Raw genomic sequence first — 54,551 nt, 5'->3', positions numbered from 1 at the left:
CCGTTGCAGCGCGGCTTCTCCTACCGCTACGCCGTCCGCGGCAGCGACCGGGTGACCCTGCGCACCTCCGACTGCTCCGGCGCCCTCACCGGCCAGGTCCCCCACCTGAAGGAGTACGTCGTCGGCTGGTTCCGCGCCGGAGGCGGACGCCTGAACCTCCCGCCGTTCACCCGGACCGGCGCGCTCTCAGCCCCGTTCCTGTTCCCCGCGGAGCGCCAGTTCGGGCTCGAGTTCGAGCCGCACCGGCAGAACCTCATCCACTTCGCCCCCGGGTTCCTCGAGGACGTCGCGACCGAGACGCACGCCGGCCCCCGCCAGCCCGTCTCCTTCGACTACGGGGCGGACGCCGACCCCGGCGTCCTCGCCCGCTGGCGCGCCGCGGTGACGGAGGCGAGCGCCGCGCTCGCGACGGCCGCGATCACTCCGCTCGTGCGCTTCACCGCCGAGCTCGACCTCGCCCGGGTGCTGCTCCTGCTGTTCCCGTGGCGCGCGTGGGACGTGCCGGCCGTGCTGCGGCGCCCGTCCGCCTCCCGCACCCGGGTGGCGCTCGACTTCCTCCAGCACCACGCCCACGAGCCGATCACCCCGGCCGACGCCGCCCGCGCGGCCGGTCTGCACACCCGCACACTGCAGCAGGCGACGAAGCGGCACCTCGGGGTGTCGCCGTCGGTCTACCTGCGCGACGTGCGCCTGGACCGCGCCCACTCCGACCTGGTCGCCGGCGACCCCTGCTCGACCACTGTCGCCGCGGTCGCCCGCGAGTGGGGCTTCGGCAACCTCGGCCGCTTCGCGAGCGCGTACCAGATGCGCTTCGACGAGAAGCCGAGCCACACGCTGCGCCGCTGACGCGCAGCCCCGGCGAGCCCGAGGGCCCGGACCGTCTCAGGACGGTGCCGGGAACTCGTCGTCTCCGGGTGCGTCCCGAGGGGCCGTCTCGGAGGATGCTTCATCGTGTCCTCCGACCGGTCTTCCGGACACGGACCTCGTGACACTCGGCGCCGGCTCAGCCCGGCTGATGCACGTGGATGTCGCTGCTCGACGTCACGCCGTTGAACTCGAGATACAGCTGCCCCTCGACGACCGACACGGTCAGCGTGTTGCGGCGCTCGAGTACCGCGACCGCGGCATCCAGGAACCCCTGGTCGAAGCTCTGCACGGTGATCTGCTCGAGCCGGTGGACGCGCTTGCCGGACCACGCCGCGATCACCTTCTCCGGGTTGCGATGCGTGTAGACCGTCGTGCGGTCGGCCAGCTTGCTCCCGAAGTGCAGTCGCTCGGCGTCCGGCGCGCCCACCTCGATCCACGTGGTCAGCCTGCCGGTGAGATCGCGGACCAGCACCGCCGGCTCGGTCGCTGTCGACGAGATCCCCTCGCTGAAGGTGATCCCCTCCACGTATTCGAGGCAGTACGCGAGCACGCGCGTCATCATGTACGCGTCGGTCTCGGAGGGGTGCCGAGCGGCCCGCAACGTGATGTCCTCGTAGACGCCGCGGTCCACATCAGCCAGCTGTATCGCGAAGTTGTACATCACTGCGCCGGCTGCCACGTGTGCGAGCTTATGTCCTCTCGCTCATCGAGGAGCGCGAGGCTTCTCCGGCGCCGGTGGGGGCATCAGGTTCGCGCGCCTACTGGGGGGCGCCTCCGCGACCAGGAGCTCGAGGCCTGGCTCGGGGTCAGCCGGACGCCGATCCGGGAGGCGCTGCTCCGGCTGGCCCGCGTCGGCCTCGTCTCGGCCAAGCCCGGCCGGGCGACGATCGTGACCCCCGCCACGGCCGAGAGCATCAGCGACGCCCAGCAGATCGCCGCCGCCATGCACGAGCTCGCCACGCGCCTCGCCGGCCCGGCCGTCACTCCGGAGGCGCTCGCCGCGATGGAGTCGGCGAACGACGACTTCGCGCGGGCGCTGGCGGAGGGCGACGTCGAGCTGGCGCTGCGCTCCGACGACGCGTTCCACGCGGTGCTCACCGGGCTCAGCGGCAACGGGATGATCGAGGACGTGCTCGAGCAGGCCACTCCGCTCATCCGCCGTGCCGAGCGCCAGCGCTTCGCCTCCCTCGCGGCCGGTGGATCCGTGGAGCAGCACCGCGCGATCGTGGAGTCCCTCCGCGCGGGCGACACGGACGGCGCCGCCCGCCTCAGCCGCGAGAACTGGATGACGCTCGACCGCCACCTGCACTCGGCCTGACGCGCTGCTCCTCCGCGGGGAGGAGTCCGCGCTCGGTCATGCGCGAGGCCGACGCGATCGCATCCGCGACGAACCGCTCGGTCAGGTCGGCATGCCCTCGCCCGCGCGCTTCGCATCCGTCCCGAGAGCTGAGCGCCGCCCTCCCCGCGCCTCCGCCGCCGGGATGCGGGTCGAGGCGGGTGCCGGGCGCGGCGCGGAACGACGGACGGCCGACGCGCGGGCGACCGGAGCGCTCTGGAACACTCGAGCGAGGGGCGGGGGCTCCGGAGCGGGGGAGCCGTGGCGTCACGCTTCGTCGAGCTCGACGGTCTGCGCGGCCTCGCCGCCCTCGGCGTGGTCGTCTACCACTTCACCACCGCGTTCTCGCTCGATCATCCGGATGCACCGCCGGGATCCTTCGCGCTCCCGTTCGGCGAGTTCGGCGTCCAGCTCTTCTTCGTCATCAGCGGCTTCGTGATCCTGATGTCCGCGGACCGCGCGCGGCGGCCGTCGGACTTCGCGATCTCCCGCGTCAGCCGCCTCTACCCGGCCTATTGGATCGCGGTGGTCGTCTCGATCGTCGTCGGCGCTCTCGCCCGCGTCCCCGGCACCGACCTCACGCCGCTGGAGCTGCTGCTCAACTTCACGATGGTGCAGCGGCTGCTGCTGGTGCCCAACGTGAACGGCGCGTTCTGGACGCTGGCCGTCGAGATGCAGTTCTACCTGCTGGTGCTGCTCGTGCTCGTCCTCACGAAGTGCCGGTTCACGGATCGGCTGGTCTGCGTGCTGGTGGTCGTCTGGCTCGGCGTCGCCGTGACCGCCTCCGTCGCCGCTCACCTCGCCTCGGGAGGCGTCGACGTCGTCTCGGCGCCGGTCGCCGTCCGGGTCCTGGCGAACCTGACGCTGGCCGAGTACGGACCGCTCTTCTGCGTCGGGATGCTGCTGTTCCTCTCGCGACGGCAGGGGCGCTTCGAGCTCCTCGCCGTGCCGGCGGCTCTGATCGCGGCCCTGAACGCCCAGCTCCTCCACGGCGGGCCGGACGGAGCGGTCGTCCTCGGCGTCTGCGCGGCCGTCACGGTCGTCGCGATGCGGCGCCGGACCGCCGTGCTGAGATGGGCGCCGCTGCTCTGGCTCGGGCGGATCAGCTACTCGCTCTACATCCTCCATCTGGTCGTGGGCAGCGCGATCGTCAGCGCGCTGTGGCCGCTGATCGGCCGCGACGGAGCCGGACTCGTCGCCTTCGTCGTCGTCCTCCTGCTGTCGTGGGGCGTCAACGCGGTCGCCGAGGAGCGGTGGAGCCCCGCCTGGCGCCGCGCCCTCACCCGTCGGCGCGACCGCCGGCTCCCGGCGGGGACGGCGACCGCGGCCTGACGCGGCTGTGCACTCCGCTGGCCGCTCAGCGAGTGCGCCGTCGAGGCCTGTGGACGCCGGTGGCCGCGAAACGCATCTCCGCTCGACGTTCCCTGCACCTTGGCTGAGCCGCCGGGACGTCCGGGCCCCGGGCCACGTCTTCATCATGTGCCACGGATCGTGAGCACCGCGGCCCCGGCCACGACCTCTGACCATCTGGAGAAGATCATGACCAACGTCACCCCCACCAGCCTCGCCAACGCCTCCTCGGCCAAGCACGGCACCGCCACCTCGGCCGGCAAGAACACGATCGCCGACGGCGTCGTCGAGAAGGTCGCCGGCATCGCGGCCCGCGAGGTCCCCGGCGTGCACGACCTGGGCAACGGCGCCGCCCGCGCCATCGGCGCCATCCGCAACGCGATCAACGCGCAGGACCGCGGCCAGGGCATCTCCGTCGAGGTCGGCGAGAAGCAGGTCGCCGCCGACATCACCGTCGTCGCCGAGTACCCCGTCGCGCTGCAGAAGCTCGCCGACAGCATCCGCTCCGCCGTCTCCGAGGCCATCTCCTCGGTCGTCGGCATGGAGGTCGCCGAGGTGAACGTCACCATCTCCGACGTCTTCATCCCCTCGGACGACAAGGACGACGAGACCGAGAGCCGCGTCAAGTGACTCCGTCCCACATCGGCCTGGTCCTCGGCGCGGTCCTCGCGCTGACCGCCCTCGTCTTCGGCTTCTGGGCGCTCCTCTGGGTCGCCCTCGCCATGGCGATCGGCTACGGCGTCGGGCGGGTCGTGGAGGGCAAGCTCGACCTGCGCTCCCTCGGCGACACCCTCCGCGGGCGGCGGTCCTCGTGACCGCGGCGGTGATGGCCGACGAGGCCAGCCACGGCCGCACGACGATCAGCTCGCGCGCCGTGCGCCGAGTCGTGTCGGCCGTCACCGCGGAGGCGCTGGACGTGAACTCGTCCGACGTGTCCGTCGAGCTCGACGACGAGGGAGGACGCCTCCACGTCGTCGCGCACGCCCCCATCCACGTCACGCCCCTGGGCGAGACGGGCCGCCGCTCCTCCGGGACGCTGCTGGACCGACTCAGCCGGGCGCAGACGACCATCCGCTCGCGCTGCCTCGAACTGACGGGCTCCACGATCGGCCGGGTCGACCTCCGGATCACCGGTGCCGACCTCCGAGAACGAAGGAGGGTGTCGTGACGACTCCCACCACTGCCGGCCGGGCGCTCTACCCGCGCCTGGTGCGGCGCGAGACGCACTCGTCCCGCTCCGGATCGGCGATCGTCCTCGCCGTCCTGCTCATCCTCCTGTTCGCGTGGCTGGGCACGGAGGCGGTCCTCGCCGTCCTCGGCCAGCCCGCGCTGCTCGTGGCCCCGCAGGACGGAGCGTCCTCGCTGCTCAACGCGGCCGCGGCGCCCATCGCGCTGACCGCCGCCGCCGGCGCCGTGCTCGCGCTGATCGGGCTCGTCCTGATCGTCGTGTCGCTCAAGCCCGGCCGTCGCGGCCGTCGCGCCGTCAGCACCGACCGCACCGCGGCGATCGTCGACGACCGTGTCATCGCGCAGGCCGTCGCCCGCACCGCCGGCTACGCCGGTGACGTCGACCCGGACGACGTGTCGGTGTCGGTCGGATCCCGCGTCGTCGACGTGACGGTCTCCCGCACCTCCGGCCGCAGCATCGACGTCACGCCGATCCGCGAGGCCGTCGACGCCGAGCTCGCCACGTTCGACTGCACCCCGCGCCTGCGCTCCAAGGTGCGCCTGTCCGAGAAGGGAACGGTCCGCTGATGACCACCACGAACCGATTCCTCAACCGGCTGCTCCTGTTCGTCGTGGGCCTCGTCCTCCTCCTCGCCGGCGGCGCCGTCGCTGTGGGGTCGCTGCTCCCGCAGGTGCAGGAGAACGTGTCCACCGCCGCGCAGGACGCGGCCGACCCCACGAGCCAGGCCCTCTCGGGCGGCACCCCGTGGATCCTCTGGGTCATCGCGGTCGTCGCGCTCGTCCTCATCCTGCTGCTGGTGCGCTTCATCGTGCGCCAGGGCCGCGGCCGCACCGCCACGCTGCTGCGCGTCGGCTCCGGAGAGGGAGCGGGGACGCCCACGGGCGGCTCCGTCACCATCGACGCGAAGGTCGCCGAGCAGGTCCTCGAGGAGGCCCTGTCGCAGGAGCCGTCCATCGTCGCGGTCGACGTGACCGCGTTCGAGATCAAGCACCAGAAGGTGCTGCGCGTCACCGCGCACACCCGCCGCGGCGCCTCGCCCGCCCGCACCCGGCAGACGGTCGACCAGGCCGTCCGCCAGTGGGACGCCCTCCTCGGCGAGGAGACGCCCGTCGTCATCCAGATCGTCAGCGGTCTGCGGACGAAGATGAGCGGCACCGCCCGCGTGCAGTAGCCGCCGGCACCACCGTCCGGCCCTCCCGATCGGGAGGGCCGGAGAGCCCCGCTCAGGCGGGATGGAAGTCTTTCTGAAGGAGCACCCCATGTCCGATCCGATGGAGCCCGGCACCGTCGAGCGCATCCGCACCGATGAGCAGCCGACCCCGAACGAGCAGAGCCGGCGCGAGTCCGTCCGCCGCGACGGGAAGCCGTCCGAGCCCGAGTCGACCGAGAGCCGGGTCGCGACCGTCGCCGGCGAGAGCGCCCAGCGCGTGTCCGGCGTCCACCACCTCGGCGGAGCCGTCGCCCGCGGCCTCGACCGCGCCTCCCGCCGCGTGCTGGGCACCAGCACCGTCCCCGGAGTCACGGTCTCGAAGGCCGACGGCGTCACCACCGTCGACATCGACCTCGTCGTCGAGTACCCCCACCCCGTCCGCGAGGTCCTGGACGCCGTGCGCGATCAGGTGCAGCGCGTGGCGGAGCCGGTCGCCGGCGGCCACGTCGTCGTCAACGTCGAGGCGACCGACGTCCACGGCCCGTTCGACCCGATCGAGAAGCCGGAGGAGGACGAGGAGCCGCTCGTCGACACCGCCAAGCGCGCCGCGTCCGACGCCCGCGACTCCGCCGTGGAGGCCGCCGGGAACGCCCGCGACGCCGTCTCCGGTGCCGTCGACTCCGCCCGCGGACGCCTGGCGGATGCCGCCGACGACGCCGCGGACGCGATGGACCGCGCGGCCGACGAGCGCGACGAGCGCGACGAGCGCGCAGCCGCCCAGAAGACGGCCGACGACGAGCGCGCCGCCGAGCGCGACGAGGACGACCCCCGCGTCGAGACGCACGCGGCCCCGGCCGTCGTCGAGACCGCGGAGTTCGTGGTCCGCGTCCAGGTCGAGCCGGTCGACGACGACGGCGACCCCCGCACCGCGACCGTCGAGGTCGCTCCGGCGGAGGAGTCCGAGCGCGACGAGGCCGCGGCCGATCGCGACGACGCGTCCGACGACGCCGACGCCCACCGCTCCGAGGACGACCGCGCGTCGTCCGCCGCCGGTCGGGAGTAGTCCCGTGCGCACCCGCTCGTACGGCGCGCGACGCAAGCCGCGCGCGGCCTGGATCGCGCTCGGCACGGGCGTCGTGCTCTCGTTCGTGGTCGTCGTCGCCGTGCTGCTGCCCGTCCTCGGGCTGATCGGCGCGGCCGACGGCACCACGGCCGGGGCGCTCGACGTCCCGGTCGGCGCGATCGTCCTCTCGATCGTCCTCAGCTACGCGGTCGGCCTGGCCTGCCTCGCCGTCGCGTTCCTCTCCCGCAACGCGGCCCTCGCCTGGGTCGCCGCGGTGGCCGCCGTGATCGCGACGCTCATCGGCTCGATCTGGCCGCTCGTCGCGACCGGATTCGCCAGCGTCGACCAGGCGAAGGACGTCATCCCCTTCATCCAGGACCTGATCGCCCGGGTCCGGGGGTAGCGTCGGGGCGATGAGCTCCGACTACCTCCGCGCCTACGACGACCAGCTCCGCTCCGACGCCGAGACCCCGAGCGCCGTCTCCGTGACGCGCGAGGGGCCTCTGCGTCTGGTGACCTTCGCCGGCGGACGCGGATTCATCACCTACCGCGACCTCGGCGGCGCGTCCTCCGCGGAGATCGCCCGCCTGGTCGCCGCGGCCTGCGCGCACTTCGACGCCGATCCCGGCATCAGCCGCGTCGAGTGGAAGACCCGCGGCCACGACGAGGCCCCCGGCCTGCACGACGCGCTCGTCGCGAACGGCTTCGCGCCGGACGAGGCCGAGTCGATCATGGTCGGCCCGGTAGAGGCGCTGCTCTCGGACCGGCCGGTCCCGGAGGGGGTCGTGCTGCGGCGGGTCGTCGACGAGCCGGACGTCCGCGCGTTCAGCGCCATGATCGACGCCGCCTTCGAGGAGGAGGTCGACGTGTCGATCGCCGATTCGCTCGTCGCCCGCCTGGCGCGCGGCGACGGCATGGAGCTGTGGGTCGCCGAGGTCGACGGGCGGATGGCGTCCGGCGGCCGGCTCGAGCCCGTCCCCGGAACCGCCTTCGCCGGCATCTGGGGCGGAGCGACGCTGCCGGAGTACCGCGGACGCGGGCTCTACGGCCTGGTCACGGCCGCCCGCGCCGCCTCCGCTCAGGCCCTCGGGAAGACGCTCGTGCACAGCGACTCGACCGAGTACTCGCGGCCCATCCTGGAGCGCGCGGGCCTCGTCCGGGTGTCGACGACGACTCCGTACCGACGGCGGCATCCGTAGTCCGCTCTCCGTGCGTGCGCGGGGATCTCGATACGCGCGCTGAGCGCGCTACTCGATCAGCATGTCGGGGACCCTTGCTGGTCGAGTAGCGGCGCAACGGCGGATCGAGACCCGCCCCTTCGAGCGTGGGGGATCTCGATACGCGCGCTACTCGATCAGCGTGGAGGCCTGGTGAGACCCGCCCGATCGTGCGCGCGCTGCTCCGATCAGCTCGGGGACGTGATCTCGAGCGCGATGTTGTCGGGGTCGCGGAACTCGAGGAGGCTCATGCCGCCGGCGTCCTTGATCGGCTCGTGCGCGATGCCGAGGTCGTCGAGCACGGCCGCGGCCGCCTTCAGCGCGTCGAGGTCGGGGACGGTGAAGCTGACGTGGTCGAGTCCGACCCGGTCCTCGTCGAAGCGGTCGTCGCCGGGCGCGACGGGGCGCAGGCCGAGCAGTCCGCCCGGGAACTGGTAGATCACCCCGCCGAACACGAACGCCAGCTGCTCCTTCTCCTCCGGCGACGCGTCGGCCGGCGGCGCCTCGAAGGCGACGTCGAAGCCGAAGACGGAGTCGTAGAAGGGGCGCGAGACGGCGATGTCGCGGACGGTGAGTCGGACGTGGTTGTAGTCGACAGCGGGGATCGGCACAGGGGTTCCTCTCGGCGGGGCGGGCGGAGTGCCCGTCTCCAGTGGTTCGGAGGCGGCGGGCCGCCGGTTCGGGGCTGGCGCCGCCTCCGGGGATCGGGTAGCGCGTCAGTCCAGCTCGGTCGGGCGCGCCGGCTCGGCCAGCAGGGCGCGCGCCGCCATCCCGATCACCGCGCTGTAGGTGGGGTAGGCGAAGCGGACGTTCGCGAGGGTCGCGAGGTCGACTCCGGCCGCCATCGCCGTGGTCACCGACTGCACGACCTCGATCGCGTTCTCGCCGACCGCGTGCGCACCGAGCAGCAGCTCGCGGCGCCGGTCGGCGATCAGCGTGAGGAACCCGTTCTCGCGGTCGTCGATGACGGCGCGGTCCAGGTGCGAGAACGGCACCGAGGCGACGACGCACTGCGGGTCGCGCTCGCGGGCCTGCTCCTGCGTGAAGCCGACGCCCGCGTAGTCAGGGTCCGTGAATCCGCCCGCGGGCAGGAGGAACTGGGGCGTGCGCCGGTTCGCGCCGAGCACCGCGTTCTCGGCGGCGGCCTCCGCCTCGAACTGCGCCGCCTGGACGAGCATGTCGCGCCCGTTCGCGTCGCCGACCGCGAAGATGTGCGGCACGACGGTGCGGAAGTACTGGTCGGCGGGGATCGCCGAGCGGACGACCTCGATGCCCGCGTTCTCGAGTCCGAGGTCCTCGACGTCGGCGGGCCAGCCGGTGGCCATGACCACCACGTCGACCTCGGCCGTGCGGTCCTCGCCGCCCTCGCGCCACGCGATCGCGAGCGAGCCGTCGTCCTGCCGCTCGATGCCCGACACCGTCTCGATCCCTGTGCGGACGCGGACGCCCTGGCGCTCGAAGGCGGCGCCGACGTGCTCGGAGATGCTGGAGTCGGAGGTCATCAGGATCCGCGGGGCGACGTCGAGGAGCGTCACCTCCGAGCCGAAGGCGTTGAAGACGGTGACGAGCTGGGCGCCCGTGTTGCCGCCGCCGATCACGGCGACGCGGCGCGGCAGCTCGGTCAGCCCGAGCACGTCCTCCGGCACGGTCGCGAGCTCGGCGCCCGGGATCGGCAGCCGCCGCGAGTGCCCGCCGACGCAGACCATGATCGAGCGCGCGCGGATCCGCCGCCCGCTGTCGAGCACGAGGGTGCTCTCGTCGACGAAACGGGCGCGGCCCTCGTGGATCAGGTCGACCCCCGCCTCCTCGAACCGCTGCGCCTCGCGCTTGATCGAGCGCACCAGGTCGACGCGCTCGTGCACGTGGCGCACGGTCGCGGCCCAGTCGAGGACGGGAGTGCCGATCTCGATCCCGTAGTCGCCGGCGGAGCGGGTCTCGCGCATCATCCGCGCCGTCTTCGCCAGGACGCGGGTGGGCACGCATCCGGTGTTGACGCAGGTGCCGCCGACGCGCGCGGCCTCGAGCACGACGACGCGCGCTCCCAGCTCCGCGGCGCGGAGGGCGGCGGCCGTCCCCGCGGGTCCTGCGCCGATGACGGCGACGTCGTACTCGGCCTGCTCGGGAGTGCTGTCGGGCACGGGGACCTCCGGTTCTGGGTGTGCTCCGATCCTGCCGCTCCGCGCCCGGCAGCACCCGGCCTTGACAGCCCGCCCGCGGACCGGCGTCGCGGGCGTCCCGACGCTGAACATCGGCCGAGGACGGTTGCCCGGCGGGCGCCCGGCACGGTGGGATGACCGGGTGGGCTGCGGCGGGGGACTCGAGCGGAAGGCGCTCCGGTGAGCGCCCGCACCTTCGGGGTGGAGGAGGAGTACCTCCTCGTCGACGCCGGTACGTTCCTCCCGATGCCCGCGGCGCCGCTGCTGCTCGGCTCCGTGCGCGGCTCCGTGGCGGTCGCCCTGGCCGCCGAGCTCAAGGCGGAGCAGATCGAGGCAGTCGGCTCGCCCGCCCGCACGTACGACGCGCTGCTGGCCGGACTGCGCGAGGGCCGCCGCCTGGCCGACGACTCCGCCCGCGAGGTCGGTGCCCGCGCCGTCGCGGTCGCGACCAGCCCCGCCGCGTTCGAGCCGCACCTCTCGGCCGACGAGCGCTACGACCGGATGGCCGAGCGCTTCGGCCTCGTCGCCCGCGAGCAGTTCACCTGCGGCCTGCACGTCCATGTCGGGATCGGGTCGCCGGAGGAGGGGATCGCGGTCCTCGACCGGCTGCGCGGCTGGCTGCCCGCCCTCCTCGCCCTGAGCACCAACTCCCCGCTGAGCGCCGGCGCCGACACCGGGTTCGCCAGCTGGCGCTACCAGTCCTGGGGGCGCTGGCCCACCGCCGGCCCGGTCGGCATCTGGGGCGACGTCGAGCAGTACCGGAGCGTCGTCGCCTCCCTCACCTCCTGCGGCGTGCTGCTGGACGAGGGGATGCTCTACTTCGACGCCCGTCTCTCCCGTGCGCACCCGACCGTCGAGGTGCGCATCGCCGACGTCCCGCTGCACGCCGAGGACTCGGCGCTGATCGCCGTCCTGATCCGGGCGCTCGCCGAGACGGCCGTGCGCGACGCGGGCGCCGGGGTCCCGCCCGTGCCGCTGCCGACTCCGGTGATCGCCGTCTCCTCGTGGCTGGCGAGCCGCCACGGCACGACCGGCGACCTCATCGATCCGGTCGACGGCTGCCCGGCCCCCGCCTCCGCGGTACTGGCGCGCCTGCTCGACCACGCGGGTCGGGCGCTGGCGGAGTCGGGCGACGAGGAGGTCGCGGCGTGCGGCGTCGAGCGGGTCCTGGCGCGGGGCACGGGCGCCGAGCGGCAGCGCGCGGTGTGGGAGCGGACGGCGTCCGCGGCCCAGGTGATCGCGGACGCGGCGGAGGCGACGCGCGCCTAGCGGCTCACTGGTCGCGGGCTCACCGCTTGCTGGTCGCGGCCCCGGCGGCTCAGGGCTCGCTGGTCGCGGGGTCCGGTGACCCGGACTCCACCGTTCCGGACTCCTCCGCCTCGGGCTGCGGCGGCTCCGGCACCAGCTGGTAGCCGCCCTCGATCGTCCCGTCCGGGCGGAGCAGGATCTGCGTGTACACCGGGGCGCCGCTGCGGAGCGTCGTGCCGCTGACCCGGAGGGGCTCCCCGGCGAAGAACGCCTCCGAGCCGGTGCAGCCGGCGAAGAAGGACGCGTCCGGGCGCTGCACGGCGAGGCACACCGTGGTGCCGTTCGGCTCGGTGATCAGCAGGCGGTCGTTCTCGGCGGTGTCGAACCCGGAGCCGTAGACCGTGGCCTCCCCGGCGAGCAGAGCGAGGCCCGGCGGGACGTCGGTGGTCGGCTCCCAGCCCTCGACGAGCGCGGCGAAGCGGTCGGCGGGATCCGCGGAGGCGGTCGGCGGGGCGACGGGGTCCGCGGGCGGAGGGAGGAGGAGCGCGGTGGGGACGATCGCGCCGACCGCGGCTCCGCCGACGATCGCGGCAGCGAGCACGAGGCGGCGGCGGCGCGGGTGCGGCGTCCGCGGGGCCGGCCCGTCGGGGTGCTCGGCGGGCGACTCCGCAGTCTCGGAGCCGACGGTCGCCGACAGCGGAAGTGCGGCCGCCGGCAGGGGGGCACGCGAGCCGGTCGCCGTCCCGGGATGCGCCGCGCCCGGCTGCGCTCCGGACGGCGCGGCGCCGGTCTGAGCGCCGGATCCCGTCACTCCGGGAGGAGCGTCCTCCGCCTCCAGCTCGCCGAGCCGTCGCAGCGCCTCGCGCCGCTCGTCCCGGTCGGCGCCGTCGTCGCGGGGTCGGGCCGACAGGATCCGCTCGAGATCCCTGCGCTCATCGTCCTCGGCCTGCACTCCGTCAGTATGGCGGCGCCGGACACGGGAACGGCCCGCGACCCCCGGGACTCCGCCTTCTCAGCGGTGTCCCGGTGGCCGCGGGCCGTTCCGGTGCGGGCGTCAGCCCGACGGGTTCTCGACCGGGTCGCCCTCGGGGTCGGTGGCCGTCTCGGGGTCGACGTGCTCGGGGTCGGTGGTCTGCGGGTCCTCGGGAGTGTTCTTCTCGGTCATCGGATCCTCCTTGTCGCCGGATGCGGAACGTGCGGACAGGTTCCACGCTACGGCGGGAGCTCCGTGGAGCGCGCCCGGTTGACTCCGCCGCCCGGTGTCCGGAACCGAGGTCAGGAGCGGCGGATCCGCCCGAGCGGCCCGTCACGCTGCTTCCCGCCTCGGCTCCGGACGCCGCTCGCCTCAGCCGGCCACTTCACCCGTGGCAGCCGCGGGCGTCCACCGCAAGGCCTGGCAGCGCTCTGTCGCGATTCGTACGCTGAACCCGTCGAGCCGAGGAGCAGCAGCGCCACATGATCCGCACCACCGTCACCATCGAGGGCAAGACCTACGGGCTGTCCCAGGGGACCGACGTCGCCGAGCTGAAGCGGTCGGCGACCGAGGCGACGCAGGCCGGAGGAGGCCTCGTCGACTTCGTGATCGTGGGCAACCGCCAGGTCAGCGTCCTGATCTCGACGGGTGTTCCGGTGATCTTCGAGGAGCTCGAGGTGCCGGACGACGACCGCGACACAGGTGACGTCCACCAGCCGTGGGACGACATCGACTACCTCGACTGACCCCGTCCTCCCGGTCGCGCCGAGTCGCGGCCGGGTCCCAGACGCCTGAGGGGCGCCGCCGGCTGGACCCGGCGTCTCTCGGGCACCTCGTGCCGCGCTACTCCGCGGACTCGCTCTCGGCCAGCTCGCCCTCGACCAGCGTGCGGGCGGCCGAGGCGAGGGCCGAGCGGATGCGCTCCGCCGGCTCCTGCAGCATCGCCGCGATCGCGTCGACGTCGTGGCCGCCGGTGTGCCGGAGCAGCCAGGCCTGGCGCTCGAGCGTCGGCAGGGCGTGCAGGCGGCGGTGGAAGCCCGAGCGCAGCAGGTCGTCCTCGCGGATCGCCGCGGGGGCCTGCTCGGCGCGCTCCATCGCGGAGCCGCCGCGCTGCACGCTCGCGCGTCCGACCTCGGAGCGCATCAGGTCGAGGGCGCCCGTGTCGTCGAGTCCCTGCGGCCGTCCGCTGCGGACGGTGACCGCCGCGTGGCGGAGGGCGGCGCTCGCCGCGGAGTCCGACAGCGTGAGGCGGTAGGCGTACGCGTAGAGGCCGAAGGCGCGGTTCTCGAGGGCGCGGCCGGCGAGCAGCTCGCCCTGCTGCTGCGACTGCGTCATGCCGACGGCGGCGACGGGTCTGTCGTAGGTGGTCACGGTGACTCCTCGGCTCCGCGCGCTCCCGGTCGGGGAACGCGTCGGAGGCGATGCTAGGGAGTCGAGAACGATCGTTCTACCCTTGACATTTCAGAATCTTTTTCGATGCATGCGCATGGAAGCGCTTTCCCGACAACCGTCCTGGAAAGTGGAAGCGCTCTCACTCCCGCGCCGAGAGGATGCAGAACTCGTTGCCCTCCGGGTCGGCGAGCACGACCCAGGACTGCTCGCCCTGCCCGACGTCGGACCGCGTCGCCCCCAGGCCGACCAGCCGCGCGACCTCCGCCTCCTGGTCGTCCGGCACGAAATCCAGGTGCAGGCGGTTCTTCACGGTCTTGCGCTCGGGTACGTCGAGGAAGAGGAGGCTCGGCCCGCGGCCCGATGGGGCGAGCAGCTCGATGCCGTCCTCGTCCTCGTCCACGACGTCCCAGCCGAGCGCCTCCTGCCACCAGTGCCCGAGGGTCCGGAAGTCGGTGCAGTCGACGATGATCTCTTCGAGTCGGAGGGCCATGCACCGACGCTAATCGGCGCGGGGCGTGTCGGGGAAGTGCGTCCGGCGGGTCCGCGCGGCGCCGCGGCTCCGTCCGGCCGTGTCGTCCGCGGGGACGGGTGCCCGTGCCGCTTCGGCACGAGCGCTGGCGGCCGGAGCGGCGGCGCGGCATCCTCGACGCGGGTGCCCCTGCGCCCGGGGACGAGGAGCAGCATGAGCACCGCACGCGAGCAGTGGGAGGCGCGCTACGCCGACTCCGATCGGATCTGGTCGGGCCGGCCGAACGCGACGCTGGTCGGGCTGGTCGGCTCGCTGCCGCCGGGCCGCGCCCTCGACCTCGGCGCCGGCGAGGGGGCGGACGCGCTGTGGCTGGCGTCGCTCGGCTGGAGCGTGACCGGGCTCGACCTCTCCGAGACGGCGCTGGGCCGGGCGCGCGCGGCCGCGGCCGAGCGGGGCGCCGACGTGGACTTCGTGCAGGCCGACCTCGCCGAGGACTGGCCGGTCGTGGGGGAGTTCGATCTGGTGACGGCGAGCTTCCTGCACTCGATGGCCGAGTTCCCGCGGATCGACGTGCTGCGGCGGGCGGCCTCCGTCGTCGCTCCCGGCGGCCGCCTCGCCGTCGTCTCGCACGCCGCACCCCCGCCGTGGGCGAGCGGCGACGACCACCGCCACGGAGCGATGCACCTCGTCGGCCCCGAGGAGGAGCTCGCCGAGCTGGCCCTCGACCCCGCCGAGTGGACCGCGGAGCTCGTCGAGACGCGGGAGCGCGCCGTGACCGCGCCCGACGGCACGGCAGCCGTGCTCCTGGACGGCGTGATGCTCCTGCAGCGACGCGGCTGAGCAGGCGCCGCTCGAGGACCCGCGGCCGGGCTAGCGTGGTCCGCGATCCCGACCCCGCAGGAGGCGCCGATGCCGCTCGATCCGTATCTCGCCGCCCGGCTGCCCCTCCTGGCCGGCCTCGCGTATCCGCTCGACGCCGAGCAGACCGCCCGCATGGCCGCGTTCGAGGAGGATCCGGGGCCCTGGTCGCTGCCCGAGGGGATCGACGTCGTCACGGAGACGGCGTCCGGCCCGCACGGACCGGTCCCGCTGCGCGTGTACTCGCCCGCCGCGCCCGAGCGCGCTCTGCTCTGGGTGCACGGAGGAGGGTTCGCCGCCGGGAGCATCGACATGCGCGAGTCGCACGTCGTCGCGGCGGAGCTCGCCCACCGGGCGCGGGCCCGGGTCGTCTCCGTCGACTACCGGCTCGCCGGCCCCGACGTCCGCTACCCCGTCCCGCTCGACGACGTGCACGCCGCCTGGCGGCACCTCCGCAGCACGGAGTCCGGATCCACACCCGTCGCGATCGGCGGCGCGAGCGCGGGAGCGGCCCTGGCCCTCGGCGCGGTCCTCCGCGAGCGCGACGCCGGTGCGCGGCTGCCGGAGCACGTGCTCCTGGCCTACCCCTTCGCCCACTTCCCCAACCCCGCCGTCGACGACGCGATCGCGGCCGAGCTGCGTGAGCTGCCGCCCGTCCTCCGCTTTCCTCCGTCGAGCATCGAGGGCATGGTGCGCACCTACCTCGGGCGGATCTCCGACCTCCCCGTCGAGGCGCTGCCCGGCTCCGCGCCGCTGGCGGGTCTGCCTCCGGTCACGGTTGTCGTGAACGAGTACGACGAGCTGCGCGGGTCAGCGGAGCTGCTCCTGCGCCAGCTCGCGGAGGCGGGCGTCGCCGTGACCGGGCACCTGGCCGCCGGCATGCCCCACGGGCACCTCAACCGGACGCCAGCGCTGCCCGAGGTCGACCGGTCGCTGCACCTCTTCGCCGCCCAGCTGCGCGCGATGGGCTGAGGCGCTCTGCCCCGTCCCGTCCCGTCCCGCTCTGCGCCGCTCAGCTCAGGCGCGGTCCGCACCGTCCCGCTCAGGCGCGGTCGTGCAGGGTGACGTGGTAGCCGTCCGGGTCGGCGAAGGTGAAGGTGCGCCCGAACGGGCCGTCGATCGGAGCCGCGACGACGGGGTGCCCGTCGGCGACGAGCGCGTCGTGGATCTCCTGCACGCCGGTCGCGTGCAGCCAGATCGCGGCGCCCACACCGGGGCGGGAGGCGGAGTCGAGGTCGGTGCCGGGCGCGAGGTCGCGTAGGGCGAAGGCGATCGGAGTCGTCGCGAAGACGACGGCGTGCGGCGGGCCGGCGAGCGAGCGGACCAGGCCGAGGTACTGCTCGTAGAACGCCTGGGACGCCGCGAGGTCGCGGACCTGGAGCGAGACGAAGTCGGGGCCGGTGACGGGCATGGGGTTCCTCCCTCGGTTGTGTCAGATTTCTGACACACAGGAGCGTATGTCAGAATACTGACATGAGTCAAGACGGCATCGACCTCGAGACCTCGCTCGGCTACCTCCTCAAGGAGGCCTCGAGCGCCCTGCGCGCGGCGATGGAGGCGGTGCTCCGCCCGCTCGGGATGACGGTCACCCACTACTCCTGCCTCGAGCTCCTCGCCCAGCGGCCGGGCCTCTCGAACTCGGAGCTCGCGCGGGGCGCCTTCGTCACCCGGCAGTCGATGAACGTCCTGCTGCAGACTCTGGAGCGCGACGGCGTCGTCACCCGCCCCGACGCGGCTCCGGTCGGAAAGGTGCTCCCCGCCCGGCTCACCGAGCGCGGACGTCGCAGCCTCGCCGAGGCGTCCGCCGCCGTCCGCGGGGTGGAACTGCGGATGCTGGAGGGGCTCGCGGAGGAGGAGCGGCAGGCGGCGGCGCGCCTGCTCCGCGGGATGATCCGGTCGCTCCGGGCGGACGACCGCGCCTGAGGGGCCCTGTTCCGCCGTCTGTAGGAACGAGGGCCGCCCGCTCGCCGGTACGGTCGCGCTCATGGCAGCAGGAGGAGCGGTGCGCCCGCTCGACGTCGGGATCGTCGGCGGCTCGATCGGCGGACTGTTCGCCGCGGCCCTGCTCGTCCGCGACGGGCGCCGCGTGACGGTGCTCGAGCGGTCGGCGACGGGCCTGTCGTGGCGGGGCGCCGGGCTGGTGGCCCAGCAGGACCTGATCGACCTCCTGCACGCGATCGGCCGCGACGACGAGGCGCGGGTCGGCGTCGTCGCGCACGAGCGGATCACCCTCGACCGCTCCGGGCGCGTGATCGGCCGCGACCCCTCCCCGCAGACGCAGGTGTCGTGGGACCACCTCTACGACACGCTCCGCTCGCGGATCCCCGCCGACCGCTACCTCCTCGGTCACGCCGTCGCCGGGGTGCGCCCCTCGGTCGGGACGGACCCGGTCGTCGTCGAGCTGCGCGACGGGAGCGGCCTGGAGTTCGACGTCGTCATCGGAGCCGACGGCCTCGGATCCGTCGTGCGCGCGGCGGTCGCGCCCGAGGCGCCGGGCAACCGCTACGCCGGCTACTCGACCTGGCGCGGGCTGATCCCGGAGTCGGCGCTCCCCGCCGGGGCCGCGGCGACTCTGCTCGGACGCTTCGTCTTCTACACCGCGCCCGGCGAGCACATGCTCGGCTACCTCGTCCCCGGACCCGCCGGCGAGGTGGAGCCCGGCCGCCGGCGCTACAACTGGGTCTGGTACCGGCCCCTCTCGGAGGACGCCCTCCGCGGAGTGATGACGGCGTTCGGCCGTCCGCCGGAGAGCGTATCCCTCGCGCCCGGCGACCTCGCTCCCGATCTCCGCCGCCGGCTCGAGGAGGACGCGGTCGACCGCCTGCCGCCGCCCTTCGCGGCTGCCGTCCTCGCCGAGCCGTAGCCCTTCCTGCAGGCGATCGTCGACTACGTCCCGCCGCGGACGGTCCGCGGCCGGGTCGCCCTCCTCGGTGACGCCGCCGTGACGGTGCGGCCGCACACGGCCATGGGCGCGGCCAAGGCGGCGGGCGACGCGCTGGCCCTCGCCGCCTCCCTCGCGCGGCACCCGGTCGACGAGGCACTCGAGCGCTACGAGGCCGAGCGGCTCCCCGTCGGCCGCGCCATCGCCGAGTACGGCAGGCGCCTGGGCCGCTCGATCCCGCTGCTGTCCGAGTGACCGCAGTACCGCGCTCCGGATCGATCCCGGACGTCCGCAGTGACCACCGCCTTCCCGGTGACGAGGCGCCACTGCGAAAGATCGCGATCGAGAGCGAAGAAGAAGGATTCCGCCGGAAGTCCTCAGGTGAGCCGAGGTCCGTGCTCGTCACGAGTTCATCCCCCGCCCCCGCCTGGCCGCTCCCCGCCGTCCGCCGCGCGTCCCTTGCTCCTCGACCGCGGAGACGGCACCCTCGGGTGACGGCCCACGGCGAAGGAGACGCATGGACGACGACGGACTCCTGGCTGCGCTGCTGCGGGGACGGCCGGCGACGCTGGCCGACGCGGCGGAGCTGACCCACATCGACGAGGCCGAGGTCGCTGCGGCGATCGAGCGGCTCCGCGGCCGGGGGCTCATGGGCGGCGAGGGCGAGCAGCTCGACTTCCCGGCGCCGATGGAGTGGGCGGCCGCGGCCATCGCCCGGCACACGGAGTCGGCGCGGCGAGCGGGCAGGGAGTCCCTGGACGGGATCGAGCGCGTCGTCGCGGGCCTGCCGATGCTGCTCGGCGCCTGGCGGGTCGGCGAGGACACGTCGGATCCCGTGCCGACCCTCCTCCGCCACGGTCCGCACGCGTCCGAGGACCTCTGGTTCGACCTCGTCCGCCGCGACTCCGGCTCGCTCGTGGCGGTGCTCCCGAACGTGGAGCGTTTCCTCGACCCGCCGACGGAGCGGGCGATCCGCTTCGGGCACGCGCTCGCGGCGAAGGACCGGGTGCGCGTCATCATGCCGGCCGCCGGCGCGCGCGACCCGCGGGTGCTCGCCCGGGTGGAGGCGTACCAGGCGGCGGGCGTCGAGTACCGGCTCCTCGAGAGCCCGCCGAGCTGGTTCTGGGTCGACGGCGACCACCTCGCCGTCCCGTTCGAGCGGGGTGAGACGAAGCCGACCAGCGTGCTCGGCGTGCGCCACGCGGCGCTGGCGGGGCTGGTCGAGTCGTACTTCGAGGTGCTGTGGCGGCAGGCCGCTCCGATCGGCGCCGTCGACCAGAGCTGGCTGCCGCTGCTCCGGCTGATGCGCCAGGGCGTCACGCTCGAGACCGCGTCGCACCGGCTCGGCATGAATCCGCGGACCGGCCGCCGCCGCGTGGCCGCCGCGATGGAGCACTACGGAGTGGCGACGCTCTTCGCGCTCGGCACGGCGTGGGCGGCGGACTCGCGCACCCGCGACGGCGACGCCGGTGCCGGAGAGCCGGTGCTCGACGATCCGGAGGCGCTCGAGCCGGGAGCGCTCGACGACGGCGAGATCGACCTAGCCGAGACGGTTCCGCGCGATTGAGCTCCCGCGGGACCGAGCCGTGCGGCCGACCCCTCGACGCCTTCGGGTGGCAGTGAGGAGTCGGCCGATGCGCCCGCCCGGGCACCTCTCCAGTGTCCGGACGTGACCACGGCGGGGACAAAAGCCTGTAGCGGACACGTCCGGAAGAGGACACCGCACCCGGGAGCGGATCGCCGGCGCTCCCGCTCCGGGGCGGGCGCGTGCCAGGCTTGCCACATGGATCTCGAGGTGCGGCCGGGGCTCGTCGTCCCCGCATCGGAGCTGCAGTGGCGGTTCTCGCGCTCCTCCGGGCCCGGCGGGCAGCATGTGAACACCTCCGACAGCCGCGTTCAGCTCACCTGGAACGTCGAGGAGTCGACGGCCCTCTCTGACGAGCAGCGCTCGCGTCTGCTCGAGCGCCTCGGGCGGCGGCTCGTCTCCGGAGCGGTCACCGTCACGGTGGCGCAGGAGCGCTCGCAGCTGCGCAACCGCGAGACGGCCCTCGAGATGCTCCGCGTGATCATCACCGCGGCCCTCGCGCCGCCCTCCGCCCCGCGGCGCCCGACCCGGCCCACGCGCGGCTCCACCCGCCGGCGGCTCGCCGCGAAGCAGCAGCGCTCCGAGACGAAGCAGCAGCGCCGGCGGCCGCCCGGCGACTGAGCGGAGCCGCGGGGTCCGCCTGGCGGGTGCTCCAGTCCGCGGTGCCCCGATCGCGCCGGACCCGGCTCAGGGAGTGAAGAACGCCTCGATCGCCGCGGTCAGGGCGACCAGGTCGTCCACGTGGGCGAGCTCGCGCGCCGAGTGCATCGAGAGCAGCGGCACTCCCACGTCGACCGTGGAGATGCCGAGCCGGGTCGCGGTCAGCGGGCCGATCGTGGATCCGCACGGCACCGAGTTGTTCGAGACGAACTCCTGGTACCCGACCCCGGCGCGCTCGCAGACGCCCGCCCACAGCGCCGCGCCGCGCGCATCCGTCGCGTAGCGCTGCGTCGCGTTGATCTTGAGCAGCGGCCCCTTCCCGGCGACCGGCTGGTTCGCGGGATCGTGCTTCTCGGAGTAGTTGGGGTGCACGGAGTGGCCGGCGTCGGCCGAGAGGCACCAGGAGGCGGCGATCGCCCGGGCGCGCTCGTCGACGCCGGCGCCGAGGGCCGTGCCGATGCGCGAGAGGACGTCCTCGAGGAACGGCCCGCTCGCTCCGGACCGGCTCGCCGAGCCGAGCTCCTCGTGGTCGAAGGCGGCGAGCACGCTGATGTGCGCGGGCGGCGCCGCGGGATCGGCGCTCGCCGCGAGGAGCGCGACGAGGCCGGCGTGCACGGAGCTGAGGTCGTCCATCCGCCCGGCGGCGAGGAGCATCTCGTCGAGCCCGAAGCGGCGCGGCGCCTGCGTGTCGGCGGTGAGCAGGTCGTAGCCGGCGATGTCGGAGGCGTCGTCGAGCCCGGCGTGCGCGGCGAGCAGCTGGAGCAGGTCGACCTCGGAGGCGTCGCCGATGCCGAACACGGGGACGGTGTGCTTCTGGCGGTCGACGGTGAGGCCCTCGTTCGCCGTGCGGTCGAGGTGGATCGCGAGCTGCGGGATCCGCAGCAGCGGGCCGGTCCGGAGCAGGCGCGTCGAGCCGTCGCGGGTGACCACGCGCCCGGCCAGCTCGAGCTCGCGGTCGAGCCAGGAGTTGAGCAGCGGGCCGCCGTAGATCTCGACGCCGGCCTGCAGCCAGCCCTTCGAACCGATCGTCGGCCGGGGCTTGAGCATGAAGCCGGGGGAGTCGGTGTGGGCGCCCAGGATGCGGAAGGGCGTGGTCGCCCCGGAGCCCTCGGGCAGGTGCCAGGCGATGATCGCGCCGTCGCGGACGACGTAGTACCGGCCGGGCCCCGCGGGCCACGCCTGCGTCTCGTCCAGCCCCGTGAATCCGGCTCCCTCGAGGCGCCGTGCCGCCTCGGCGGCCGCGTGGTACGAGGAGGGGGAGGCGGTCAGGAACTCGGCGAAGTCGGCGATGTGGTCGTCACGCGTGGTCATCCCTCCAGTGAAGCACGCGGCGCGGCCGGGACGGGGAGGGTGCCGGGGGAGCCCCTGCGGCGGCCGTCACGGCCGGGCAGGGGCACCCCGGGGCGGAGGGTCAGCGCCGGGTCAGGTCGACGTCGGCCTCCGCGGCGATCGCCTTGATCAGCGCCGAGGCGTTCTCCCCGCCGAAGCCGGCGGCCATCGCCTCGTCGATGTAGTGGCGGGCCGTCGCGACGCCGGGGACGGGTGCGCCGACGCTGTCCGCGTAGGCCTGGATCAGCCCCGCGTCCTTCTGCATCAGCGCGAGGGCGAAGGACGGCGAGTAGTCGCCGGCGACAGCCTGCTCGACCCGCTGCGGGCGTCGCACTTCCCCGTTCGAGTCCGCGACGGCCGAGGACGCGGTCATCACGGACGCGGAGTTCAAGTCAGTTGCCGCGGATCTGATGAACATCCGCAGCACGATCGGGTACGTCTCGAGCAACCTCAACCAGCTCGCCCCTCGGTGGCGCCAGCGGGCGAGGGCTGATGCGCAGAAGTTGTGCGCGGGAAGAGGTGCTGAACCGCTCGTCGCCGCGTGAGGAGGGGGCGACGAGCGGTTCAGCGCTGGTCTTACGGGTGTCGTTAGCGCACGACTCCGTCGATCTCGAAGCTGTCGAAGCTGCCGGCGAGGTACGGGTCGGGGAACTGCGACTTGCCGAGGAAGTTGCCGCTGGTGCGGCCTAGGTCCTTCGGAGCGAGCGGCATGGCGGTGTTCTGCCCGACCTGCACTCCGTTGGCGAAGATCGTTCCCGTCGTCGTGCCGTTCGTATTCGCCTTGAAGGTCACCTTGATGTCGGTCCACTGCCCAGCGGGCATCGTGAAGTTCGTCGAGATCCGTGTCTCCGCTCCATTACCGGAGGTCGTGAGGGCGAGCCCTAGCTTCCCGTCAGTCGACTTCGGCGTGAGGAACACGTACTTCTGGGTGCTGCTGCCGAAGTCGAACAGCCGGCTGAAGGTGGAGATCGAATCGACCTTCACCCTCATCGAGATGGTCAGGTCCTTCGAGCGTGACAGGATGTCCGACGGCAGCTGGGCGAAGGCCCCGTCGCTTCCGTTCAGCCGCAGCACGCTCGCCGTGCCGTCGGTGGAGGTTGCCGCCGTCCCCTTGAGCGCGAGCGCGTTGCCGTTGCCGGAGGCGTCGGGGACGGTGCCGTTCGACGATGAGTCGAAGGTGTAGGTCACCCAGTCGGCCGGGAGCGGCTGCAGGGCTTGAACGGTCACGGACACCGTGTCGGTGGTCGCAAGGACGCCGTCGCTTGCCCGGAGTGCGAACACGTAGCTGCCGGCGGTACTCACCGACGCAGACGTGCGGCGAGCAGTCGGCCACGCGAAGGTCGCGGTGGCACCGGCAGGAGCAGACTGCACGCTCCACTGCGTCGTCAGGGTTCCGTTCGGCGAGCCGAGTCCGTCGTCGGAGGCGGATCCGCTGAGCTGGATCGGATCGAGTCCGAGGGACAGCCCGGCCTGGTCGGGTCCGGCGTTGACGGTCGGCGCCGCATTCGCGCCCGGGGCGGTCGAGACCAGGTGGACGATGTACGTGCTGCCGGCGGGCGCATCGAACGGGACGCGGACCGGCGCGGGAAGCGTTCCCGCGAGAGAGGCGGGCCGGTAGACGTTGACGGTGCGCTGGCGCACGCCGTTCACGATGACCGCGTAGCTGCCCTGCGCGAGGCCGCTGACCTCCGCGATGCCGGAGTGTGCGGTGCCGGTGCGGTTGAGCATGTCCAGGCGCAGGTCGGCGCTGTTCGAGCCGACGATCGCCTGCGAGTAGGCGTCGTTCTCGAGGTCGACCGACAGCTGCTGGGTCACCAGGTTGAGGCGGCGCTGCAGGCCGTCCTTCGGGATGACGGTGGTGGAGTAGGCGTCCCGCGAGACGTCCGCTCCGTATCCGACGACTCCGAAGATCGGGTCATCGGTGACGACGTCGGCGCTGAGGGTCTGCAGGGTGCCCCACAGTCCGAGATCGCTCTCGCCGGTCATGCCCCGCCAGCCGTTGTTCAGCTTGACGTTCGCGCCTCCGCCGACCCCGAGGGTGCCGAGGTTGCCGCGCTCGGCCTGGTACGACCACGATGCGGCTCCGATGTTGGCCGGCGCGTTGCTGATCTGGCCGGAGTTGATGGTCGCGAGTCCTGCGACCTTGCCGGCGTAGTTCAGGCGCTGCAGCTCGGCGCGGCGCGCGGCGGTGATGGCCGTGGTTCCGGTCTCTAGTGCTGCGGTGTGGTTGATGTAGTCGTCCATCGTGTAGCCGGCGAGGGAGGCGCTGTACTGGAACTGCCACCAGTTCTCGCCCGTGATGGTGGTGGGGTCGGAGTACCAGTACCAGACGGGCATGCGTCCGCGGGCGGCCTCCGTCTTGGCGACGATGTCGCGCATGACGCGCAGGGCGTTCGTCTTGTCGTCGTTCACATTGAGCTTGGCGAGGGTGTAGACCGCCTCCTCCCCCGTGTTGTCGTAGCTGTACTCGGAGCCGTAGGGGTAGGCGTTGGAGGAGAAGTTGGCGTACTTGATCGCCATCTTCGCTTCGATGTCGTTGGCCTGCGTGTCCAGTCCCTCGGCGCGCAATGCGGCGATGAGATCGGGTGTCGAGAGCTCACCCATGAGTCCGGTCTCCCAGTTGTAGGCGACGGGTCCCTCGTAGAGCTCCTTGAAGATCCCGTACGCCGTCGTCAGGTACCACTGAGCGGGGTGGGCGTAGGCGATCGCGGAGGGGTTCTGCTTGGCGATGTTGTACATGCCGAAGAACGTGTTGTAGACGTGCGGGTAGGCGTAGCCGCGGTAGCCGGGCGTGGTGTTCAGGCTGCCGGGCTTCCCCTGCTCCCAGAAGTCGTAGACGGTGTACTTCGGCGCGGCGCTGGGCGACGTGTTCCCCATCAGGTTCTCCCAGACGGCCTTCTGGAGGTAGTCGTCGAGGGCCTTGATCTGGGTGGCGTCGGGCAGGGCGACGAGCTTCTCCGCGAGGAACTGGCCGTGCGGGAGTCCCCAGTCGTCGCCGAGCCCGTAGTAGCCGGCGTACTCGTTGCGGCGGCCCTGAGGGGCGTTCGTCGTGGTGGCGAGGCTGCCGTCGGGGGCGTTCATCATCCAGTCGTCGAAGGTGTAGTTGCGGATGTCGCTCGCGGAGAGTCCGTCGGACGGCTTCCACTGGGTCTTCTCGACCATGAACTTCGCATGCGTGTCGAGGAGTCCCGCGACACTGTCGATCACGGAGAACTGGAGGACGGACTGCCGCGCGGCGCCGGTCTGGTCCGTGTACGAGACGGTGACGTCGTTGGCGCCCAGCTGCGTGCGGTCGAAGGTCATCCCGTAGATCCGGTAGTCGCCGTTGCTCCGGGAGAACGTCACGACGGGGTTCGTGGGCGCTGACCCCTTGAGGTCGTTGCGGTTGCGCGCGGTGACTGACGTGATGGTGCCCTTGATCCGGAACGCCATCTCTGCGCGCCGGTCGATGGGCACGATGAGTCCGGGGACGACCGTGGTGTCGAGCAGCCCTCGATCGAACATCGTCTGCTTGAGTGCTGCGTCGTCATCGACCTTGCCGATGCGATAGGTGTAGCTCTTCGTCGCGCCCGGCGCGATGGCGACACTGGTGGAGCTGAGGTAGCCGCGGTTGGTCTTCTGGATCGCGGTGGAGTGCGGGTAGTAGATGTTGAGGCCCTTGATGTTCGAGCTCTCGTTCGCCGAGTTCCAGGCCCAGGAGGTGTTGCCGACTTCCTCGGTGCGCCAGCGGTCCTGGTACTCGAAGCCGGAGCCGGATGCGGTGTCGGCGGTCATGGCGATGAACGGGCCCTGGCCGCTGGGACGCTCGAGAGTGACGTAGGAGCCGTTCTTACCCACGTAGGAGTGTGTGAGGACCCGGGTCTCGTAGATCGAGTCGCCCTGCCTCCATAGCTCGTTGCCGGGAACGGGGACACCCCAGTCGCCGATGACGAGCTGCGTGGCCGCGGTGTTCTTGACGTCCTGCTTCCAGACCAGGGAGCCGTCGGAGGCGAGAGAGTACGTCTCGGTGACGGTGAAGCCCTTCACGCCTTCCGCGTTGGTGGAGTTCTGGTGGGTGACCGTCACACTGCTCGACGTCCCCGAGACGGTGCGGCCGTCGGCCGACTGGGAGGTCCACGCGGTCTTCCAGGGGTTCGCGCCGACACCGGTGGTCGACACTGCTCCCGTGCCGTTCGCGTAGGAGAACATCAGGTTCCCGAACCACTGGCGGTACTTGCTGTTCGTCTCGCGGGCCTGCTCCGGAGCGCTGTCCGGGTTCATCAGGTATTCGGTGTCGTGTAGGTCGCCGACGATCTTGAGCGACTGCATCGACCCGTCCGCGGCGAAGCTCGCGCGGATCTTGTCGGAGGCGAGCGTGTAGGGGTAGCTGGTGGCGGCGTCGGCGGTCTGGCCGACCACCACCGATCCTGCTGCGGCGATGACGCCGATCGTGAGTGCCGCGAGCAGGCGAGAGGCTCTGCGTGAGAGGAGGGACATGTCCTGCCTTCTTCGTCGAAGTGCGGATGCGGTGACCGGCGGCCGCCGCAGAGGAGCGAGGATCCGCCCGGCGGTGGGAGCTCGCCCGGGAATCAGGAGTGGTTCACGGGAAGCCAGATGCGCATCGACACGGGACCTCGGGATCCCCACGACCGGTACGGGGTGAGCGCCACGGTCAACGGCCGTCGGTGCGGGGTTCGAGGGATTCTGGAGAAGGGCCATTCGTGCTCGTCGCGTTCGGCGACGCTGCCGGCGAGCGTCACACGCCCCTCTCGTGCGATCGGGACCGCTCCGGCGTCCAGGGCGATGTCGTCGACGTGGGCGCCGGCGGGGAGGTCGACGGACTCGAGGCAGAGGATGTCCGGTCCGTGCTGGACGGCGACGGTGCCGCGGGTGGCATCGATCCTCTCGTCGGGCTGCACGAGGACGGGTTCGAAGGGGAGGTCGAGTTCGATCCGGTCGCCGACGCGGAAACGCCGTTCGAGGTGGAGCGTGCCGTGGAACGGTCCGGTCGGCGTCTCGGCAGCATCCCCGTCGGCGGAGACGACGACGACGTCCGCGTTCGTCGCCCAGGTCGGGATCCGCAGCGTCAGAGTCCACGGCTCGACGGGTGTGCGCGTGATGGTCACGGCGACTCGCCCCCGCTCCGGCAGGTCGCTGGAGACCTCCATCGAGACGTCTCCCTGGAGGAGAGCGGCGGAGATCGTGGCGGACGCGTACTGGTGCAGCTGCACACCCTTTGCATCGGTGGTGGCGAGGTAGCCGGACAGCGAGGCGAAGGTGCGGGCGAGGTTGTTGGGGCAGCAGGCGACGTCGAACCACGCCGCCCGCTGACTGGAGTCCGCGCGCTTGGACTGCTCCTCCGGGGAGGACGCGACGCCCGGCTCGCGCCGGTGGAGGGTGTTCGCGTAGAAGAAGGAGCGGCCGTCCTCGGACACGGCGGTGGCGATGATGTTGTGCAGAGTGCGTTCGATCAGGTCCGCGTAGCGCGGGCGGCCGGTGGCGAGCAGCAACCTCCACGAGAGCATGATCGAGCCCACGCCGGCGCAGGTCTCGCAGTACGCGCGGTCGTTGGGTAGCTCGAAGTCGGCGCCGAACGCCTCGTCCTGGTGATGCGAGCCCATTCCACCGGTGATGTAGGTCCGGCGTGCGACTGTGGCCTCCCACTGCCGCTCGACGATCGCGAGCAGCTCGGCGTCATCAGTGTCCACGGCGACGTCGACCACCGCGGACGTGAGGTAGAGGGCGCGCACCGCGTGTCCGCGGAGGACCTTGGCCTCGCGGATCGGGACGTCGTCCTGGAAGTAGGCGCGACCGAACTCGACGTCTTCCAGGCTCTGGTGACCGCGGCGGTCCAAGAACACGCGGGCTTGCTCGAGGTAGCGCTCCTCCCCCGTGGCGCGGGCGAACTCCGTGAGCGCGACCTCGATCTCCGGATGTCCGCAGACCGTCTGGCGGCCGTCCGCCCCGAACTCCGAGCAGATGTGGTCGGCGAGACGGCGCGCGGCCTGCGTGAACCCGTCCTCACCGTGGGTGCGCAGTCGCGCGACCGCGGCCTGGAGGAGGTGTCCGGCGTTGTACAGCTCATGGCCCCACTCGAGGTCGCTGTAACGCTCAGCCTGACCGTGCCGGCCGAAGCGGGTGCCGAGATAGCCGTCGCTCTCCTGCGCACTGACGATGCGGGCGGTGAGAGCGCGGATGATCGATTCGGTCTCCGGGTCCTCACGTCCGGCGGTGTGCCAGCAGAGCCCTTCGAGGGTCTTGTAGACCTCGGAGTCGGCGAACTCGCGTCCGCGACGGCCTTCGGCGAGTCCGCCCCCGACGGCGAGCTCGAAATTGCGCAGCCATCCGGCGCGCTCCAGCCAGCCGAGGTTGTGCTCGAAGGTGGCGGTCGCGTTGACGGCGACCCGACGTCCCCAGAACCCCTCCGGGTCCAGCTGGACCCGGTCGATGGCGAGGGGTGTCAGGGTCCCGGCGGCCGGGTCAACGGGCAGGGCTGGGGAGAAGGTCATGACGGGATCTTTCAAGAGTGGCGCGGGACGAGAGGAAGGACGACTGCTACTTGACGCTGCCGACGGCGAGGCCCTCACGCAGCAGCCGGAACGACAGCACGTAGACGGCCAGCAGCGGCAGCGAGGAGATGACCGCGAGAGCCATCAGCCCGGGCCAGTCGATCCCGTACCCCGACGTCTGCTGCGCGATGAGAGCGCTGATCGGGTAGTTGACCGGAGAGAGGAAGAGGTTGATCGCGAAGAGGAACTCGCCCCAGGCGACGAGGAAGATCAGCGAGCCGACCGTCGCCATGCCGTTTCGAACGATCGGGACGACGACGGCGAAGAAGGTGCGCAGCCGACCGGCCCCGTCGATGGAGGCGGCCTCTTCGATGGCGTCGGGCACCGCGGCGAAGAACGGTCGCAGCAGCAGCACGGCCCACGGCAGCAACATCGCTGTATCGGCGAGGACGAGACCGGCGGTGGTGTCCAGAAGACCGAGCCTGCTGAAGATCGCGAACAGAGGGATGATGCTCGCCGTCTGCGGCACCATCTGCAGGAAGATCAGCAGCCCGAGGACGAGACCGGCGACGACGCCGTCGACGCGGCGCAGCGCGTAGGCGAACGGGACGCCGAGCGCGAGCACCAGTGCAGTGGTCCCGAGGGCGATCTGCGCCGACTGGGCGAGCGCCGTCGCGAGGGCGGGGTTCGCGAGCGCCTCCGCATAGGCGTCGAAGGAGGGCGCAGAGAGGATCGCTCCGCCGACCACGTCGCCCTGGCGCTTGAGGGAGGTGAGCACGATCCAGACAAGGGGCAGCCCGTACAGGACGTAGAGCACCACGCGTACGGTGAAGGCGACCGGCTCCCGGGTGCGGGACGGTCGCGCGACGCGGGTCGCAGCGCCGCCTCGCAGGCGGGTCAGGGGGGCGGTGAGGGTGCTCATCAGGACTCGCTCCTGGTCGATCGGACGTAGACGACGGCGAGGACCGCCACGATGGCGAGGGCGATGACGCCCGTCGCGGAACCAAGTCCGTAGTCGTGCTGGACGAAGGCCTGGGAGTAGCTGAGGTAGGGCAGCGTGGACGTCGCGTCTCCGGGGCCGCCGGCGGTCATCACGTAGATGAAGTCGAAGCTGCGGAAGGCGTAGACGACGGTCAGGATCGCCAGGATGACGGCGGTCGGCCGCGCCGCGGGGATGAGGATGCTCCGGATCTCCTGCCAGCGGCTCGCGCCGTCGACCGAGGCCGCCTCGAGGATCTCGGGGTCGATGCCCAGCAGAGCCGACCGGAAGACCAGCGCATTGAAGGGGATGACGGCCCAGGCGTTCACGATCGCGACCGAGAGCAGCGCGAACCTCGCGTCGTAGAGGAAGGGGACGCCCTCCGCCGAGAGGCCGGTCGCCCGCACGAGCGTGTTGACCAGACCCTGATCGGCGAGGAGGAACTTCCAGATGCTGCCGTTCACCACGGGCGGCATGGCCCAGATGAACACCATCATTCCCAGGAGGAAGGCACTGCCCAGCCGGGAGGAACGGAGGGCGATCGCCGCTCCGAGTCCTCCGACGACCCCGACGACCGTGACCAGGACCACGAAGGCCCCGGTGCGCAGCGTGGCGCCGCCGAGGTCGGAGCCCTGGAGCAGCGCGAGGAAGTTCTGCACTCCGACGAACGGCCAGTCCCCGTTGAGGGTTCCGGAGCTGACCTCGCTGACGCTCATCCTCATCAGCAGGTAGATGGGGTAGAGCGACAGCGCCGCGAGCAGCACTCCTCCCGGTGCGGCGAAGCCCAATCGGCCGCCGCCGACACCGGATCGTCTCCGGGTCGTGGTCGAGGTGCTGCTCACGGTCGTTCCGTTCTCTCGTCGGTCTCTGCTACTGCTGAAGCAGCGGCGTCAGGGTCGTCATCAGGTCGCCCGACAGCTGCTCGGGGGTCCCGCTACCGGCGACCGCCGCGCTCCAGGACTCACCGACGGTCTGCAGCACCTTTGCGACGTTCTCGGACGGGATCGCCGGGTCGGGCGAGGTGTGGCCGTCGTCCTGAAGGATCGCCGCGAACTGGGAAAGGATCGGATCGCTGCCGACCTTGTCGTCGGCAGCCGCGTCGGCGCGGGCGGGGATCGAGCCGAAGGCGTCGAGCAGCGTCAGCTGCCCCTGCTTCGAGAAGAACTCCTGCTCGAGGTACTCCTGCGCGAGCTCCTTGTTCTCGGAGAAGGCGCCCACGTTCTGCACCTCACCGCCGAGGTAGACGGAGCCGTCTTCACCGACGGGGATCGGCACGACCCCGTACTCGAACGCGGCGTCCTTCTCGGCCGAGGTGATCTGCCAGTTGCCGTTCACGGCGAAGGCCGTGTTCCCCGCGGCGAACTGCTGGAAGGGGACCGTCTGGTCCCACGTCGCCGCCTCCTTGGTCAGATAGCCCTTCTCGGTCCAGTCCTGCACCATCGCGAACGCGTCCTGCAGCGGCTGCTGCTCGGGTGCGGCGTAGTCCCACCCGGCACGCGAGAGCCACGGGAACGCCTGCCACTCTCCCTCGGAGTTCGCCTTGCCGGTCAGCGTGATGCCGTCCTTCCCGGCGGCCGTGGCCAACGCGAGATCCGCCTCGAGCTCCTCGAACGAGGTGGGAGCCTCGACACCCAGCTCGGTGAGGATGTCCTGGTTGTACCAGAGGCCGATCAGGTTCACGAAGCCCTGCACGCCCATGACGTCGTCACCGACCTTCTGCACGACGGCGTCAGGGAACTGCCCGGCGTCGGCGTACTGGTCCCACCACTCGTTCATCGGCTCGATGGCCTTCGCCTCGGTGAGGGTGAAGGTGTCGGCGGCGTTGTAGACGACCACATCGGGGCCGGTGCCCGTTCCCGCGGCCTGCACGAGCTTGTTCGTCAGCTGGTCGAACGGAACGTAGACGTTCTCGACTGCGACCCCCTCGTGCGTCGACTCGAAGTCCGACGCGAGCTCCTCGAGTCCGGCGGTCTGGCCGTCGACGGAGTAGTAATGCCAGACGGTCAGGGTGTCGCCGCCGTTCCCGGCCGAGGCGCCTCCTGCGGACGACGGCGTGCAACCGCTGAGGAGAAGGGCCGCAGTGGCGGCTGTGACCGCTGCGACAATGCTGATCCGGGTGCTGTGACGCCTCACGACGTGCCTCGCTTTCACTGTCTTCATTGACTCGGCCACCTGGTGCCAGGCATTTCATCGATGAAATCGAGGACCGCTGTCGGCGATAGTAGAGCCGCCGGGCAGCCTCCGTCAATATCCGCGATTCACCCGGTCATATCGCGGTGCGCTGGTCGAGGCGTGCATACTGTGCGCACCAGTTCATCGATGAAACGGAACGGCCATGACCTCGCACCCCGTCCACCGAGCGCACGGCATCGTGCACCCCGCCTTCACGGTCGGGACGATCGATCCGCGGCTCTTCGGATCGTTCGTGGAGCACCTGGGCCGAGGCGTCTACGGCGGCTTGCTCGATCCTTCGCACGAGAGCGCCGACGCCGACGGATTCCGCACCGACGTCCTCGCGCTCGTCGAGGAGCTCGGAGTCACGACCGTCCGCTACCCGGGCGGCAACTTCGTCTCGGCGTACGACTGGCGCGACGGCATCGGTCCGGTCGAGAATCGTCCCGTCCGGCTCGATCCGGCCTGGCACACCGTCGAGCCGAATCGCTTCGGGATCGACGAGTTCGTCCGCTGGTGCCGGGCGGCGCGCGTCGAGCCGATGATGGCGCTGAATCTCGGGACCGACGGAATCCGCTCGGCCCTGCACCTGCTGGAGTACGCGAACCACCCCGGCGGCACGACGCTCTCGGACGAGCGGCGCGCGAACGGCGCCGACGAGGCGCACGACATCCGGCTCTGGTGTATCGGCAACGAGATGGACGGGCCGTGGCAGATCGGCCATCTCAGCGCCGGCGAGTACGGGCGTCTCGCCGCCCGCACCGCCGCCGCCATGCGCGCACTCGACCCCGACCTCGAACTGATCGTCTGCGGCAGCTCGAACGACCGGATGGCCACCTTCGGAGCCTGGGAGCAGGAGGTGCTGCTGCACACGGTCGAGCACGTCGACTTCGTCTCGTGCCACCAGTACTTCCGCTACGACGGCGACCTCTCCGCGTTCCTCGCCTCCGGCGTCGCCATGGACCGCTTCATCACCGCCATAGCCGACACGATCGGACAGGTCCGAGCACAGAGGCGATCAGAGCGTCCGATCGCCATCTCCTTCGACGAGTGGAACGTGTGGGACTTCGTCGCACACGATGAACGAGTCGCCGGAGGGCTCGAATGGGAGGAGGCGCCCCGACTCCTCGAGGACCGCTACACGGCAGCGGACGCCGTCGTCGTGGGCGACATGCTCATCAGCATGATCAACAGAGCCGACATCGTCCGGGCAGCGAGCATGGCTCAGCTGGTGAACGTCATCGGTCCGATCATGACCGAGCCGGACGGCCCCGCCTGGCGGCAGAGCACCTTCTGGCCGTTCGCCCAGGCACGGCGCTCCGCCGGCGCCACCGCGCTCCGGACCGTCGTCGAGGCGGACAGCACGGGAGCGGGCGATGACTCCGCTCCCGTCCTCGCCTTCGCCGCAGCGGCGCACGCCGACGGCTCGCTCGACCTGATGATCGTCAACCGCGCGACCGACGGCGTCACGGACACCACTGTCGACCTCACGTCGTTCCCCACCCTCACGGTGACAGAGGCACTGATCCTCCGACACGAGGACCCCTTCGCGACGAACTCGGCGGAGCTCCCCGACACCGTCACTCCGCGGCCCCTCGCCGTAGCGCTGACCGACGGCGTCCTCTCGCTCCGGATCCCCGCCATCGCCTGGGTGACCGTGCGCCTCTCGCCGACCGTCGACCTGAGATGATCGGGGAACGCTCATGGGAGGGATGATGCCGATGCCGCGATCGCGAACCCGCCCGGTGACCATGGCCGATGTCGGCGCTGCTGCAGGCGTCACCGCTCGCACGGTCTCCAACGTGCTCAGCGGCAACGCCAACGTCAGACCCGAGACCCGCGATCTCGTCCTCAAGGCAGTCCGCGATCTCGGATACCAACTCAACGTCTCCGCGCGCGGACTGCGCACCGGCCAGACCGGGCTCATCACCCTCGCGATCCCGGATCTCGCGATCGAGTACTTCGGCCAGCTCGCGACGGTCATCATGTCGGAGGCCGAGCGGCACAGCTGGACCGTGATCATCCAGCAGACCGGAGCGCGCCGAGACGCCGAGATCGCCGTTCTCTCCGGCTCCAGCCGCCAGCTGTCGGACGGACTGATCTTCCAGCCCCACGCACTCGGCCCCGGAGACGAGAAAGTACTCGTCGGGGACCGCCCACTCGTTCTCCTGGGCGACAGGATCTTCGACGGCCCGGTCGATCACGTGACCATGGCGAACACAGCCGCCGCGGCCACCGCCACGCAGTACCTGATCGACCGCCAACACCGGCGCATCGCCGCGATCGGCAGCAACCCCGCCGGCGGATCCGTCAGCGCCGCAGCACTCCGCTTGGACGGATACCGCGGTGCCCTCGAGGCGAACGCGATCCCGTTCGACCCCGCCCTCGTCGCGGTCGCCACCGAGTGGCACCACGCCGACGGCGCCGTCGCGATGACGCGGCTGCTCGACTCCCGCGTCCCTCTGGACGCCGTCTTCTGCTTCAACGACACCCTGGCCTTCGGGGCACTGCACGCACTGCACGTTCGCGGCATCCGCGTACCGGAGGACATCGCCGTCGTCGGCTTCGACAACGTCACCGCCGCCGCCTACGCGATACCCGCCCTCACCACGATCGATCCCGGCAGCCGCCAGATCGCCAAGACGGCCGTCGACCTCCTCGCTCAGCGCATCCGGAACGGCCCTCCGGCGCACCCGAGCGAGATCGTCGTCGAGCACTCGCTCATCTCCCGCCGCAGCGCGTAGCACAAGCACATTCGTCAGCGACGAGCCGGTCCGCGCCCGAGAACACGTCTGGCTTTGATCGCTGCGACTTTCTCCTTCGTGCCCTCGTACCAGGGCACGGTGCGCAGCAGCGCGGCCCTCGATCCGGTGGAGAGCATTACGGCGCGGCCGCGGGGCATCGCTCCGAGCTCGTCCACGGTCAGGATCCGTTCGCGCTTCAAGGCGGTCGAGGTTGAGCGGACGCCCTTGTTATAGCTGGCGGAGATCGTTTCGCGGTCGTAGTCACCGACGAGCTCGGAGACGTTCTGCAGGAAGTCGTTCTCCTTGACGCTGCCGAGGTAGAGGAACGCGTTCGACGCGCTCCACAGCTTCAACATGCCCTCCTTTCCCCGTGCCGCTCATCCAGGCGTCGATCCTCCCGCCCGACGGCAAGCGCGCCTAGCCGCGAAGCCCGCGTCTCTGCGGGACGGAGGCGCCTTCGTTTCCGCGGCGGGACGGCGCTCGTCGCTCCTGTGGTGGAAGCGCGCCCGTCACTCCTGCGTGCCCGTCACTCCTGCGTGCCCGTCACTCCTGCGCGGCCGCCGCGAGGGCACGGTCGAGCCAGTCCGCGAGCAGCAGGCGCTCCGCGGGCGTGAGGCCGGCGAGCTCCGGTGCGAGGGCACGGACGCCGACGAGGGCGGTGAGCCGCCCGCCGTCGCCGGGGGAGGGCGGGTCGGCGAGGATCCCCGCGAGCACGCTGTCGAGCGCGGCGTCGGCGAGACCGGGGTCGCGGTCGGCGGCGGGGGTGGAGAGCAGGGTGGTGACCACGCCGGTGCCCGCCGCCTGGATGAGGCCGACGGCGCGCTCCTCCGGCACTCGGAGGCGGCCCTCGGCGGCCACGCGCTGCACGCGGGCGGCGAGGACCCGCCGCCCGGAGAGGGCGGCCGGCGATCCGGAGGCGCGGCCCGGATCGCTGAGGAGGCGGAAGAGCGCGGGGTTGGCCAGGCCGAACTCCACCTGCGCGGCCCAGCCCGCGCGCAGGTCCTCGACCGGGTCGACGCCCCCGGCGACGGCCGCCTCGACCGTCCGCGCCTTGGAGTCGACCCAGGTGGCCAGCACGTGCTCCGCGACCGCCTCGAGCAGGCCGTCCTTGTCGCCGAAGAGGCGGTAGATCGCCGGGGCCTGCAGCCCGGCCGCCTGGGCGACCGCTCGCGTGGTGACGGCGGCGGGGCCCTCGTCGCGGAGGAGGCCGGCGGCCGCCTCGACGATGCGCAGGCGCGTGTCGGTCGGAGGTGTGGAGCTGGTCACGTATCGACGCTAGCGCACGGTTGCTATCAAGGGAATTCCGTGGTTATCTTCGTCGTGGGATCGCTGATACCCCTCATCGGAAGGCTCTCCCCATGATCATCGTGACCGGTGCCACCGGCGCTCTGAACGGCGCCACCGTCGACCACCTCCTCGACTCCGTCCCCGCCTCCGGAATCGCCGTCGTCGCCCGCGACGCCTCGAAGGCCGCCCGCTTCGCGGAGCGCGGAGTGGAGGTGCGCGTCGGCGACTACGCCGACCCCGCCTCCCTCCCGGGCGCCTTCGACGGAGCGGATCAGCTGCTCCTCGTCTCCTCAAGCGATCCGCGGGCCGACGCCGTCGCCCTGCACCGCACCGCCGTCGAGGCGGCCGTCGCGGCCGGAGTCGGACGGGTCCTCTACACGAGCCACCAGGGAGCCGCCGCCGACACCCCCTTCGGCCCGGGCCGGGACCACGCGGCGACCGAGCGCCTGCTCGCCGAGTCCGGACTCGCCTGGACGTCGCTCCGCAACGGCTTCTACGCGCACAGCCTGGGTCTGTTCCTCGGACCGTGGCGGGAGACCGGAGTGATCGAGGTCCCCTCCGACGGCCGCGTCTCGTGGACGGCCCGCGAGGACGAGTCGGAGGCGGCCGCCCGGCTCCTCCTCTCGGGGAGCCCGCACGACGGGCCGGTCACGCTGACCGCGACGGAGGCTCCGACGTTCGAGGAGATCGCCGGGATCGCGGCCGAGGTCGGCGGGCGACCCGTCGAGCTGCGCGTCCTCGGCGACGACGAGTGGGTCGCCGCGCGCGTCGCGGCGGGTCAGCCCGAGTTCCTCGTGCGCTTCACCCTCGGGATGCACCGGGCGGCCGAGCGCGGCTTCTTCGCGGGCACCGGCCCCGAGCTCGGGCGCCTCCTCGGACGCGAGCCGCGCAGCGTCCGCGACCTGCTCGAAGCCGGACCGGCAGCCGTCACCGGATGACGCCGGGCGGGCCGTCCCGGGCCCGCCCGCGCGCCGCGGCACCGCGCCGTCCGCCGAGGCGCCGCCGAGGGAGCGGTGCTTCGGCGTCAGGGCGGTGTCCCGACTCCCTCCGCACGACGACGGGAGCCCGCCGCACCGGTGAGGTGCGACGGGCTCCCGGGGAGTGCCGTGCGTCAGCCGCAGCTGCGCGCGCTGTAGGGCGCGGTGGCCGTGGCCGTGACGGTCTTGCCGCCGACCGTGGCCGTGCCGGTGACCGTCGCCTCGCCCGCGGCGAGCTGCGTCGAGCGCACCGTGAACGCGGCGGAGCCGGAGGCGCCCGGCTTCACGCCGGCGATCGTCTTCACGCCCTCCGGGGTGCTGATCGAGACGTCCATCGGCACCGTGTCGCCGTTCCTGCCGACGACCGTCAGCACGACCTTGCCGGCGACGCAGCGCGACGTGGCGGTCGCGCTCACCTTCAGCGAGGACTGCACGGTGACCGTGACCTGCACCGGCATGCGCGACGCGTCCTGCGCGACGCCCGAGACCGTGAAGGTCCCGGCCGTGGCGTAGGCGGCGGGCGCGACGGCGTCCCAGGTCACGTCGACCGTGCTGGTGGTGCCGGCGGCGGTCGTGATCGTGGCGCGGGGCAGGACCGGCGCGGTGCCGACCGTGGTCGTCGCGGTCAGCGGAGCGACCGAGGCGACGGCCAGGCCGGGGGCGTAGCCCTCGAGCACCTTCTGGTACTCGGAGCGCGTCACCGGGATGACCGTGCCGTGGCGCGGCTTGCCGCCGTCGGCGTTCTGCGGCAGGCCCGTGCGGAGCTTCGCTCCGAGCGGCTGCCAGGAGTCGCCGTTCGCGAGGTCGTCGGTGCCGAACGGGATGTAGTGGTTCGGCCCGTCGTGGTAGTTCGGCTGGTCGATGAAGAGGAACCAGTCGAGGCCGTTCACGTCGCCCTCGTTGGCGGGGAAGACGTTGGGGCCCTCGCCGCTGGTGAAGGTCTTCCCGGGCTCGCCGTTGGGCAGGCCCGAGGCCACCTTCTCCTTGACCAGCGACCACTCGTCCGCCGGTCCGCCGGTGCCGGGCAGCGAGCCCGAGACGGTGGCCAGCAGGTCGGTGCTCTTCTCCTCGCGGAGGGTCATCGACGCCTCGTCCTTGGTGAAGCGGTAGTAGGTGTCGCCGTCCTTCGCGACCGTCGAGTCGATGGTGCCCTTGCCGGCGCCGCGCTTGACGTCGATCCACGGCTTCGCCTCCGAGAAGGAGGTGAAGTCCTCGGTCGTCGCGTACATCATCTGGTTGTAGGTGACGGAGGCGCGGTCGGCCGTGTTCGTGGTCGGGTACATGTTCGAGGCCCAGAACACGACGTAGGTCTGGAGCTCGTCGTCCCAGTACGCCTCGGGGGCCCAGGTGTTGCCGGCGAAGTCGGTGGAGACCTTGACGTGGCGCTGGGCGGACCAGTTCACCAGGTCGGTCGACTCCCAGACCTCGATGTACTTCGAGCCCGACTTCTGCGCGGTGTCGAAGCCGCCGGGGAGCCCGTCGATCTTCAGGTCGGTGGCGAGCATGAAGAACTTGTCGCCCTCGTGCGAGCGGATGATGAACGGGTCGCGCAGGCCCATCGTCCCCAGGTTCGAGGTGAAGACCGGCTTGCCGCCGTTCAGCGTGTTCCAGCTCAGCGCGTCGTTGCCCTTCGAGGCGGCGAGGCTGATGCGCTCGGCGCCGTCGCCCTCTCCGGTGAAGAACGCCCAGACGTACGCCTCGGTGTCGTCGGTGCCGGCGGGGAGCGGCTGCACCCGGAGGGTGAAGTCGCGGGTCCGGGTGGTGGATCCGCTGGTCGCGGTCGCGCGGACGACCACGTCGATCGCGGGGCTCCCGGTCGCGGGGCGGTCGACGTCGATGGTGCGGGTGCCGGCGGCGCTGCCGTCGCGGACGGTCGCTCCGCTCGGGCTGACGACGCTCCAGGCGATGCTCGAGCCGAGCGTGCCGGTGGTGGGCACCGAGACGTTCGTCCGGATGTCGCCGACGTTCGGGATGGCGATCGCGGCGAGGTCGCGCTGGACCTTCGTCGCGTCGTCCAGCTGCGCGGCGACGCGCACCGTGTAGTCGACCGAGCGGGTCTCGGTGCCGACCCTGTAGGTGGCGGTGAGGGTGGCGGTGGCGTCCGGCTGTCCCGCGGCGGGGCGCATGACGATCGCGGTGCCGCCGGTGATGGCCACGGCCGCGCTGTTCGACGTCCAGGTGATGCCGACGCCGCTGGCGGTGGTGGGCACCGTGAAGCCGGCGGTCGCCTCCGTGGGCACCGTGACCGACGCGACGGCGCGGTCGAGGGCCTGCGAGGAGTAGAGCGCCTGCACGGAGCTGCTGCTGAGGGCGCTGTCGTAGACGGCGAAGTCGTCCATCTCGCCGTTCCAGCCCGGGTCGTTGTAGGTCGAGCGCGCGATGTACGCGACGAGCGACGGGCCGAACGAGGAGACGTCGCGGGCGATCGTGCTCTGCGAGATCTGCGCGCCGTTGACGTACACGGTGAGCTTGCCGGTCGAGCCGTCGATGACGGTCGTGTAGAGCGAGAGGCCCGAGGGGGTGCGCGCGCCGACGGTCGGGGCGCCGGTCGCTCCGGCGCCGATCTCGGTGTTGTAGGGAGCGCCCGCGTTGACCGAGTTGGTGACGACCGACTTGGTGTAGCCGGAGAGGTTGCTCGGGTTGAGCAGCCAGTAGCCGGAGGAGAACGAGGCGCCGGAGGCGACGGGCGCTCCGACGAACGCGGCGGCGACGTTGCCGGTGCCGCCCTTGTGGGCGAGCCAGGTGGAGAAGGTCAGGTCCTTCTTGCCGACGAGGCCGGCGGTGGGGATCTCGAGGTAGGGGGCGGCCGCGGCGGATCCGCCGGGGAGGCTGATGAGCCCGTTGCGGAACTGGGCTCCGGAGCCGCGCAGCGTCGCGCTGTAGCCGTTGCCGCTGGTGTCGGCGACCGTGGTGCCGGTGGGGGCGGTGTCGAACGTGTAGTGGAGGAGCGGGGTCTCGGTGGCTCCGAAGGCGGAGCTGGGGACCGTGGCGCCGAGCAGCGCCGTGGCGGCGACGGTCGCGACCGCCAGAGCGGTCCTCACCGCCGATCGTGATCGTCTCATGCAGATAGGCCCTCGTGATCGGGTGCGGCGTCGAAGCACGATCCGCAGGGCCGCGGAGGTGTGCGTCTTCGCACGGTATGTGAACGTGAACATCCTAGATCGCGGGGCCGGATCCTGACCAGACCCCGGGAGAGGTCTGCGGGCTCGCGCAGAACGCCGGCCGGACGCGCGGTTCCTCGCCTCTCGACCGAGGGGCACTGCTCTCCGCCGACGTTCTGCAGGAGCCGGCCGGGTGGCACGATGTCCGCATGGCCTCCGATCGCCCCGTCCTGCTCGTCGTCGACGTCGCCGACGGCGGCCGCGAGGATCCCGAGTTCGAGATCGAGTTGCAGCTGCTGACCGCGAGCGTCGTCTCGGCCGCCACCGCCGCGGGCTTCGTGGTCGACCGCGTCCCTGCCGAGCAGGCCGGCGCCGCCGAGCTCGAGCGCCGGCTCGCCGCCGCCGACGCCGTCGTGGTCACGGGAGGGGAGGATGTCGACCCGTCCCTCTACGGCGGCCGACCCGACGACCCGCACCGCGGCCAGTCCTTCCCCGCCGCCGATCGCGCGCAGATCGCGCTCGTCCGCCGGGCCGTCGAGACGCGGACCCCGCTGGTCGGGATCTGCCGCGGGATGCAGCTGGTCAACGTCGCTCTCGGCGGCGACCTCGTGCAGCACCTGCCCGGCGCGGGTCACGTCGGCCGGTCGGTCCCCGGCGAGCACCTGTCGGGGATGGTCGACCACCGCGTGGCGCTCGAGCCGGGCAGCGCCCTCGCTCGCACCCTCGGCGCCGCCGAGCTCGACGTCCGCAGCTCCCACCACCAGGCCGTCGACCGTCCCGGCGAGGGCCTCGTCGTGGTCGGCCGCGCCGACGACGGCACCGTCGAGGCCCTCGAGCACGAGTCCGCGCCGCTCTGGTGCGTGCAGTGGCACCCGGAGGACGCGGGCTCGCGAGGCACCGTGCTCACGGACCTGCTCGAGGCGGCGCTCGCCGCGACCGCTACTTGATCGACCCGCGCATCACTCCGCTGACCACCCAGCGCTGCGCGAAGAGGTACACGATCAGCAGCGGCGCCATCGCCATCAGGTAGGACGCGAAGGCGACGGTGTAGTTCGTGTTGAACTGCCCCTGGAAGACGTACTCGGCCAGCGGCAGGGTGCGGGCGGACGGGTCCGAGAGCACCACGAGCGGCAGGATGAAGTCGTTCCACGCCCACACGCAGGTCAGGATCCCGACGGTCGCGTTCATCGGGCCGAGCAGCGGGAAGATCACCTGCCAGTAGGTCCGCCAGGTCGAGGCGCCGTCGGTGCGCGCCGCCTCCTCGAGCTCGATCGGGATCGAGCGGATGAAGGCGGTGTAGATGAACGTGTTGATCGAGAGCCCGAACACGGCGTAGAGCAGGATCAGCCCGGCCTGGTTGTCCAGGCCCAGCAGGGCCGTCTCCTTCACCACCGGCAGCATGATGATCGGGAACGGCACGAAGACCGCGGCGAGCAGGTAGAAGTAGACGCCCTTGAAGAACGGCCTGTGCATGTTCCGGGCGACCGCGTAGGCGACCATCGAGTTCGAGAACAGCGTCAGCACGACGGCTCCGACCGTGATCAGCGCGGTGTTCACGAAGGCCTGCGGGAAGCGGGTCGCCGTCCACGCCTCGGCGAAGTTGCCCCAGGAGATCGAGGTCGGCAGCTCGAACCCGGTGCCGCCGAGCTGGTCGGGCGTCTTCAGCGCGGTCACGACGGCGAAGTAGAGCGGCAGGAGGATCGTCAGAGAGCAGACCGCGATGAGCGCGGTCGCCCACCAGTTGATCCGGTAGGTGTCGCGGGAGGGCCGGCGCCGCCCCTCGGGCTCGCCCAGGGCGATCGCGGTCGTGGGGGTGATGGTCGATGTCATCAGAACGACGCCTCTCTGCGGCTGAGGACTCGGAACTGGATCAGCGAGACCACGATGATGATGAGGAAGTAGAGGACGGCGTTGGCCGTCTGATAGGCGTACTCGCCGCCCTGGAAGCCGCCGCGGTAGATCAGCAGCGTGATCGACTCCGTCGAGGTGCCGGGACCGCCGTTGGTGAGGGCGATGATGTGGTCGAACACCTGGAGGAAGTTCTTCATCGAGATGACCATGTTGATCGTGAAGAAGGAGGCGATCAGCGGGAACGTGATCGAGGTGAACTGCCGCCACCTCCCCGCTCCGTCGAGCGAGGTCGCCTCGTAGAGCTCGCCCGGGATCGTCTGGAGTCCGGCGAGGTAGATGATGATCGAGAAGGCCGAGGCCTGCCAGACCGCCAGCACCACGATCGCCACCCACGCCCAGTCGGCGTTCGCGAGGATGTTCTCGCCGATCACCGGGATCGCGCCGAGGATCTGCGGCAGCGAGTTCGCGAAGAGGTACTGGAACACGTAGCCGATGACCAGGGTCGAGAGCACGTAGGGGATGAAGTAGATCCCGCGGAACGCCGTCTGGAACTTGATCCGCGCGTTGAGGGCGACGGCGATGGCGAGCGAGATCACGTTCACCAGCACGGTCGCCACGATCGCGAAGCCGAAGGTGAACCCGTAGGCCTTCCAGACGCGGTCGTCCTGGAGGAGCGCGAGGTAGTTCGAGGCGCCGATCAGGTCCCACGAGCCGTAGCCCGCGTAGTCGGTGAAGCTGAAGAAGATTCCGGTGAGGACCGGGACCGTGTGGAGCACGAAGAAGAGCAGGACGGCGGGGACCGTCATCCAGTAGAAGGTCTTCGAGGTGCGCCCGATGGTGCGCTTGCGGCGCGCGGGCGGCGGAGGAGTGGTCGCCACCGCCTGCGCGGCGGCCGTCGTGGTCGTGGTCATGGGGTCACTTCCTGGTCGTGCGTGCCGCGACTTTGCGCCACTCACTGTCGAGGGTCCGGAGCGCCGCGTCGGCGTCCCCGCTGGCGAGGAACGCCTGGAGCGTGGGGTTGAGCGGGATGCTCGCGGGGATCTGGTGGTCGACGAAGCCGATCAGCCGTTCCTGCTCGAAGTAGGGCTGCAGCTCGGCCAGCGTGGGGTCCGAGTTGTGTGCGGCGCCGACCAGCGGCGAGAAGGCGGCCTGGCTCGCGACGTACGGCTCGACGACTCCGGGGGTCAGCAGGAAGTCGACGAAGCGGCGGGCCGCGTCGAGCTTCGGAGTGCCGCGGCCGATGGCGACGGCCACGTCGACGCCCGAGGTGACCCGCGTGTCCGCCGGGTCGTCGAGCACCGGGTAGGGGAAGACGCCGAGGTCGATGTCCGGGTTGTTCGTGCGCACCGGGTTGATCGCCCAGATGCCCTGCGGGTACATGGCCGCCTCGCCCGCGGCGAAGGCCTGGTTGCCGTCGTCGTAGCCGCGGCCGAACAAGCCCTCCTGCGTGTACGAGAAGAGCTGCCCGAGCCGCTCCATCGTCGTCGCGTAGTCCTTCGAGAACGAGACGGGGGAGTCGGGGCCGAGCGCCGCTCCCTCCTCGCGCATCGCGTCGAAGAAGCCGTCCGGCTGCAGCTGCCCGCCGAGCGCGTTGAAGGCGGGGGCGCCGGTCCAGTTGTCGAGCAGGGCGCCGTAGAAGGGAGTGATCCCGGCGGCGGTGAGCGTCTCGCAGACGGCGATCAGCTCGTCCCAGGTGGTCGGCACCTCGATCCCGTTCTCGGCGAAGATCGTGCGGTTGTAGAGGATCCCGTCCGCGTTGTTCGCGAAGGCGAGCGCGTTCACCTCCTTCCCCTCGAAGCTGCCGAGGGCGGCGAGGATGTCGAGGGCCGCCGGGTTCACCCGCTCGACGAGCTCGTCGCCGGTGAAGTCGTGGAACACGCCGGCCTTCGCGAGGTCGGCGTAGTAGCCGCTGCCGTTCAGGGTCAGCACGTCCGGCACCTTGTCCTTGACGAGCAGGGTGCGGATGGCCGTGTCGGGGTCGGGCACGTTGTTGGCGATGACCCGGATGTCCGGGTTGGCCGCCTCGAACTCGCGGATGATCCGCGCGAAGTCCTCCACCGCCTCCGCCTTGAACTGGAAGAAGTCGAGCGTGGTCACTCCGTCGCCGGCGCCGGGGGAGGCGCAGGAGGCGAGGGCCGCGGCGGACACCGCGGCGAGCGGCACCGAGAGGAACAGCCGCCGGGAGAACCCGGGGGGATGCGGATGAGCGGACATGCGGCGCCTCCTTGCGCGTGGGGACAGGTCTCAGGGCGCGCTCGACCGCGGAGGGCGGTGCGAGAGCAGGTGCGGCGGCGGGGGAGCGGGGTCGGCTCCGGCGCCGGGAGGGCGGGTCAGAGGGCGGTGAGCACGAGCACGACGAGCTGCTCCGGATCGAGGACGGGGGCCTGGATCCCGACGGTGCCCAGCACGCGGCCGCGGAGCGCGGTCCCGTGCTCGGCCCAGCCGAGCGGCGACTGCCCGGGGCCGCCGAGCGGCGACGTGACCGGGGCGAGCGCCACGGAGTAGGTGCGCTCCGGGTCCAGGCCCGGGAGCGTGATCCGGCCGGGCGGGTAGGTCTCGCCGGTGCGGAGCTGGGCGAAGGTGAAGAGGGCGGCGGAGCGGTCGGCGGCGACGACTCCGGAGAGCGAGGCGGCGTCGTCGGCGAGGTCGGCGCGCACGACCGTCCCGGTGTGCAGCAGCGCCCGGTGCTCGCGGTGGAAGGCGACCCAGGCGGTCAGCTCCTCCTCGACGGCGGGGGCGAGATCCGAGACGTCCCACTCGATGCCGAGGTGGCCGGGCAGCGCGGTGCCGGCGCGGAAGGCGAGCGAGTGGGTGCGCTGCGTCGAGTGCGACCGCGGCCCTCCGATGTGCTGCCCCATCAGCTCGGGCGGCACCACCAGCTGGGTGAAGGGCTGGATGGTCTGCCGCTCGAGCGGGTCGATGCAGTCGCTCGTCCAGATGCGATCGGTGCGGGCGAGGATCCCGAGGTCGACGCGGGCGCCCCCGGAGGCGCACGACTCGATCTCGACGCCGGGATGCCGGGACCGCAGCTCGTCGAGCAGGCGGTAGAGCGCGAGGACGTTCTCGTGGACGGCGGAGCGGCCGGTGGCGGGCGAGACCGCCTCGATGACGTCGCGGTTGTGGTCCCACTTGAGGTACGCGATCGGGTACTCGATCAGCAGCGCGTCGAGGGCGTCGAGCACGTGCTCGAACGCGCCGCGCTGCGAGAGGTCGAGGACCTGCTGCTGCCGCCCCGAGGCCGGGAGGTGGCCGGCCGGGCCGAGGATCCACTCCGGGTGCGCGCGGGCCAGGTCGGAGTCGGGGCTGATCATCTCGGGCTCCACCCAGAGGCCGAACTGCATGCCCAGGCCGGTGACGACGTCCGTCAGCGGGGTGAGGCCCTTCGGCCAGACCGCGGGATCGACCATCCAGTCGCCGAGCGCGGCGGTGTCGTCGCGGCGGCCGAGGAACCAGCCGTCGTCGAGCACGAAGCGCTCGACCCCGATCCGCGCGGCCCGCTCGGCGAGGGCGGTGAGGCGAGCGAGGTCGTGGTCGAAGTAGACGGCCTCCCAGGTGTTCAGGGTGACGGGCCTCGGAGTGACGGGGTGCTGCGGGCGGGCGCGGAGCGACGCGTGGAACCGGGCCTGCAGAGCGCTGAGCCCGTCGCCCCAGGAGCCGTAGGCGACCGGGGTCTCGTAGCTCTCGCCCTGCGCGAGCTCGATCTCGGCGGGCCGCAGCAGCTCGCCGGCCGCGAGGAGCGAGACGCCCTCGACGGTGCGCTCGGCGCGGAGCGAGGTGTCGCCGCTCCAGCCGAGGTGGACGCCGTGCACGAGCCCGCGCTCCCAGCCGAAGCCGGGCGTGCCCGCGGCGAGGAGGAGGGTCGCGTCGGCGCCGGGGCGGCCGCGGCGGGTGCGGCGGGTGTGCTCGCCGATGGTCAGCGGGCGGCGCTGCGGGTGGCGCTCGCGGAGGTGGTGCCCGGTGGTGTCGAGGATCTCGCGCGCGGTCGCGGGGAGCGGGAAGCCGAGCTCGAAGCGCTCGAGGCGGAACGGGCGGGCGTCGAGGTTCTCGACCCGGGCGCGCTGGGTGAGCAGGCCCGCCGCATCGACCTCGAGGTCCACGGTCAGCCGGACGCCCGCGCCCGTGGCGACGGTCCGGAGGGCGGAGCCGAGCGCCTCGATGCTCTCGACCTCGAACCGCTCCGACGCGGCCGCGCGCTCGTGGGTGCCCTCGAAGGTGGGGGCGTGCTGCCAGCCGTCGGCCTCGACGGCGACGAGGCCGAACGGCGCGAAGGCGTCGAGCCCGCCCGAGACGCGCTGGGGGAGGGCGGCGTCTGCCAGGGCGGATAGTTCGGCGGCGGAAAGATCTCCGAGCGCGGCGCCCCAGTGCGCGATGGTGGGGAAGGTGACGAGGCGGGCGTCGACGACGACGCTGGTGCCCCCGTCCTGCACGTGGAAGAGGCGCGATTCCCGGCCGGAGAGGGTCACGGAGTCGTTCGTGGGGGCGATGCTGCGGTGCATGGCTTATTTCTAGAGCAGAAGTAATAGGGGTGTCAAGAGCGGCGAGAGTGACCGGATCCGTTCCTGGAGCGGCGCACTGCCGGTAGCTTTCTACCAGGCCGGAAAGAAGGAGCCCCGTGACCGACACCATCGTCGCCGAGGACGCCTCCGGGAGCTCCTCCGAGCTCCTGGCGCGCGAGGTCCTGATCCACGGTCCCGTCTCGCGGGCCGAGCTCGGCCGCCGCCTCGGCCTCTCGCCCGCCAGCCTGACCCGGCTCGCGCGCCCGTTCCTCGACGGCGGCCTGGTCGTCGAGGGCCCCGAGCAGAGCACCGGAGTCGGCCGCCCCGCCCGCCCGCTCGACATCCGCGCCGACGCGCTGAGCTTCGCGGGCGTGAAGATCACCGGCACCGAGGTCCTCGCCGTCCGCACCGACCTGCGCGCGCGGACCGCGCGGGAGCTGGTCCGCCCGCTGCCCGGCACGGAGCCCGCCGACGTGATCGCCGCGATCGTCTCGGTCGTCGACGAGCTCGGCGGCCCCTCCGCTTTCGCCGGCCTGGGCGTGACGCTCGGCGGGAGCATCGCCGCCGACGGCCGGGTGAGCCGCGCGCCGTTCCTCGGCTGGCGCGACGTCGACCTCGCCGCTCCGCTCTCCGCCGCCCTCGGGCTGCCGGTCGCCCTCGAGAACGACGTGGTCGCGCTCACGGGAGCCGAGCACTGGTTCGGCCGGGGCCGCGGCATCCCGCACTTCGCGGTGCTCACGGTCGGCGCGGGCGTCGGCTACGGACTGGTGGTGCACGACCGGGTGGTCGCGCCCCCGGAGGCGGGGCTCGGCCTGGGCGGCCACTACCCGCTGGATCCCACCGGCCCCGTCTGCGAGGCCGGCCACCGCGGCTGCTCGACCGCGATGCTCAGCCTGCCCTCGCTCCTCCGCCAGCTCTTCGTCGCCACCGGCCGCGAGCTGACCCTGGCCGAGGGCTTCGCCGCCGCTCGCGCGGGCGACCCCGGTGCCGAGCGCATCCTCGCCGACTCCGGCACGGCGCTCGGGACGATGATCGCCGCGATCGGCAACCTCTCGATGTCCGGCACGGTGATCCTGGCAGGGGAGGGTGTCGCCCTCTACACGGAGCAGGCCGCGGTGGTGGACGCCGCGATCGCGGCCACGCGCGACCCGGACGCTCCGCCCCTGGTGCTGCTCGTCGACGACGGCGGGCTCGTGGAGTGGGCGCGCGGCGCGGCGGCCGTCGCGATCCAGCGGCTGCTGCCGCGGATCGCGCTCGGGACGCTGGGGTAGCGGGGCTCCGCGGCGCGCGGGTGCTCGGGGTGCCGGGTCTCCGCGCCCAGTGGGCCGTCGGCACGCTCGCCCGGCGGGTCTCAGCGCCGCGGAGGCTCGGGATGTCGGCCCGGCGGGTGTCCGCTCCGGGCGGGTACCGGGACGCCGGCCTCGCGGGCTAGACGCCGAGCGCCGAGCCGGGCAGGTCGCTCTGCAGGCCGTCGACGATCCGGCCGAACGCCGCGATCGCCTGGTCGTCGCCGAGACGGCCGGAGTCGACTCCTCCGGCGATGCGCAGGACCTCGGCCCGGCGCTCCGCCCGCTCCACCGCGTCGAGCCCGGAGGCCCCGATCGCTGCGGATGCGCGCACTCGCGCGACGATCGTGCCGACGTGCCATCTGCCGCGTGCCATCTGTCTCCTCCTGAAGTCCCCGACCTTCTTCGGAGCGGACGCACACCCGGATGGGTGCGCGTCCCCGCGTCCTCACCCCCTGTCGCTCCGGCGATGCGTCACGAACGGTCGTCATCCGCCCGCCGTGGCGACCGTTCGTGACGCATCGATCGAGCTGGGGAGGCGGAGCGCCCGCTCGCGGAGAGGGGTCCGGGGCGCCAGACTGACGGCGAGCGGAGGGAGGCACGATGCGACGCCTCCGCGCCCTCGCCGCCGCGCTGCTCCTCCTGCCCGCCCTCGCGGCCTGCGCGCCGGCAGGCGCGACAGGCGCCCCGAGCGGCACCGCGGCTGCGACCACCGCCACCCCGGCTCAGGCCACCCCCGACCCGGCCCGCTCCTCCGCCCCGGCTCCCGGGGTCACCGTCTCCGTCCAGCAGAACCGCTCCGACATCGCCGGCGGCACCATGGCCTTCGAGGTCCACAACGGCAGCGGCGCCCCGATCGAGGTCACCGCGGCCCGCCTCGTGGACCCGCGCCTCGCCGTCCCGCTCACCTGGACCGGCGGCACGGGCGTCCCCGACGGGACCTCGCGCGACCTCCGCGTCGATGTGCCCGAGCCCGCCTGCCCGGTCGCGGAAGCGCCCGCTGCGCTCGAGGTCGTCCTCGCCATCGACGGCCACGGCGAGCACGCGTACCCCGCCGACGACCCGTTCTCGTTCGTCGACGCTCTCGCCCGGTCCGGCTGCTTCGCCCGCACCGTCGACGCCGACCTCGCCCTGCGGATCGACACGTCCGGAGGCGCCGCGCACGAGCCGGCGCGCCTCACCATCACCGCCGACGTCCGGGGCACCCCCCTCGTGCTCCGCAGCGTCGACGCCACGATCCTGCTGCAGCCGCCCGACGCCGCCGACGCCTGGACCCTCGACCGCTCCGTGCCCGCCGGGACCCTCGACTCCGTGGTCCTGGACGCCGTCCCCACCCGCTGTGACACCCACGCGCTCGCCGAGGACAAGGTCGGCACGCGCCTGCCGGTCACCGTCGAGACCGCGGGCCGGCAGGGCACCGTCGTCGTCGCCGCGACCCCCGAGCAGAAGGGCGAGCTCTACGCGTTCATCACCGCGTACTGCGCGTCCTGAGCGGGGAGGCGGGGGTCCGGGGGTGCGGACGTCCCCGCAGACGCGCCTCGCCGTGCACCTCGGCCGTCACTCGCCGCCGCTCGCCCGCATCGGCAGGTTGCGCCGTCGGCCGCGCCGAGCCGGTCCCGCCCGCCGTGGGACGAGCCCGGCCTACCCCGCCCGGCTCGGCGCGGCTCAGCCCGCTCGACTCAGCTCAGCCCGGTTCAGCCAGCGCCCCGCTCCGCTGTGCGCGCCCCAGCCGCGCCCGTCCGCTTCACGCCGGCGCCGTGCTCAGCGCCTGCAGCCCCGTCACCCGCAGCAGGTCGAGCCGCGCCTCGTCCTCGCTGCCCGGCGCCACCGTGTAGACGACGATCCGCAGGTCGGTGCCCGGAGCCGTGAGCACGTCGCAGTCGATCGTGATCGGTCCGACGGGCGTCCGCGTCACCGTCTTCCGGCTCGCGCGGTGCTCGGCGATGCGCGCCTCCGCCCAGCGCCGCTCGAACTCGGGCGACTCCTCGCGCAGCCGGGCGACGAGGGCGGCGAGCGCCGGATCGCGCGGGTAGCGCCCGGTCGCCGCGCGCAGGTCGGCCGCGAGGTCGCTCGCGAAGTCCTCCTCGTGCTGCGCGTCGAACTCGGTGCCCGCGTGGCCCGAGGTGAAGTGCCGCCAGACGAGGTTCCGCTCCAGCCCGGTGAACACCGAGGGGTCGCCGTTGAGGGCGGCCCAGAGCGGGTTCCACAGCAGGATGTCGTGGGCCGCCGTGAACACCGCGAGCGGCACGTCGCCCAGGCGGTCGACGATCCGCTGCACGCCCGGGCTCACGTGCTGCGGCACGACGCCCGGCGAGGGGACGGCGCCGCCGGCGACCCGGTAGAGGTGGTCGCGCTCGCTGTCCGTGAGCCGGAGCGCCACCGCGAGAGAGCGGAGCATCGACGGCGACGGGTTCCGTGCGCGTCCCTGCTCGAGCCGCACCAGGTAGTCGACGCTCACGCCCGAGAGCGCCGCCAGCTCCTCGCGGCGCAGGCCCGTGGCGCGGCGGCCCGAGCCCGCGGGCAGGCCGACGTCGGCGGGACGGATGCGGTCGCGCCACGAGCGCAGCACCGTGGCGAACTCCTCCATGCCGCCCATCCTCCTCCGCCCGCCGTCGCCGAGCCAGGTACTGCCGGTCCCCCCGTCGAGCGCGGCATGGTCGAGGCCCGACCACCCGCGCAGGATGGGCGCATGACCACGACACTCATCACCGGAGCGAACCGCTCCCTCGGCCTCGAGACCGCCCGCCGACTCCTCGAGGCGGGCCACACCGTCTACGCAGGCATGCGCGACACCGCAGACGGCGACGCCGCCCGCGCGCTCGGCGCCCACCCCGTGCGCCTCGACGTCACCGATCAGGCGAGCGTCGACTCCGCGATCGCCTCCCTGCCCGGGCTCGACGTGCTCGTCAACAACGCCGGCGTGCTCGGCACCTCGTTCGGCGTCGACGACCTCACCCCGGAGGCGATGGCGGGCGTCCTCGAGACGAACGTCGTCGGCATCGTCCGCGTCACACAGGCCGCGCTCCCGCTGCTGCAGGCCTCCGCGGCCCCGGTCGTCGTGAACGTGGCGTCCGGAGTCGGCTGGCCGCGCTGGCTGAGCACCGAGGGCCACGACGAGTTCCCCGTCACCGCGATCCCCTACGCGGCGTCGAAGGCGGCGGTCGTCGCGCTCACCGTGCAGTACGCGAAGAACCTGCCGGCGATGCGGATCAACGCGAGCGACCCCGGCTACACCGCGACCGACTTCAACGGACACGGCGGGCACCAGACCGTCACCGAGGGCACGGACGCGACCGTCGCGCTCGCCCTGCTCGGCTCCGACGGGCCGACGGGCGAGTTCCACGACCGGCGCGGGCGCATCGAGTACTGAGCGGCGGGGAGGGCGGGCGCGACCGGCCGGACGCCGGCCCGGACCCGGCAGGCGTCCACGTGCCCGTTCGAGGAGCCGCAGCCCCGAGTCCGGCCTGCGTCCACGCGCCCGTTCGAGAAGATCCCGCCCCGACCCGACGTGCGTCCGCGCACGCCCGAGACGCGGTGAGGTCCCCGAACCCGCCCTCGGCGCACCGGCCAGCACATGGTGATGAGGTGTCCTGTCTGCGCGGTCACCGGTCCTCGGTGCTGGGCTGTGAGTGACGGCCGGAGCCGGGACGCTGCCCACCGCGTGACAGAGGGCCGGATGAACCGCCGGCCCGACGGTGCGTGCTCGCTCCGGTGCGCCTACCGACTCACCGCGTCTCGTGTCAGCTCTGCAGCTCGACCCCCCAGTTCGTCCTCTGGACGTCGGCGTCGAGCCCGCGCAGCTCGCGCGCCACGGCGTCGGCCTGCTCGCGCAGCTCCCGCACCGGCAGCGCGGGCAGGCGGCGCAGCTCGCTCCGGAGCTGGCGGTAGCCGCGCTCGCCGGCGGCCGCGTCGGCCGCGCGGGTCAGGAGGCTGTGCCGGGCGCGCAGGGCCTCGCGCCGGGCGAGCGCCGCGGTCAGCACCTCTCCGGTGGGAGTGGTCGCCGTCGCGTTGGTGAGGTTGATCGCCGTGACCAGCCGCTCGAGCTCGCCCAGCGCGCGCGTGCAGTCGGCGAGCAGCTCGGCCGGGTCCTCGGTCGGCTCCTCTCCCTCCTGGTAGGAGGCGTTCGCGACGATCCGCGACTGGAGGGCCTCGATCCGCTTCTGCAGGTCGGCCCGCTCGAGGAGTGCTTCGGCGAGAGTCATGCGACCAGGCAAGCACACATCGACGCGACCCGCGCCCCTAGGCTGCGACCGTGCCGCTGCAGAACCATCCCGGAGACGTCGAGTTCCCCGTCCGACCCCGGCTGCGCTACGCGCGGGCGGCCGATGCGCACCGTCGCGGTCAGGGCGCCGGACGCCGCGCCCTCCTGGTGACGGCCTTCGCGGCTCCGGTGGGCCTGGTCGGTTTCGCGTGGGGGCTCGCGCTCGGCGGCGGCGAGAGCGTCGTCGCGTTCACGGCGTTCGCGTTCGCTCTGGCCTTCGGGCTGCTCGCCGCCACGGTCGGCTTCCAGCAGTGGGATGCGCGCGCGCCGCGCCGCGAGCAGCTCGCCTACCTCGGCGCGGCCGACTCGCCGACCCCGTCCCTCCGCCAGCAGCAGCTGCTCGCGCTCGACGCGGTCAGCGACTTCTCGTTCGCCGGCTGGAACTCCTCCCTCGCGTTCCAGCCCTCGTGGGCCGAGCTCCCGGAGGAGCTGCGGCGCCGCTACGCCGACGGAGCGAAGGGGGCGCCCTGGCAGCAGCTGCCGCTGCATCCGCTCGTCGAGCACCGGGTCGCGCTCGACCGCGACTTCCGCATCGCCTCGGCCGACGACGTCGAGCTGCTGGTCGCCGACGTGCTCACCCGCGGGCCGCTCTCGACCCGCTTCGCCGAGGTCTCGGCCTCCGCCGACGCCGAGCGGATGCGCTCCCGGGTCGCCGCGCTCACGGGCGGCAGCGAGTTCCACCTCCTCGAGCTCGCCCAGGCGGTCGACGGGCGTCCGCCGCTGCTCCTGCTCGCGGGCGACGCCGAGCGCACGATCGGCGCGATCCGCTACGCCTACGTCGCCGGCTACCTCCCGGCGGCGCGCGCCTGGGAGCTGCTGGCCGCGGTCGGCGACCGCGTCTTCGAGCGCTACTCCGGCTGGGACGCCTACTGGGCCGACGCGGCCCTCGCCATCGCCTTCCGCACCGACTCGCTCGGCGCAGTGCAGCACCACCACCGTCTGCGCGCGGAGCTCGCGGCCTCGGGGTGGCCGGCGGCGTCGGTGCCGTACCCGGGCTGAGCGCGGGGCGGCTGCGGAGACGGTGCGACCGAGCTGGAGTGTCCGGATGGGAGGCGTGCGCCCGCGCGGTGACCTCCCTCGCCCACGGGGCTGTCGACGCGGAGAGCGCTGCGGCCCCGGGGTCAGCCCAGCTTCGAGGCGGGCACCGTCTCGAGGTGGAGCAGGTCGCGGCGCAGGCGCTGCGAGCGGACGTAGCTGCTCAGCACGTGCTCGGGCGAGGGCGGGGAGTCGCTCCCGCCGAGGAGGGCGCGCGCGGTCGTGAGGCGTGCGCGGCGGATCTCGTCGAACACGGTGGTGCCGTTCCGCGCGAAGGTGCGCTGCAGCGTCCGCTTCGGGACGCCGAGGCGCTCGCAGATCTCCTGGACCGAGAGGCGGGGGTCGGTGGACATCGCGGCGATCAGGGCGAGGGCGCGCGTGTAGACGTCCTCGCTGCTCTCGCGCGGCAGCGAGGTCGCCAGCACAGCGCCCGCCAGCTGCTCGACGGCGGCCCGCACCAGGGGGAAGGCGGGGGAGTCGGCGTCGAGGGTGGAGCCGAAGGTCGCGTTGACGGTCGAGAGCAGGATGCCGCGGCTGGCCGCGTCGGCCTCGGTGACGACGGCGCCACGGTCGGCCGAGTCGACCAGGCCCAGCAGCGGGCGGTCGAGGGCGATCTCGGTGCGGGCGCTCGGGGTGTCGGTCACGATCGTGAACGGGGAGTCGCAGTGGAGGAAGGCGATGTCGCCCGGCGCGACGCGGACCTCGAGTGCCGCCGGATCGTCCGGCTGGATCACGATCGCGCCCTCGAGCGGGATGATCAGGCGGACGCCCGGGCCGATGGCGGAGGTGCGGTGCAGGCGGGCCGGCGAGTGCCAGATCCGGAGCACGTCGACGCCGTCGCTGCAGAGGGTGTCGGCCACGATGCGGAACGCGCCGTTCGCGCGGACGTCGACGCCGCTCTGGGCCAGCCACGCGGCCGCCGCGGTGTCCCGGCGGGACACTCCGCGATCGACGATCGGTCGGCTGCCTTCTGCGATTCCCCTCACGGCGGAGTCCTTTCCTCTGGCGCGTCCTCCGTACGACGCGATCCCTCTACCCTGGCCGATCCGGCCCGGTGGTGAGAAGTCTTCATGCGATCGCATCGTCGCTCACCTCCACCGCAAGGTGTCGGATCCCGCCATCGGGGGGGGCGGAACCTGACCTCCGGGGTGCGCCTCGGATCGACGTGGACCTCGAGCGCGGCGACGTCGGTGAAGGGCCGGTCGTCGCTCGTGCGGCCCCGCAGCACGATGGAGTGGCGGAGCGTCCGGGGCGCCCTCAGCGGCGCGATCGTGTAGTGCGCGACGGCCACGAATCCCGCTCCCGGGGTGACCCGCTCGGGTCGGCCGACCACGGTGACCGGGGCCTCGTCGTAGTCGAGCTCGACGCCCGAGCCGTCGGTGAAGGAGCCGCAGAACAGGGCGAGATCGTGCAGGGCGGCGGTGCCGGAGTTGTGGAACTGCATCCAGAAGGTGATCACGGCGACGGAGCCGCGCGCGGGCGCGAGCCGCACCGCGCTGCCGTCGAGGACGAGGTGCGGAGGCGCATCGAGCGTCGGAGCTCCGAGCATCAGCCGCGCCGCCTGACGCCCGCCGCCGGTGCGGCCGCCGGTTCCGCTGCGCGTGCCGCCAGCTGCAGGAGGCCGCACGCGGCGACCACTCCGACGAAGGCGGCCGCCCAGCTCAGGTCCTGCTGGTCGAACTCCCGGACGTGCGCCGGGACGCCCGCGAATCCGAGGATCCCCTGGGCCGCGGCGACGGTGGCGAAGGCGAGCATCGCGGCCGTGGCGGCGACCGCGGCCGGAGCGGGCGGGTCGCCCTCCGAGTCCTGGGCGAAGCGGCGGACGGCGTGCGCGAGGGCGAGTGCGCAGAGGGCTGCGGCGACGAGGGCGGCCGCGGTGTAGGCCGGGCCGGCGGCCAGGAGGAGGAGGGCGCCGACGACGACCCGCAGGCAGGCCGGGAGGACACCGGGAGCGCTGCATCCGCGCGCGCCCGGGCCTCCGCCGAGGGCCGCGGCGAGGGCGCGGGACTCCTCGAGGCGCCTCCGGACGCCATGAGGACCAGCGGCGCGGAGCAGGGCGGTCGCGCCCGAGGCGAGCAGCGCGACGCCGACGAGCAGGGGGAAGACGAGGGCGGCCGCGGTGTAGGCCGGGCCGGCGGCCAGGAGGAGGAG

The 54,551-nt window shown here is 72.6% G+C and carries 55 protein-coding genes and 1 pseudogene (1 of these 56 running past the window's edge); 29 read left to right on the top strand and 27 right to left on the bottom strand.

The annotated features are described in order from the left end of the window. A protein-coding gene (locus C5C55_RS03500; RefSeq protein ID WP_104232931.1) for an AraC family transcriptional regulator crosses the window boundary here: on the top strand, window positions 1-846 show its 3' portion. It extends 144 nt beyond the left edge of the window; the window shows 846 of its 990 coding nt (coding positions 145-990); its start codon lies beyond the left edge, outside the window; the stop codon is at window positions 844-846. 157 nt (window positions 847-1,003) lie between these two features. On the opposite strand, the gene C5C55_RS03495 is transcribed toward C5C55_RS03500, so the two are convergent. Further along, window positions 1,004-1,546 (bottom strand): YaeQ family protein, encoded by a 543-nt coding sequence (locus tag C5C55_RS03495; RefSeq protein WP_104232930.1) that lies wholly within the window; start codon window positions 1,544-1,546, stop codon window positions 1,004-1,006. 12 nt (window positions 1,547-1,558) lie between these two features. On the opposite strand from C5C55_RS03495, the pseudogene C5C55_RS17000 reads away from it, so the two are divergent. The 11 genes and pseudogenes from C5C55_RS17000 to C5C55_RS03445 form a co-directional block, all read left to right on the top strand. Then, a pseudogene (locus tag C5C55_RS17000) lies at window positions 1,559-1,747 on the top strand (GntR family transcriptional regulator); the annotation flags it as partial. Between the two features lie 9 nt (window positions 1,748-1,756). Further along, window positions 1,757-2,185 (top strand): GntR family transcriptional regulator, encoded by a 429-nt coding sequence (locus C5C55_RS03490; RefSeq protein WP_258072483.1) that lies wholly within the window; start codon window positions 1,757-1,759, stop codon window positions 2,183-2,185. Window positions 2,186-2,464: 279 nt separating this feature from the next. Then, window positions 2,465-3,535 carry an acyltransferase gene (locus C5C55_RS03485; protein ID WP_181067758.1) on the top strand — a complete coding sequence of 357 codons (1,071 nt, stop codon included), beginning with the start codon at window positions 2,465-2,467 and terminating at the stop codon, window positions 3,533-3,535. Window positions 3,536-3,742: 207 nt separating this feature from the next. Then, window positions 3,743-4,183: an Asp23/Gls24 family envelope stress response protein gene (locus tag C5C55_RS03480; protein ID WP_104223989.1), complete on the top strand. Its 441-nt coding sequence runs from the start codon at window positions 3,743-3,745 to the stop codon at window positions 4,181-4,183. Continuing rightward, on the top strand, window positions 4,180-4,368 hold the full coding sequence (locus C5C55_RS03475; RefSeq protein WP_104223990.1) for a DUF2273 domain-containing protein: 189 nt from the start codon (window positions 4,180-4,182) through the stop codon (window positions 4,366-4,368). The genes C5C55_RS03480 and C5C55_RS03475 overlap by 4 nt, the downstream gene beginning before the upstream one ends. Next, window positions 4,365-4,721, top strand: a complete 357-nt coding sequence (locus C5C55_RS03470; protein ID WP_244230558.1) for a hypothetical protein — start codon at window positions 4,365-4,367, stop codon at window positions 4,719-4,721. The genes C5C55_RS03475 and C5C55_RS03470 overlap by 4 nt, the downstream gene beginning before the upstream one ends. Beyond that, window positions 4,718-5,308 carry a DUF6286 domain-containing protein gene (locus tag C5C55_RS03465; protein ID WP_104232927.1) on the top strand — a complete coding sequence of 197 codons (591 nt, stop codon included), beginning with the start codon at window positions 4,718-4,720 and terminating at the stop codon, window positions 5,306-5,308. Before C5C55_RS03470 ends, C5C55_RS03465 begins: the two co-directional genes overlap by 4 nt. Continuing rightward, window positions 5,308-5,913 (top strand): hypothetical protein, encoded by a 606-nt coding sequence (locus tag C5C55_RS03460; protein WP_104232926.1) that lies wholly within the window; start codon window positions 5,308-5,310, stop codon window positions 5,911-5,913. The genes C5C55_RS03465 and C5C55_RS03460 overlap by 1 nt, the downstream gene beginning before the upstream one ends. Window positions 5,914-6,001: 88 nt before the next feature. Then, window positions 6,002-6,955 carry an Asp23/Gls24 family envelope stress response protein gene (locus C5C55_RS03455; protein WP_181067757.1) on the top strand — a complete coding sequence of 318 codons (954 nt, stop codon included), beginning with the start codon at window positions 6,002-6,004 and terminating at the stop codon, window positions 6,953-6,955. A 4-nt stretch (window positions 6,956-6,959) separates the two neighbouring features. Then, complete coding sequence (locus C5C55_RS03450; RefSeq protein WP_104223994.1) at window positions 6,960-7,358, top strand: hypothetical protein; 399 nt, start codon at window positions 6,960-6,962, stop codon at window positions 7,356-7,358. 10 nt (window positions 7,359-7,368) lie between these two features. After that, complete coding sequence (locus C5C55_RS03445; protein ID WP_104232924.1) at window positions 7,369-8,154, top strand: GNAT family N-acetyltransferase; 786 nt, start codon at window positions 7,369-7,371, stop codon at window positions 8,152-8,154. A 206-nt stretch (window positions 8,155-8,360) separates the two neighbouring features. On the opposite strand, the gene C5C55_RS03440 is transcribed toward C5C55_RS03445, so the two are convergent. Both C5C55_RS03440 and C5C55_RS03435 read right to left on the bottom strand, forming a co-directional pair. Further along, entirely contained in the window at window positions 8,361-8,783 is a 423-nt protein-coding gene (locus tag C5C55_RS03440) for a VOC family protein (protein WP_104223996.1), read from the bottom strand. A gap of 105 nt (window positions 8,784-8,888) precedes the next feature. Next, a complete protein-coding gene (locus C5C55_RS03435; protein WP_258059801.1) occupies window positions 8,889-10,310 on the bottom strand; it encodes an NAD(P)/FAD-dependent oxidoreductase in 1,422 nt (473 codons plus the stop codon). 198 nt (window positions 10,311-10,508) lie between these two features. Between C5C55_RS03435 and C5C55_RS03430 the strand changes: the two genes are divergently transcribed. Next, window positions 10,509-11,597, top strand: coding sequence for a glutamate--cysteine ligase (locus tag C5C55_RS03430; protein WP_181067756.1), 1,089 nt, complete (start codon window positions 10,509-10,511; stop codon window positions 11,595-11,597). Window positions 11,598-11,646: 49 nt separating this feature from the next. Here C5C55_RS03430 and C5C55_RS03425 read toward each other — a convergent pair whose 3' ends face one another. Next, a complete protein-coding gene (locus C5C55_RS03425) occupies window positions 11,647-12,528 on the bottom strand; it encodes a hypothetical protein (protein WP_104232921.1) in 882 nt (293 codons plus the stop codon). A 503-nt stretch (window positions 12,529-13,031) separates the two neighbouring features. Between C5C55_RS03425 and C5C55_RS03420 the strand changes: the two genes are divergently transcribed. Beyond that, window positions 13,032-13,295, top strand: a complete 264-nt coding sequence (locus tag C5C55_RS03420) for a hypothetical protein (RefSeq protein ID WP_104224053.1) — start codon at window positions 13,032-13,034, stop codon at window positions 13,293-13,295. 97 nt (window positions 13,296-13,392) lie between these two features. Here the strand turns inward: C5C55_RS03420 and C5C55_RS03415 are convergent, their stop codons facing one another. Continuing rightward, window positions 13,393-13,920 (bottom strand): hypothetical protein, encoded by a 528-nt coding sequence (locus C5C55_RS03415; RefSeq protein ID WP_104232920.1) that lies wholly within the window; start codon window positions 13,918-13,920, stop codon window positions 13,393-13,395. Window positions 13,921-14,080: 160 nt separating this feature from the next. Further along, entirely contained in the window at window positions 14,081-14,431 is a 351-nt protein-coding gene (locus C5C55_RS03410) for a VOC family protein (protein WP_104224051.1), read from the bottom strand. A gap of 192 nt (window positions 14,432-14,623) precedes the next feature. Between C5C55_RS03410 and C5C55_RS03405 the strand changes: the two genes are divergently transcribed. Next, complete coding sequence (locus C5C55_RS03405) at window positions 14,624-15,250, top strand: class I SAM-dependent methyltransferase (RefSeq protein ID WP_104232919.1); 627 nt, start codon at window positions 14,624-14,626, stop codon at window positions 15,248-15,250. 69 nt (window positions 15,251-15,319) lie between these two features. After that, window positions 15,320-16,240: an alpha/beta fold hydrolase gene (locus tag C5C55_RS03400; protein ID WP_104232918.1), complete on the top strand. Its 921-nt coding sequence runs from the start codon at window positions 15,320-15,322 to the stop codon at window positions 16,238-16,240. A 70-nt stretch (window positions 16,241-16,310) separates the two neighbouring features. Here the strand turns inward: C5C55_RS03400 and C5C55_RS03395 are convergent, their stop codons facing one another. After that, complete coding sequence (locus C5C55_RS03395) at window positions 16,311-16,679, bottom strand: VOC family protein (RefSeq protein ID WP_104232917.1); 369 nt, start codon at window positions 16,677-16,679, stop codon at window positions 16,311-16,313. A 62-nt stretch (window positions 16,680-16,741) separates the two neighbouring features. Here C5C55_RS03395 and C5C55_RS03390 point away from each other — a divergent pair, with 62 nt between their 5' ends. The 5 genes from C5C55_RS03390 to arfB all read left to right on the top strand — a co-directional run bounded on the left by C5C55_RS03390 (window position 16,742) and on the right by arfB (window position 20,355). Next, entirely contained in the window at window positions 16,742-17,191 is a 450-nt protein-coding gene (locus C5C55_RS03390; RefSeq protein WP_104232916.1) for a MarR family winged helix-turn-helix transcriptional regulator, read from the top strand. Window positions 17,192-17,252: 61 nt separating this feature from the next. Further along, entirely contained in the window at window positions 17,253-18,131 is an 879-nt protein-coding gene (locus C5C55_RS03385) for an FAD-dependent monooxygenase (protein ID WP_219812982.1), read from the top strand. A gap of 6 nt (window positions 18,132-18,137) precedes the next feature. Further along, a complete protein-coding gene (locus C5C55_RS16715) occupies window positions 18,138-18,404 on the top strand; it encodes an FAD-dependent monooxygenase (protein ID WP_219812985.1) in 267 nt (88 codons plus the stop codon). Window positions 18,405-18,666: 262 nt separating this feature from the next. Continuing rightward, entirely contained in the window at window positions 18,667-19,716 is a 1,050-nt protein-coding gene (locus tag C5C55_RS03380; RefSeq protein WP_104232915.1) for a hypothetical protein, read from the top strand. A gap of 216 nt (window positions 19,717-19,932) precedes the next feature. Next, the gene (arfB, locus tag C5C55_RS03375; protein WP_104232914.1) at window positions 19,933-20,355 is read left to right on the top strand and encodes an alternative ribosome rescue aminoacyl-tRNA hydrolase ArfB; all 423 of its coding nucleotides are present in this window, start codon (window positions 19,933-19,935) and stop codon (window positions 20,353-20,355) included. A 66-nt stretch (window positions 20,356-20,421) separates the two neighbouring features. On the opposite strand, the gene C5C55_RS03370 is transcribed toward arfB, so the two are convergent. From C5C55_RS03370 to C5C55_RS03340, 7 genes are all read right to left on the bottom strand, one after another. After that, window positions 20,422-21,705, bottom strand: a complete 1,284-nt coding sequence (locus tag C5C55_RS03370; RefSeq protein ID WP_104232913.1) for a M18 family aminopeptidase — start codon at window positions 21,703-21,705, stop codon at window positions 20,422-20,424. A gap of 100 nt (window positions 21,706-21,805) precedes the next feature. Next, window positions 21,806-22,057: an NAD-binding protein gene (locus C5C55_RS03365; RefSeq protein WP_181027148.1), complete on the bottom strand. Its 252-nt coding sequence runs from the start codon at window positions 22,055-22,057 to the stop codon at window positions 21,806-21,808. Between the two features lie 254 nt (window positions 22,058-22,311). Continuing rightward, complete coding sequence (locus C5C55_RS03360; protein WP_104232912.1) at window positions 22,312-26,199, bottom strand: DUF5695 domain-containing protein; 3,888 nt, start codon at window positions 26,197-26,199, stop codon at window positions 22,312-22,314. 92 nt (window positions 26,200-26,291) lie between these two features. Beyond that, complete coding sequence (locus tag C5C55_RS03355) at window positions 26,292-28,211, bottom strand: glycoside hydrolase family 127 protein (RefSeq protein WP_104225865.1); 1,920 nt, start codon at window positions 28,209-28,211, stop codon at window positions 26,292-26,294. 46 nt (window positions 28,212-28,257) lie between these two features. Beyond that, window positions 28,258-29,133 carry a carbohydrate ABC transporter permease gene (locus tag C5C55_RS03350; RefSeq protein ID WP_104224039.1) on the bottom strand — a complete coding sequence of 292 codons (876 nt, stop codon included), beginning with the start codon at window positions 29,131-29,133 and terminating at the stop codon, window positions 28,258-28,260. Continuing rightward, entirely contained in the window at window positions 29,133-30,032 is a 900-nt protein-coding gene (locus C5C55_RS03345) for a carbohydrate ABC transporter permease (RefSeq protein ID WP_146080880.1), read from the bottom strand. Before C5C55_RS03345 ends, C5C55_RS03350 begins: the two co-directional genes overlap by 1 nt. Window positions 30,033-30,060: 28 nt before the next feature. Beyond that, on the bottom strand, window positions 30,061-31,323 hold the full coding sequence (locus C5C55_RS03340) for an extracellular solute-binding protein (protein ID WP_181067754.1): 1,263 nt from the start codon (window positions 31,321-31,323) through the stop codon (window positions 30,061-30,063). A 202-nt stretch (window positions 31,324-31,525) separates the two neighbouring features. Between C5C55_RS03340 and C5C55_RS03335 the strand changes: the two genes are divergently transcribed. Together C5C55_RS03335 and C5C55_RS03330 are read left to right on the top strand one after the other, a co-directional pair. Beyond that, window positions 31,526-33,052: an alpha-N-arabinofuranosidase gene (locus C5C55_RS03335; RefSeq protein ID WP_104232909.1), complete on the top strand. Its 1,527-nt coding sequence runs from the start codon at window positions 31,526-31,528 to the stop codon at window positions 33,050-33,052. Window positions 33,053-33,083: 31 nt separating this feature from the next. Further along, window positions 33,084-34,106: a LacI family DNA-binding transcriptional regulator gene (locus C5C55_RS03330; protein WP_104233020.1), complete on the top strand. Its 1,023-nt coding sequence runs from the start codon at window positions 33,084-33,086 to the stop codon at window positions 34,104-34,106. Window positions 34,107-34,120: 14 nt separating this feature from the next. On the opposite strand, the gene C5C55_RS03325 is transcribed toward C5C55_RS03330, so the two are convergent. Next, window positions 34,121-34,462 carry a TraM recognition domain-containing protein gene (locus C5C55_RS03325; RefSeq protein WP_104232908.1) on the bottom strand — a complete coding sequence of 114 codons (342 nt, stop codon included), beginning with the start codon at window positions 34,460-34,462 and terminating at the stop codon, window positions 34,121-34,123. 187 nt (window positions 34,463-34,649) lie between these two features. Next, window positions 34,650-35,372 (bottom strand): TetR/AcrR family transcriptional regulator, encoded by a 723-nt coding sequence (locus C5C55_RS03320; RefSeq protein WP_104232907.1) that lies wholly within the window; start codon window positions 35,370-35,372, stop codon window positions 34,650-34,652. 92 nt (window positions 35,373-35,464) lie between these two features. Between C5C55_RS03320 and C5C55_RS03315 the strand changes: the two genes are divergently transcribed. Next, window positions 35,465-36,331 carry an NAD(P)H-binding protein gene (locus tag C5C55_RS03315; RefSeq protein WP_104232906.1) on the top strand — a complete coding sequence of 289 codons (867 nt, stop codon included), beginning with the start codon at window positions 35,465-35,467 and terminating at the stop codon, window positions 36,329-36,331. A gap of 173 nt (window positions 36,332-36,504) precedes the next feature. Here C5C55_RS03315 and C5C55_RS03310 read toward each other — a convergent pair whose 3' ends face one another. Beyond that, window positions 36,505-39,411 (bottom strand): immunoglobulin-like domain-containing protein, encoded by a 2,907-nt coding sequence (locus tag C5C55_RS03310; protein WP_181067752.1) that lies wholly within the window; start codon window positions 39,409-39,411, stop codon window positions 36,505-36,507. Window positions 39,412-39,680: 269 nt separating this feature from the next. Here C5C55_RS03310 and C5C55_RS03305 point away from each other — a divergent pair, with 269 nt between their 5' ends. Continuing rightward, entirely contained in the window at window positions 39,681-40,418 is a 738-nt protein-coding gene (locus tag C5C55_RS03305; RefSeq protein ID WP_104232904.1) for a gamma-glutamyl-gamma-aminobutyrate hydrolase family protein, read from the top strand. On the opposite strand, the gene C5C55_RS03300 is transcribed toward C5C55_RS03305, so the two are convergent. The 4 genes from C5C55_RS03300 to C5C55_RS03285 form a co-directional block, all read right to left on the bottom strand. Continuing rightward, window positions 40,411-41,301: a carbohydrate ABC transporter permease gene (locus C5C55_RS03300; RefSeq protein WP_347877594.1), complete on the bottom strand. Its 891-nt coding sequence runs from the start codon at window positions 41,299-41,301 to the stop codon at window positions 40,411-40,413. The genes C5C55_RS03305 and C5C55_RS03300 overlap by 8 nt on opposite strands. Further along, window positions 41,301-42,233: a carbohydrate ABC transporter permease gene (locus C5C55_RS03295; protein WP_104225874.1), complete on the bottom strand. Its 933-nt coding sequence runs from the start codon at window positions 42,231-42,233 to the stop codon at window positions 41,301-41,303. Before C5C55_RS03295 ends, C5C55_RS03300 begins: the two co-directional genes overlap by 1 nt. 4 nt (window positions 42,234-42,237) lie before the next feature. Beyond that, window positions 42,238-43,536 carry an ABC transporter substrate-binding protein gene (locus C5C55_RS03290; RefSeq protein WP_104232903.1) on the bottom strand — a complete coding sequence of 433 codons (1,299 nt, stop codon included), beginning with the start codon at window positions 43,534-43,536 and terminating at the stop codon, window positions 42,238-42,240. 116 nt (window positions 43,537-43,652) lie between these two features. After that, the gene (locus tag C5C55_RS03285; protein ID WP_104232902.1) at window positions 43,653-45,818 is read right to left on the bottom strand and encodes an alpha-galactosidase; all 2,166 of its coding nucleotides are present in this window, start codon (window positions 45,816-45,818) and stop codon (window positions 43,653-43,655) included. A gap of 116 nt (window positions 45,819-45,934) precedes the next feature. Between C5C55_RS03285 and C5C55_RS03280 the strand changes: the two genes are divergently transcribed. Continuing rightward, window positions 45,935-47,089: an ROK family transcriptional regulator gene (locus C5C55_RS03280; RefSeq protein WP_104232901.1), complete on the top strand. Its 1,155-nt coding sequence runs from the start codon at window positions 45,935-45,937 to the stop codon at window positions 47,087-47,089. A 157-nt stretch (window positions 47,090-47,246) separates the two neighbouring features. On the opposite strand, the gene C5C55_RS03275 is transcribed toward C5C55_RS03280, so the two are convergent. Next, complete coding sequence (locus C5C55_RS03275) at window positions 47,247-47,480, bottom strand: hypothetical protein (RefSeq protein ID WP_104232900.1); 234 nt, start codon at window positions 47,478-47,480, stop codon at window positions 47,247-47,249. Between the two features lie 227 nt (window positions 47,481-47,707). On the opposite strand from C5C55_RS03275, the gene C5C55_RS03270 reads away from it, so the two are divergent. Then, window positions 47,708-48,595: a hypothetical protein gene (locus tag C5C55_RS03270; protein WP_104232899.1), complete on the top strand. Its 888-nt coding sequence runs from the start codon at window positions 47,708-47,710 to the stop codon at window positions 48,593-48,595. Window positions 48,596-48,848: 253 nt separating this feature from the next. On the opposite strand, the gene C5C55_RS03265 is transcribed toward C5C55_RS03270, so the two are convergent. Next, on the bottom strand, window positions 48,849-49,691 hold the full coding sequence (locus C5C55_RS03265) for a helix-turn-helix transcriptional regulator (protein WP_104232898.1): 843 nt from the start codon (window positions 49,689-49,691) through the stop codon (window positions 48,849-48,851). Window positions 49,692-49,793: 102 nt separating this feature from the next. On the opposite strand from C5C55_RS03265, the gene C5C55_RS03260 reads away from it, so the two are divergent. Next, window positions 49,794-50,474, top strand: a complete 681-nt coding sequence (locus C5C55_RS03260; RefSeq protein ID WP_104232897.1) for an SDR family NAD(P)-dependent oxidoreductase — start codon at window positions 49,794-49,796, stop codon at window positions 50,472-50,474. A gap of 370 nt (window positions 50,475-50,844) precedes the next feature. Here the strand turns inward: C5C55_RS03260 and C5C55_RS03255 are convergent, their stop codons facing one another. Continuing rightward, entirely contained in the window at window positions 50,845-51,306 is a 462-nt protein-coding gene (locus C5C55_RS03255) for a DIP1984 family protein (protein ID WP_104224023.1), read from the bottom strand. 50 nt (window positions 51,307-51,356) lie between these two features. On the opposite strand from C5C55_RS03255, the gene C5C55_RS03250 reads away from it, so the two are divergent. Continuing rightward, complete coding sequence (locus C5C55_RS03250; protein ID WP_104224022.1) at window positions 51,357-52,364, top strand: DUF1266 domain-containing protein; 1,008 nt, start codon at window positions 51,357-51,359, stop codon at window positions 52,362-52,364. 122 nt (window positions 52,365-52,486) lie between these two features. On the opposite strand, the gene C5C55_RS03245 is transcribed toward C5C55_RS03250, so the two are convergent. From C5C55_RS03245 to C5C55_RS16445, 3 genes are all read right to left on the bottom strand, one after another. Next, on the bottom strand, window positions 52,487-53,341 hold the full coding sequence (locus C5C55_RS03245) for a helix-turn-helix domain-containing protein (RefSeq protein ID WP_146085188.1): 855 nt from the start codon (window positions 53,339-53,341) through the stop codon (window positions 52,487-52,489). A 41-nt stretch (window positions 53,342-53,382) separates the two neighbouring features. Continuing rightward, window positions 53,383-53,949 (bottom strand): hypothetical protein, encoded by a 567-nt coding sequence (locus C5C55_RS16245; protein WP_146080879.1) that lies wholly within the window; start codon window positions 53,947-53,949, stop codon window positions 53,383-53,385. Beyond that, window positions 53,949-54,551, bottom strand: a 603-nt coding sequence (locus C5C55_RS16445) for a hypothetical protein (RefSeq protein WP_219812980.1), incomplete at its 5' end; no start/stop codon positions are given. The genes C5C55_RS16445 and C5C55_RS16245, both read right to left, overlap by 1 nt.

Origin of the sequence: Rathayibacter sp. AY1C2 (assembly GCF_002931195.1) — a bacterium.
In the GTDB taxonomy this organism is placed as follows: domain Bacteria; phylum Actinomycetota; class Actinomycetes; order Actinomycetales; family Microbacteriaceae; genus Rathayibacter.
The sequence above is the reverse complement of the archived record's forward strand: the minus strand, read 5'-3'. Positions and strand labels throughout refer to the sequence as shown.

What these genes read in the sequence shown, in the direction of transcription:
- C5C55_RS03480 (WP_104223989.1), top strand. Translation starts at nt 3,743, where the DNA reads ATGACCAACGTCACCCCCACCAGCCTCGCCAACGCCTCCTCGGCCAAG.
- C5C55_RS03460 (WP_104232926.1), top strand. Translation starts at nt 5,308, where the DNA reads ATGACCACCACGAACCGATTCCTCAACCGGCTGCTCCTGTTCGTCGTG.
- C5C55_RS03455 (WP_181067757.1), top strand. Translation starts at nt 6,002, where the DNA reads ATGTCCGATCCGATGGAGCCCGGCACCGTCGAGCGCATCCGCACCGAT.
- C5C55_RS03445 (WP_104232924.1), top strand. Translation starts at nt 7,369, where the DNA reads ATGAGCTCCGACTACCTCCGCGCCTACGACGACCAGCTCCGCTCCGAC.
- C5C55_RS03420 (WP_104224053.1), top strand. Translation starts at nt 13,032, where the DNA reads ATGATCCGCACCACCGTCACCATCGAGGGCAAGACCTACGGGCTGTCC.
- C5C55_RS03410 (WP_104224051.1), bottom strand. Translation starts at nt 14,431, where the DNA reads ATGGCCCTCCGACTCGAAGAGATCATCGTCGACTGCACCGACTTCCGG.
- C5C55_RS03405 (WP_104232919.1), top strand. Translation starts at nt 14,624, where the DNA reads ATGAGCACCGCACGCGAGCAGTGGGAGGCGCGCTACGCCGACTCCGAT.
- C5C55_RS03400 (WP_104232918.1), top strand. Translation starts at nt 15,320, where the DNA reads ATGCCGCTCGATCCGTATCTCGCCGCCCGGCTGCCCCTCCTGGCCGGC.
- C5C55_RS03395 (WP_104232917.1), bottom strand. Translation starts at nt 16,679, where the DNA reads ATGCCCGTCACCGGCCCCGACTTCGTCTCGCTCCAGGTCCGCGACCTC.
- C5C55_RS03390 (WP_104232916.1), top strand. Translation starts at nt 16,742, where the DNA reads ATGAGTCAAGACGGCATCGACCTCGAGACCTCGCTCGGCTACCTCCTC.
- C5C55_RS03385 (WP_219812982.1), top strand. Translation starts at nt 17,253, where the DNA reads ATGGCAGCAGGAGGAGCGGTGCGCCCGCTCGACGTCGGGATCGTCGGC.
- C5C55_RS03380 (WP_104232915.1), top strand. Translation starts at nt 18,667, where the DNA reads ATGGACGACGACGGACTCCTGGCTGCGCTGCTGCGGGGACGGCCGGCG.
- arfB (WP_104232914.1), top strand. Translation starts at nt 19,933, where the DNA reads ATGGATCTCGAGGTGCGGCCGGGGCTCGTCGTCCCCGCATCGGAGCTG.
- C5C55_RS03370 (WP_104232913.1), bottom strand. Translation starts at nt 21,705, where the DNA reads ATGACCACGCGTGACGACCACATCGCCGACTTCGCCGAGTTCCTGACC.
- C5C55_RS03360 (WP_104232912.1), bottom strand. Translation starts at nt 26,199, where the DNA reads ATGTCCCTCCTCTCACGCAGAGCCTCTCGCCTGCTCGCGGCACTCACG.
- C5C55_RS03355 (WP_104225865.1), bottom strand. Translation starts at nt 28,211, where the DNA reads ATGACCTTCTCCCCAGCCCTGCCCGTTGACCCGGCCGCCGGGACCCTG.
- C5C55_RS03350 (WP_104224039.1), bottom strand. Translation starts at nt 29,133, where the DNA reads ATGAGCACCCTCACCGCCCCCCTGACCCGCCTGCGAGGCGGCGCTGCG.
- C5C55_RS03335 (WP_104232909.1), top strand. Translation starts at nt 31,526, where the DNA reads ATGACCTCGCACCCCGTCCACCGAGCGCACGGCATCGTGCACCCCGCC.
- C5C55_RS03330 (WP_104233020.1), top strand. Translation starts at nt 33,084, where the DNA reads ATGCCGCGATCGCGAACCCGCCCGGTGACCATGGCCGATGTCGGCGCT.
- C5C55_RS03325 (WP_104232908.1), bottom strand. Translation starts at nt 34,462, where the DNA reads ATGTTGAAGCTGTGGAGCGCGTCGAACGCGTTCCTCTACCTCGGCAGC.
- C5C55_RS03315 (WP_104232906.1), top strand. Translation starts at nt 35,465, where the DNA reads ATGATCATCGTGACCGGTGCCACCGGCGCTCTGAACGGCGCCACCGTC.
- C5C55_RS03305 (WP_104232904.1), top strand. Translation starts at nt 39,681, where the DNA reads ATGGCCTCCGATCGCCCCGTCCTGCTCGTCGTCGACGTCGCCGACGGC.
- C5C55_RS03300 (WP_347877594.1), bottom strand. Translation starts at nt 41,301, where the DNA reads ATGACATCGACCATCACCCCCACGACCGCGATCGCCCTGGGCGAGCCC.
- C5C55_RS03295 (WP_104225874.1), bottom strand. Translation starts at nt 42,233, where the DNA reads ATGACCACGACCACGACGGCCGCCGCGCAGGCGGTGGCGACCACTCCT.
- C5C55_RS03290 (WP_104232903.1), bottom strand. Translation starts at nt 43,536, where the DNA reads ATGTCCGCTCATCCGCATCCCCCCGGGTTCTCCCGGCGGCTGTTCCTC.
- C5C55_RS03285 (WP_104232902.1), bottom strand. Translation starts at nt 45,818, where the DNA reads ATGCACCGCAGCATCGCCCCCACGAACGACTCCGTGACCCTCTCCGGC.
- C5C55_RS03275 (WP_104232900.1), bottom strand. Translation starts at nt 47,480, where the DNA reads ATGGCACGCGGCAGATGGCACGTCGGCACGATCGTCGCGCGAGTGCGC.
- C5C55_RS03270 (WP_104232899.1), top strand. Translation starts at nt 47,708, where the DNA reads ATGCGACGCCTCCGCGCCCTCGCCGCCGCGCTGCTCCTCCTGCCCGCC.
- C5C55_RS03265 (WP_104232898.1), bottom strand. Translation starts at nt 49,691, where the DNA reads ATGGAGGAGTTCGCCACGGTGCTGCGCTCGTGGCGCGACCGCATCCGT.
- C5C55_RS03260 (WP_104232897.1), top strand. Translation starts at nt 49,794, where the DNA reads ATGACCACGACACTCATCACCGGAGCGAACCGCTCCCTCGGCCTCGAG.
- C5C55_RS03255 (WP_104224023.1), bottom strand. Translation starts at nt 51,306, where the DNA reads ATGACTCTCGCCGAAGCACTCCTCGAGCGGGCCGACCTGCAGAAGCGG.
- C5C55_RS16245 (WP_146080879.1), bottom strand. Translation starts at nt 53,949, where the DNA reads ATGCTCGGAGCTCCGACGCTCGATGCGCCTCCGCACCTCGTCCTCGAC.